This window comes from Streptomyces sp. BL1, from assembly GCF_057628045.1.
This window is the reverse complement of the sequence record NZ_JBXYWZ010000002.1, coordinates 2,820,758-2,877,189: the sequence shown is the minus strand read 5'-3', so window position 1 is coordinate 2,877,189 and position 56,432 is coordinate 2,820,758. Positions and strand designations below refer to the sequence as shown.

The window sequence follows — 56,432 nt, the reverse complement described above, 5'->3', positions numbered from 1 at the left end:
TGCTTCCGGTGCTGCGCCCAAGCGTCGGCGCTCCGGCACCGGGCTCGAGGGCATGGTTTTGGCCGAACTCCAGCAGGTAGCTTCCGGCCTCGGCATCAAGGGCACCGCGCGGATGCGCAAGAGCCAGCTGATCGAGGTCATCAAGGAGAAGCAGGCGGCCGGTGGTTCGGCCTCCTCTTCCTCCGCGTCCAAGTCCTCCGACGCTCCGGCGGGCAAGGATGCAGGGAGCAAGGAGAGCAAGTCCGCAAAGAGCTCCAAGAGCGCCCAGGGCGCCGGGAGTTCGGAAGCCGGCGAGGCGCAGGAGGAGAAGCCGAAGCGCCGCGCGACCTCCAAGGCGCGCACCGGTGACAGCGAGGCCCAGCAGCAGATCGACATCCCCGGGCAGCCCGGTGACGAGTCCGCGGGCGAGCGCCGCGGCCGCCGCAACGGCAACGCCGGCAAGGGCGAGGCCGCGGCCGACAGCGCCGAGGGCAAGCCCGAGGGCCGGCAGGACACCAAGGGCGACGGCGGCAAGCAGGGCAACGGCAACAACAACGACGGCGGCCGGGACGGCGGCAAGCAGCAGCAGGACCGCCAGTCGAAGCGGGACCGGCAGCGCGACCGCGACCGGGACCGGCAGCGGAACAAGAACGACGGCGGCGGTGGCGGCCAGAACCAGGGCGGCGGCGGCAACAACCGCGGCGGTGACCGGGACAACCAGGGCGGCGGCGGCAACAACCGCGGCGGCGACCGGGACAACCGCGGCAACCGCGACGACCGTGACGACGACTTCGACGGCGGCCGCCGCGGCCGGCGCGGACGCTACCGCGACCGCCGGGGCCGGCGCGGCCGCGACGACGTCGCCGAGCCGCAGATCGCCGAGGATGATGTCCTGATCCCCGTCGCGGGCATCCTCGACATCCTCGACAACTACGCGTTCGTGCGGACGTCGGGCTACCTCCCCGGGCCGAACGACGTGTACGTCTCGCTGGCGCAGGTCCGCAAGAACGGGCTGCGCAAGGGCGACCACGTCACCGGCGCGGTGCGCCAGCCGCGGGACGGTGAGCGCCGCGAGAAGTTCAACGCGCTGGTCCGCCTGGACTCCGTCAACGGCACCACGCCGGAGGGCGGCAAGTCCCGCTCGGAGTTCAACAAGCTGACGCCGCTGTACCCGCAGGAGCGGCTCCGCCTGGAGACCGACCCGGGTCACCTGACCTCGCGGATCATCGACCTGGTCGCGCCGATCGGCAAGGGCCAGCGTGGTCTGATCGTGGCCCCGCCGAAGGCGGGCAAGACCATGGTGCTGCAGTCGATCGCGAACTCCATCACCACGAACAACCCCGAGTGCCACCTCATGGTCGTCCTCGTCGACGAGCGGCCCGAAGAGGTCACCGACATGCAGCGCTCGGTCAAGGGCGAGGTCATCTCCTCGACCTTCGACCGTCCCGCCGAGGACCACACCACGATCGCGGAGCTCGCCATCGAGCGGGCGAAGCGGCTGGTGGAGCTGGGCCACGACGTGGTCGTGCTGCTGGACAACATCACCCGCCTCGGCCGCGCCTACAACCTCGCGGCGCCGGCCTCCGGCCGGATCCTGTCCGGTGGTGTCGACTCGACCGCGCTGTACCCGCCGAAGAAGTTCTTCGGTGCCGCGCGGAACATCGAGGACGGCGGCTCCCTGACGATCCTCGCCGCCGCGCTGGTCGAGACCGGCTCGCGCATGGACGAGGTGATCTTCGAGGAGTTCAAGGGCACCGGCAACGCGGAGCTCAAGCTCGACCGGAAGCTCGCCGAGAAGCGGATCTTCCCCGCGGTGGACGTCGACGCGTCCGGCACCCGCAAGGAAGAGATCCTGATGGCGAACGACGAGCTCCAGATCGTCTGGAAGCTCCGCCGGGTGCTGCACGCCCTGGACCAGCAGCAGGCGATCGAGCTGCTGCTGGACAAGATGAAGCAGACGAAGTCCAACGCGGAGTTCCTGCTCCAGATCCAGAAGACGACTCCCACGCCCGGCAACGGCGGCGGCGAATAGCCGTCGGTCTCGTTCCGGTACAGCAGTAGCCCGGAAGGGCGCATGCATCGAGGGCCGTCCCACCACTCACGGTGGGGCGGCCCTCGCCGTGTGTCAGCAGTGGGCCGTGTGGCCTGAGAGCTTGACCACAAGGCGTAGTCCCCGCACGGCGGTGTCGACGGACCCTCCGGGGGTACGTCGTCCCAGGTAACAGGGGGCGAAAGGGGGCGTTGCGACACTTCGGTACCGGTGTCGTCGCTACCGCGATCTGATAACCCGTTGTGCAACCCTTCGGCTGGACACAACGTCCCATCAGTGACAAACGCCAGAAGCAGTACCGAAGGAAGTGAAGATGGCGGACGAGAGCATGGACGGACCGGAGGCGGCCGACCGCCGCAGCCGCGGCATACGTCCGAGCGGCCGCCGTCGCAAGCCCCGTACCCGCCGGCAGCGGGCCCTGCGGATCACCGCATGGGTGCTGGCAGCCGTGGTGGTCCTGGGCGGAAGCGGTCTCGGCGTCGCCTACTTCAAGCTCAACGGCAACATCTCCGGCGTCGACATCAACTCGAAGCTCGGCACCGACCGTCCGACCGACGTACCGAACGGCTCGATGGACATCCTCGTCCTGGGCTCCGACTCGCGCTCCGGCGCGAACGCCAAGTACGGCAGCGACGACGGCGGCCAGCGTTCCGACACCGCGATGATCGTGCACATAAACGAGAAGCACGACAGGGCGAACGTCGTCTCCGTGCCGCGCGACACGCTGGTCAAGCGGCCGAAGTGCGAGAAGGACGACGGCAGCAAGACCCAAGTCCCCGCGCAGCACGCGATGTTCAACACGGCCTACGAGGTCGGCGGGCCGGCCTGCGCGGTGAAGACCGTCGAGTCGATGTCCGGCGTACGCATGGACCACTACGTCGAGGTGGACTTCTCCGGCTTCAAGAAGCTGATCGACACGCTGGGCGGGGTCAAGGTCACCACCAACAAGGCGATCCAGGACCCGGACAGCCATCTCGATCTGCGGCCCGGCAGCCACCGGCTGGACGGCGAGCAGTCGCTCGGCCTGGTCCGTACCCGGCACGGCGTCGGCGACGGCAGTGACCTCGGCCGCATCCAGCTCCAGCAGGCCTTCGTCAAGGCCCTGATGGACCAGGTCAACAGCATCGGGCTGTTCAGCAACCCGAAGAAGCTGTACGACCTCGCGGACGTCGCCACCTCCACCGTCACCACGGACTCCGAGCTGGACTCGGTCAACGACCTGGCCGGGCTGGCGCAGATGCTCAAGAGCATCAAGTCCGACGACATCCAGATGACGACGCTGCCCGTCGAGTACGACCCGAACAACCCGAACCGCGTGCTGCCGCTGGAGCAGAAGACCCAGCAGGTCTGGAAGGCGCTCCGGAACGACACCGCCATCCCGAAGTCGGCCACCGAGGACTCGGCCGGTGACCAGACGGACATCGGCGGGGTCGTGAACTAGCGAGGCCGCGGGAACAAAAGGGGACCGACCCCGGTTTTGGGGGGTGCGGTCCCAAGTGGCAGACTGGACCGTCGGCCCCGGTTCACGGCGGACAAACCGTCCTCCGACCCGGCGCCCTCTTGAACCTAGGAGACACCTTGAAGCGCGACATCCACCCCGAGTACGTGGAGACCCAGGTCAGCTGCACCTGTGGCAACGAGTTCACGACCCGTAGCACCATCGCCAGCGGTTCGGTCCGCGCCGACGTGTGCTCGGCGTGCCACCCCTTCTACACCGGCAAGCAGAAGATCCTCGACACCGGTGGCCGCGTGGCCCGCTTCGAGGCCCGCTTCGGCAAGGGCCCCGGCGCCGCCAAGAAGTAGCTGCTCAAGAGCGCCGGTCCACGGTCGCCCTCCGGGGGCGGCCGGACCGGCGCTCTTTTTCATGCATGCTCTGATTCACCCGGGTCGTCCCCGATCCGGTCCGTTGCCCACGTGAGGGACGAAGCTGATGTTCGAGGCGGTCGAGGAACTGGTCGGTGAGCACGCCGATCTGGAGAAGCAGCTCGCCGACCCCGCGATCCACGCCGATCAGGCGGGTGCTCGCAGGCTGAACAAGCGGTACGCCGAGCTCACCCCGATCGTCTCCACGTACCAGGCCTGGAAGCAGACCGGCGAGGACATCGCCACGGCCCGTGAACTGGCCGACGAGGAACCCGAGTTCGCCGCGGAGATCAAGGAGCAGGAGGAGCGCCGCGAGGAGCTCACGGAGAAGCTGCGGCTGCTCCTCGTGCCCCGCGACCCCAGCGACGAGAAGGACGTCATCCTCGAGGTCAAGGCCGGCGAGGGCGGCGACGAGTCCGCGCTGTTCGCCGGCGATCTGCTGCGGATGTATCTGCGCTACGCGGAGCGGCTCGGCTGGAAGACCGAGATCCTCGAGGCCAACGAGTCGGATCTGGGCGGCTACAAGGACGTTCAGGTCGCCGTGAAGGCCAAGGGCAGGACCGAGCCGGGCCAGGGCGTCTGGGCGCGGCTGAAGTACGAGGGCGGCGTGCACCGCGTCCAGCGGGTGCCCGCCACCGAGTCGCAGGGCCGCATCCACACCTCCGCGGCGGGCGTGCTGGTGCTGCCCGAGGCCGAGGACGTCGACGTCGAGATCAACGCCAACGACCTGCGGATCGACGTGTACCGCTCCTCGGGACCCGGCGGCCAGTCCGTCAACACCACCGACTCCGCGGTGCGCATCACCCACGAGCCGACCGGCATCGTCGTCTCCTGCCAGAACGAGAAGAGCCAGCTGCAGAACAAGGACCAGGCGCTGCGCATCCTGCGCGCCCGGCTGCTCGCCGCGGCGCAGGAGGAGGCCGAGAAGGAGGCCTCCGACGCGCGCCGCAGCCAGGTCCGTACGGTGGACAGGTCCGAGCGTGTGCGCACGTACAACTTCCCGGAGAACCGGATCTCCGACCACCGGGTCGGCTTCAAGGCGTACAACTTGGACCAGGTGCTCGACGGCGAGCTCGACCCGGTGATCCAGGCGTGCGTCGACGCCGACTCCGCTGCCAAGCTGGCCGCGGCGTAAGTCGCGGCGACCGCCGAATCCGCCGGAAGACTTGAGAGGACGCGCGTGAACGTGCTGCTTGCCGAGGTGGCACAGGCCACCCAGCGGTTGGCCGACGCCGGTGTACCCTCACCGCGCTTCGACGCGGAGGAGCTGGCGGCGTTCGTGCACGGCGTGAAACGCGGTGAGCTGATCCGGGTCTCCGACGCCGAGTTCGACGCGCGCTACTGGGAGGCCGTGGCCCGCCGCGAGGCCCGCGAACCGCTCCAGCACATCACCGGACGGGCGTTCTTCCGCTACCTCGAACTTCAGGTCGGGCCGGGGGTGTTCGTGCCCAGACCGGAGACCGAGTCGGTGGTCGGCTGGGCCATAGACGCCGTCCGCGCGATGGACGTCGCCGAGCCGCTGATCGTGGATCTGTGTACGGGCTCCGGCGCCATCGCGCTCGCGCTCGCCCAGGAAGTCCCGCGCTCCCGCGTGTACGCGGTCGAGCTGGACGAGGGGGCGTACGGCTGGGCGCGCAAGAACGTCGAGGGCTCCCGCGTCGAACTCCAGCAGGGCGACGCGTTCTCCGCGTTCCCCGAACTCGACGGCCATGTCGACCTCGTCGTCTCCAACCCGCCCTACATCCCGCTCACCGAGTGGGAGTATGTGGCACCTGAGGCACGCGACCACGACCCGGAGCTCGCGCTGTTCTCGGGGGAGGACGGACTGGAGACCATCCGCGGTCTGGAGCGTACGGCGCACCGGCTGCTCCGCCCCGGCGGAGTCGTCGTCGTCGAACACGCCGACACCCAGGGCGGACAGGTGCCCTGGATCTTCACGGAGGACCGTGGCTGGGCGGATGCCGCCGACCACCCCGACCTCAACAACCGGCCCCGATTCGCCACCGCACGCAGGGAGGTGCCGTGATGGCACGGCGTTACGACTGCACCGACGCGACCGACCGCAAGACCGGCCTGCGCGAGGCCGCTTCGGCGGTGCGCCGCGGCGAACTCGTCGTGCTGCCCACCGACACGGTCTACGGCATCGGCGCGGACGCGTTCAGCGCGGACGCCGTCGGTGATCTGCTGGAGGCCAAGGGGCGCGGGCGCGGTATGCCGTCGCCCGTGCTCGTCGGCTCCCCGAACACGCTGCACGGCCTCGTCACCGACTTCTCCGAGATGGCCTGGGAGCTGGTGGACGCCTTCTGGCCGGGCGCGCTGACTCTCGTCGCCCGCCACCAGCCGTCCCTGACCTGGGACTTGGGGGAGACGAGCGGCACCGTCGCGGTACGGATGCCGCTGCACCCCGTCGCGATCGAACTCCTCACCGAGTTCGGTCCGATGGCGGTCTCCTCGGCCAACCTGACGGGCCACCCGGCTCCGCAGGACTGTGACGCCGCGCAGGACATGCTGGGCGACTCCGTCGCCGTCTACCTCGACGGCGGCCCGACCCCGGACGCGGTCCCCTCCTCCATCGTCGATGTGACGGGGAAGGTGCCGGTGCTGCTGCGCGCGGGCGCGCTGAGCGCGGAGGAGCTGCGCAAGGTCGTGCCAGACCTGGAGGTGGCCTCGTGACCCGGTCCGGGCCCACCTGCCGCGAACGGGCTGGAGGATGTCCGCAGTGAACGCCCCCCAAGGGCGTGGTTCCGCGGAGTCCTACGGCATAAGCGGCGCCGACAGCGGTTTCGGACCGAGTGGCGCCGACGGTACGTTCCGCATCCTCCACGTCTCCACCGGCAACGTATGCCGCTCGCCGATCACCGAGCGGCTGACGCGGCATGCCCTGGCGGGCAGGCTCGGGGACGCACGCAGCGGCGGCATCCTCGTGGAGAGCGCGGGCACCTGGGGCCACGAGGGCGCGCCGATGGAGGACCACGCGGCCGAGGTGCTGACGGAGCACGGCGCCGACCCGGACGGCTTCCGGGGCCGCGAGCTGCTGGACGAGCACGTGATCCGCGCGGACCTCGTGCTCACCGCGACGCGGGACCACCGTGCGCAGGTCATATCGATGGGGCACTCCGCCGGGCTGCGGACCTTCACGCTCAAGGAGTTCACCCGGCTGGTGCGGGCCATAGACGCCGCCACGCTGCCGGCTCCGCAGAGCGCGGAGGGCGTGGCGGAGCGGGCCCGCGCCCTGGTGCAGGCTGCGGCCGCGCTGCGCGGCTGGCTGCTGGCGCCGAGCCCCGAGGCGGACGAGATCCACGACCCGTACGGGGCGCCGATTCCGTACTTCCGCACGGTGGGTGACGAGATCGACAGCGCGCTCGATCCCGTCGTCACGGCCCTGACCGGGGTGCCCGCGAGGAGCGGCAACCGCACATAGGCGGATATGGCCGGTACGCAGAACCAGCGGCACCCCACAGGTGTCCTAAGGTGTGGGCCTGCGCTTTCACTCCGAGACCATCCAGCTAGACCCCTGGGGAGCCCGTGCGTGAATATCTGCTGACGTTGTGCGTCACGGCGGCGGTCACTTATCTGCTGACCGGTCCCGTGCGGAAGTTCGCCATCGCGGCCGGCGCGATGCCGCAGATCCGCGCGCGTGACGTACACCGCGAGCCGACGCCCCGGCTGGGCGGCATCGCGATGTTCGGCGGACTGTGCGCGGGTCTCGTGGTCGCCTCCCAACTGACCAACATCGGCGAGCTGTTCACTCGTTCCGATGAACCGCGAGCGCTGCTGTCCGGGGCCGGACTGATCTGGCTTCTCGGCGTACTCGACGACAAATGGGGCGTCGACGCTCTGGTCAAGCTCGGCGGACAGATGATCGCCGCGGGTGTGATGGTGCTCCAGGGCCTCACCATCCTGTGGCTGCCCGTCCCCGGCGTGGGCAATGTCGCGCTGACGCCGCTGCAGGGCACGCTGCTCACCGTCGCCATGGTCCTGATCACCATCAACGCGGTGAACTTCGTGGACGGCCTGGACGGCCTCGCCTCCGGCATGGTCTGCATCGCCGCGGTGGCGTTCTTCATGTACGCGTACCGCATGTGGTACGGCTACGGCATCGAAGAGGCCGCCCCCGCAACGCTGTTCGCGGCCGTGCTGATGGGCATGTGCCTGGGCTTCCTGCCGCACAACATGCACCCCGCGCGGATCTTCATGGGGGACTCCGGGTCGATGCTGATCGGCCTCGTGCTCGCCGCCGGCGCCGTGTCCGTCACCGGCCAGGTGGACCCCGACGTGATGGTGGAGCACGCCGGTTCGGTGCGCTCCGCCGTGCACTCCATGGTGCCGGTCTACATGCCGCTGCTGCTGCCGCTGACCATCATCGCCGTACCGGTCGCCGACCTGTTCCTCGCGATCCTGCGGCGTACTTGGCGGGGCCAGTCGCCGTTCGCCGCGGACAAGGGGCACCTCCACCACCGGCTGCTGGAGATCGGCCACTCGCACAGCCGCGCGGTGCTCATCATGTACTTCTGGTCGGCGCTGATCGCCTTCGGCGCGGTCGCGTTCTCCGTCCAGTCCTCGAGCCTCGCCATCGTGCTGGCGATCGTGCTGCTGAGCGCGGTGGGCCTCGCGGTGCTCCTGCTGCCGCGGTTCACGCCGCAGGTGCCGCCCTGGGCACAGGCCCTCGTGCCGCCCCGGTACCGCAGGCCGGAGGAGGCGGACGGCGCCGCGCCGGACGAACAAGCCCCGGACGAGGGCGAGTCGGAAGAGGCGGCGCGGGAACGCGAGGCGGCGATGGCCGGCCTCAGCGGCGCCACCGCCATCGGCGACCGTCACCACTTCGCCGTACGCCGCACCCCCGACAAGCGCCCATAACAGACAAGTTGGGCCGTGTCAGCGAGACACGGCGAACCCAACTCGTGTGTGTGACAGGTAGCACACGATGTAGGTAAAGACCTCATCAAATAGTTTGTGATACCGTTCACGAAACCCGGTGACAGGCCGATGGACCCTGGTGTAGCGGTCCAACGGCGTGAGCTATGCCCTCAATACCGGGGATACGCTCGTCAACGACGACAGACGCCCCCGATTCTCCGGAGCAACCCCCATGCAGTCGAATGACGTCCGCATGCTGGTGCAGTGCGCCGTCCCGACCGCCCTGGCAGGTGCCGTGGCCGCGGTCGTGACCGGTGTGGTCATCGGCGGCAAAGGCGCCCTGGGTGCCGTGACCGGCGCCGTCGTGGTGATCGTCTTCATGGGAATCGGGCTGTATGTGCTGCAGCGGACTGCCAAGTCCCTGCCTCATCTCTTCCAGGCGATGGGTCTGCTGCTCTATACGACGCAGATCCTCCTGCTTGCCGTGTTCTTGATCGCGTTCAAGAACACGACTCTCTTCGATCCTCAGGTCTTCGCGTTCACGCTGCTCGGCGCCACCCTTGTCTGGGTCGCCTCGCAGGCACGGGCGCACATGAAGGCCAAGATCATGTATGTGGAGCCCGAGTCCGGTGGTGACGCGCGGAAGTCCGCCACCAGCGGGGTCAATTCGTGACGCCCGGTACTCGTAGGGGCGGGATAAGCGCTCGTTCGAGCAACTGCTATCGTCCGTTGCCAACTGCGGTGCAGCAGGTGCAGGTAGCCGAGCTCCGATGTTCCACGGGACGGAACGGGCAGCTCCCCTCTCCGAGTCGCCGCCACATCCGTAGACCAAGTCCAGTGCCGCCCCGCGGTCGTACGCCGCGCCGACACATCGAGGTAGCCGTTTCCATGCGCCACGCAGAAGGAGCTCGCGGTGAGTGCTGACCAGATGCTCGCCTTCGAGACCGATTGCCACATCTTTAGCGGTTGCGGCTTCCCGGCTCCAGGGCTCCACTCGTTCCTGTTCAAGCCGATGTTCGAGCTCGGCCCCATCGAGATCAACAAGACGATGCTGCTGGCTGCCATCGGCACCGTGGCCATCGTCTGGTTCTTCTGGGCGGCCTTCGCCAAGCCCAAGGTGGTTCCGGGCAAGCTCCAGATGATCGGTGAAGCGGGCTACGACTTCGTCCGCCGCGGGATCGTTTACGAGACCATCGGCAAGAAGGAGGGCGAGAAGTACGTCCCCCTGGCGGTCTCGCTGTTCTTCTTCGTCTGGGTGATGAACCTCTGGTCGGTCATCCCGCTCGCGCAGTTCCCGGTCACCTCGATCATTTCGTATCCGGCCGGCCTGGCGGCGATCGTCTACATCACCTGGGTGTCGATCACTTTCAAGCGCCACGGATTCGTCGGCGCATTCAAGAACTTCACCGGCTACGACAAGTCTCTCGGTCCGGTGCTGCCGCTCGCCATGGGTATCGAGTTCTTCTCGAACCTGCTCGTGCGGCCCTTCACGCACGCGGTGCGGCTCTTCGCCAACATGTTCGCCGGCCACCTGCTGATCGTGATGTTCACCATCGCCAGCTGGTACCTGTTCAACGGGATCGGCATCGCCTACGCCGGTGTCTCGTTCGTGATGACGATCGTGATGGTGGCCTTCGAGCTCTTCATCCAGGCCATCCAGGCGTACGTGTTCGTCCTGCTGACCTGTAACTACATCCAGGGCGCGCTCGCCGAGAACCACTGAGCAAGCCCCGCCAAGCCCCCCTCAGTTGTCCGGTGGCCAACCCCCACCGGTCCGTGAAACAGAAGGAAGAAACGGCATGTCCGCTCTCCAGAACCTTGCTGCTGTCTCCGGCTCGCTCGGCTCCATCGGCTACGGCCTCGCCGCCATCGGCCCGGGCGTCGGCGTCGGCATCGTCTTCGGTAACGGCACCCAGGCGCTGGCCCGCCAGCCCGAGGCGGCCGGCCTGATCCGTCAGAACCAGATTCTCGGCTTCGCCTTCTGTGAGGCGCTCGCCCTCATCGGCATCGTCATGCCGTTCGTCTACGGCCCGTGATCCTGGACCGTTGACAGAATTCCTCCACGAAAGGCACTGATGTGATCGCCCTGGTACAGATGGCGGCAGAGGAGAAGCAGAATCCTCTCGTCCCGCCGATCCCAGAGCTTGTCATCGGTCTGATCGCCTTTGCCATCGTCTTTTTCTTCCTGTGGAAGAAGCTCCTTCCGAACATCAACAAGGTTCTGGAAGAGCGCCGCGAGGCCATCGAGGGCGGCATCGAGAAGGCCGAAGAGGCTCAGCAAGAAGCGGCTGAAGTCCTGCAGCAGTACAAGGACCAGCTCGCGGAGGCTCGTCACGAGGCCGCGCGTCTGCGCTCGGAAGCGCAGGAGCAGGGCGCCGCGCTCATCGCCGAGATGCGTGCGGAAGGCCAGCGGCAGCGTGAGGAGATCGTCGCTGCCGGCCACTCGCAGATCGAGGCGGACCGTAAGCAGGCCGCGCAGTCGCTGCGTCAGGACGTGGGCAAGCTCGCCACCGACCTGGCCGGCAAGCTCGTCGGCGAGTCCCTCGAGGACCACGCCCGGCAGAGCCGCACCATCGACCGGTTCCTCGACGACCTCGAGGAGAAGGCCGAGGCCACCCGATGAGTGGAGCGAGCCGCGAAGCACGGGCCGCAGCAAGCGAGAGCCTGACGGCGCTGACCGACAACACGTCGACCGACGCCACCGTGCTCGCCGACGAGCTGTCCGCCGTCACCGCGCTGCTCGACCGCGAGGTGTCGCTGCGTCGGGTCCTCACCGACCCGGCGCAGGACGGCGCGCGCAAGGCCGAGCTCGTCGGGCAGGTGCTCGGCGGGCAGGTCGGCGGGGCGACCGTCGACCTGGTGTCCGGCATGGTCCGGTCCCGCTGGTCCTCGCCGCGCAACTTCGTGGACGCCGTGGAGGAGTTGGCGGACTCCGCCGACCTCGTCGCGGCGGAGCGGGACGGCTCGCTGGACGACGTGGAGGACGAGCTGTTCCGGTTCGCCCGGACCGTTTCCTCGACGCCGGATCTGCGTGCGGCGCTGTCCGACACCAAGGCCACACCGGCCGCCAAGACGCAGCTGCTGCACTCGCTGCTCGGCGGCAGGGCGCGGCCCGCGACGGAGCGTCTGGTGACGCGTCTCGTGACCCAGCCCCGCGGACGTAGCCTGGACGGTGGGCTCGAAGCCCTCTCCAAGCTGGCGGCGGACCGCCGTGGCCGGTCGGTCGCGGTCGTCACCTCCGCGGTGCCGCTCAGCGACCGGCAGCGGGAGCGCCTCGGCGCGGCGCTGGCGAAGCTGTACGGCCGCCGGGTGCACCTGAACCTCGACGTGGACCCCGAGGTCCTCGGCGGGATCACGGTGCGCGTCGGTGACGAGGTCATCAACGGCGCCATCGCGGACCGCCTCGACGACGCGCAGCGGCGCATGGCCGGCTGACGCACACCAACTCAACAGCATCACTTAGCGGCCCGAGTTGGGCCGTAGAGAAGACATACGGGCCCAACAAGGAGAGCAGGGAACCCAGATGGCGGAGCTCACGATCCGGCCGGATGAGATCCGGGACGCGCTGGAGAACTTTGTCCAGTCGTACGAACCGGACGCGGCCTCGCGCGAAGAGGTCGGGACGGTCAGCGTTGCCGGCGACGGCATCGCGAAGGTCGAGGGTCTGCCCTCGGCGATGGCGAACGAGCTGCTGAAGTTCGAGGACGGCACCCTCGGCCTCGCCCTCAACCTCGAGGAGCGCGAGATCGGTGCGGTCGTCCTCGGTGAGTTCAGCGGCATCGAAGAGGGCCAGCAGGTGCACCGCACCGGCGAGGTCCTGTCGGTTCCGGTCGGCGACGGCTACCTGGGCCGCGTCGTGGACCCGCTGGGCGCCCCGATCGACGGCCTCGGCGACATCGAGAGCGAGGGCCGCCGCGCCCTCGAACTCCAGGCCCCCTCGGTCATGGACCGCAAGTCGGTCCACGAGCCGATGGAGACCGGCTACAAGGCCGTCGACACCATGACCCCGGTCGGCCGCGGCCAGCGTCAGCTGGTCATCGGCGACCGTCAGACCGGCAAGACCGCGCTGTGCATCGACACGATCATCAACCAGCGCGACAACTGGCGTTCGGGCGACCCGGAGAAGCAGGTCCGCTGCATCTACGTCGCCGTGGGCCAGAAGGGCTCCACCATCGCGTCCGTGCGCGGCGCGCTGGAGGAGGCCGGCGCCCTCGAGTACACGACGATCGTCGCGGCCCCGGCGTCCGACCCGGCCGGCTTCAAGTACATCGCCCCGTACACCGGCTCGGCCATCGGCCAGCACTGGATGTACGGGGGCAAGCACGTCCTCGTCGTCTTCGACGACCTGACCAAGCAGGCCGACGCCTACCGCGCCGTGTCCCTCCTGCTGCGCCGCCCGCCGGGCCGTGAGGCCTACCCGGGTGACGTCTTCTACCTGCACTCGCGTCTGCTGGAGCGCTGCGCCAAGCTCTCCGACGACCTGGGCAAGGGCTCGATGACCGGTCTGCCGATCGTCGAGACGAAGGCGAACGACGTGTCGGCGTTCATTCCGACCAACGTCATCTCCATCACCGACGGCCAGTGCTTCCTGGAGTCCGACCTGTTCAACGCGGGCCAGCGGCCGGCGCTGAACGTCGGTATCTCGGTCTCGCGTGTGGGTGGTTCGGCGCAGCACAAGGCGATCAAGCAGATCACCGGTTCGCTGCGTGTGGACCTCGCCCAGTACCGCGAGCTGGAGGCGTTCGCCGCCTTCGGTTCCGACCTGGACGACGCGTCCAAGCAGTCGCTGGAGCGCGGCAAGCGCATGACTGAGCTGCTCAAGCAGCCGCAGTACGCGCCGTTCTCCACCGAGGACCAGGTCGTCTCCGTGTGGTCGGGCACCAACGGCAAGATGGACAACGTCCCGGTCGCGGACATCCGCCGGTTCGAGCGCGAGCTGCTGGACTTCATGCACCGTGAGCACAAGGGCCTGCTCACGGGCATCGTCGAGGGCGGCAAGATGTCGGACGACACCCTGCAGTCGCTCGGCGAGGCCGTGGACTCCTTCAAGCAGCAGTTCGAGACATCGGACGGCAAGCTCCTGGGCGAGGACTGAGCCATGGGCGCCCAGATGAGGGTCTACAAGAGGCGGATCAAGTCCGTCTCTGCGACCAAGAAGATCACCAGGGCGATGGAGATGATCGCCGCCTCGCGCATCGTCAAGGCGCAGCGCAGGGTGGCGGCCTCCGAGCCGTACGCGACGGAGCTCACCCGCGCGGTGACCGCCGTCGCCACCGGTTCGAACGTGCAGCACCCGCTGACCACCGAGTCCGAGCGTCCGACCCGGGCCGCAGTCCTGCTCATCACGAGCGACCGCGGCCTGGCCGGCGGTTACAACTCCAACGCCATCAAGGCCGCCGACCAGCTGACCAACCGGCTGACCGGCGAGGGCAAGGAAGTTGCCAACTTCATCGTCGGCAGCAAGGGCGTGGCGTACTACGGCTTCCGTGAGCGCCCGGTCCGGGAATCCTGGACCGGCTTCACGGACAACCCGACGTACGCGGACGCCAAGCTGGTGGCGGCGCCGCTGATCGAGGCGATCCAGGCGGACGACGGTGCCGAGGGCGCGGTGGACGAACTCCACATCGTCTACACCGAGTTCGTCTCGATGATGACGCAGACCCCGGTGCAGAACCGGATGCTGCCGCTCAAGTTCGAGAAGAGCGCCGAGGAGTCGGCGGAGGTCATCGAGGGGAACCGGAAGAACGGTCCCGAGATGCTGCCGCTGTTCGACTTCGAGCCCGGGGCGGAGGAGGTGCTCGACGCGCTGCTGCCGCGGTACGTCGAGAGCCGCATCTACAACGCGCTGCTGCAGTCCGCCGCTTCGAAGCACGCCGCCACGCGCCGTGCGATGAAGTCCGCGACGGACAATGCAGAAGACCTCATCAAGTCGCTGACGCGGCTTGCCAACGCGGCCCGCCAGGCCGACATCACCCAGGAAATCAGCGAGATCGTCGGTGGCGCGAGCGCGCTGGCTGACGCTTCTGCGGGGAGTGACCGCTAACTATGACCACCACTGTTGAGACGACCTCTGCAGCTGGCGTGGCCACCGGCCGCGTCGCGCGGGTCATCGGCCCGGTTGTCGACGTGGAGTTCCCCGTCGACGCCATGCCGGAGATCTACAACGCGCTGACCGTCGAGGTGGCCGACCCGGCCGAGGACGGCAAGAAGAAGACCCTCACCCTCGAGGTCGCGCAGCACCTCGGTGAGGGCCTGGTCAAGGCCATCGCCATGGAGCCCACCGACGGCCTGGTCCGTCAGGCTCCGGTGACCAACACCGGTGCGGGCATCACCGTTCCGGTCGGCGACGTCACCAAGGGCCGGGTGTTCAACACCCTCGGCAAGATCCTGAACGAGCCGGAGGCCGAGTCCGAGGTCACCGAGCGGTGGAACATCCACCGCAAGGCCCCGGCGTTCGACCAGCTCGAGTCGAAGACCGAGATGTTCGAGACCGGCCTGAAGGTCGTCGACCTGCTGACCCCGTACGTCAAGGGCGGCAAGATCGGCCTGTTCGGCGGCGCGGGCGTCGGCAAGACCGTCCTCATCCAGGAAATGATCATGCGTGTGGCCAAGCTGCACGAGGGCGTTTCCGTGTTCGCCGGCGTCGGTGAGCGCACCCGTGAGGGCAACGACCTGATCGAGGAGATGGCGGAGTCCGGCGTTCTGCCGCAGACCGCGCTGGTCTTCGGTCAGATGGACGAGCCGCCGGGGACCCGTCTCCGCGTCGCGCTGGCCGGTCTGACCATGGCGGAGTACTTCCGCGACGTGCAGAACCAGGACGTTCTGTTCTTCGTGGACAACATCTTCCGCTTCACGCAGGCCGGTTCCGAGGTCTCGACGCTGCTCGGCCGGATGCCCTCCGCGGTGGGTTACCAGCCGAACCTGGCGGACGAGATGGGTGTGCTCCAGGAGCGCATCACCTCGACCCGTGGCCACTCGATCACCTCGATGCAGGCGATCTACGTGCCGGCGGACGACCTCACCGACCCGGCGCCGGCGAACGTGTTCGCGCACCTCGACGCGACCACCACGCTGTCGCGGCCGATTTCCGAGAAGGGCATCTACCCGGCGGTCGACCCGCTGGACTCGACGTCCCGGATCCTGGACCCGCGCTACATCTCGCAGGACCACTACGACTGCGCCTCGCGCGTCAAGACGATTCTGCAGAAGTACAAGGACCTCCAGGACATCATCTCGATTCTCGGCATGGACGAGCTGTCCGAGGAGGACAAGCTCACGGTGAGCCGTGCCCGGCGCATCGAGCGCTTCCTGTCGCAGAACACCCACGCGGCGAAGCAGTTCACCGGCCTGGACGGATCGGATGTTCCGCTGGACGAGTCCATCGCCGCGTTCAACGCGATCGCGGACGGTGACTTCGACCACTACCCGGAGCAGGCGTTCTTCATGTGCGGTGGCCTGGACGACCTCAAGGCCAACGCGAAGAAGCTCGGCGTCAGCTGAGCGGAGTCGCCGACGGGGGTGGGCCGGCTGGCCCGCCCCCGGCCCGTACCCCTTATCCTTTCCCCATCCCAGTCTGAGGAGCCACAGTGGCTGAGCTGCACGTCGAGTTGGTCGCCGCCGACCGTAAGGTCTGGTCCGGCGAGGCCAGCCTGGTCGTCGCGCGTACCTCGTCGGGTGATATCGGCGTCATGCCCGGCCACCAGCCGCTGCTCGGTGTGCTGGAGTCGGGCCCGGTGACCATCCGTACGGCCGGTGAGAGCGGCGGCGGCACCGTCGTCGCCGCCGTGCACGGCGGATTCATCTCGTTCGCGGACGACAAGCTGTCGCTGGTCGCCGAGATCGCGGAGCTGTCGGACGAGATCGACGCCGAGCGCGCACAGCGGGCGCTCGACAATGCCAAGTCCGACGCGGACGCCGCCGCCGAGCGGCGCGCCGACGTCCGGCTGCGAGCGGTGGCCGCCCACTGAGGCGGGCGCCGACTCGACATACGCTCAGCCGCGGGCTGCGCCGGGGACACCCCTCGGCGTGGGTCGCGGCTGAAGCCATACACGAACGGTTCGCACAGTACGAGACACAGCGAGGAGGTCGGTGAAGATGGTCCTCGCCCTGCTGCTGTGCGGCGCGGTCCTTCTGCTGGCGCTGGCGGGGCTGTTCGCCTTCGGGGTACGGCGAAGGCTGATCCAGCGCTCCGGTGGCACATTCGACTGCAACCTCCGCTGGGACGCGCCCGATTCGCCGGAGTCCACAGGGGAGGAGCCCTCCGGGAAGGGCTGGGCGTACGGGGTCGCGCGCTACAACGCCGACCGCATCGAGTGGTTCCGGGTCTTCTCCTACGCGCCGCGCCCCCGCCGGGTGCTGGAGCGGGACCGCATCGAGGTGCTGGAGCGCCGCCATCCCCGCGGCGAGGAGGAACTGGCCCTGCTCTCCGACGCGTTCATCCTCACCTGCTCGGTCCGCGGCACCCGCGTCGACCTGGCGATGAGCGAGGACGCCCTGACGGGTTTCCTGGCCTGGCTGGAAGCGGCCCCGCCAGGACAGAGAGTCAACGTGGCGTGATCCGCGGCTGTCACTCGCGCGGGTAATGCTTCTCCCAGTGCTTCAGCCTCCCGGTGAGAGCAGCGCGGCGACCGCGAGCAGTACCGGAATGGCCATGAGCGTGGACAGCAGGATCGACTCGCGGGCCAGCCGCGTACCGGTTCCGTAGCGCGAGGCGTACGTGAAGAGGTTCTGCGCCGACGGCAGCGCGGACGTCACCACCGCGGTGAACAGCGCCGTGCCGCCCAGCCCGAACACCCAGGCGCCCAGCGCCCAGGCGATCGCCGGCATCCCCACCGACTTGAGCGCCACCGACAGCAGCACCGGCCAGCGGTCCGGGCCCCGCGCCGGCGCCGAACTCCCGCGCAGGGATATCCCGAACGCCAGCAGCACCGCCGGCACCGACATGCCGCCGACGAGCTCGAAGGGTTCGAGGACGGGCGCGGGCAGCTCGCGCCCCGAGGCGGCGACGGCCACCCCCGCGAGCGAGCCGATCACGACGGGGTTGCGGAACGGGCTGGTGAGCAGGGTCAGCAGGCCCTTGTGGCCGCCGGAGGACGTGATGTCCAGCACCGTGAGGGCGACCGGCGTCACGATCAGCTGCTGGAACAGCAGCACGGGCGCGACCAGTGACGCGTCGCCCAGCACATAGGCCGCGACGGGGATGCCGAGGTTCCCGGCGTTCACGTAACTCGCGCACAGCGCGCCCATGGTGGAGTACCCGGCGGGCCAGCGCCGTACGGCCGCGACCGCCGCGAAGAGGGCCGCCGCGGCGAACGTGGCGAGTGCCGTGATGACCAGCGGTCCCGACGCCAGCGCGGACAGATCGGCGCGGGCGAGGGTCTCGAACAGCAGCGCCGGGGTGGCGACATGGAAGGCGAGTTTCGTGAGCACCTCCCGGCCGTTGCCGCCGAGCAGTTCGAACCGGCCCAGCAGATAGCCGGTCCCGATGATGCTCGCGATCACCGCGAAGCCCGTGACCACCCCGCCCACCGTGCGCTCCTCCCTGTGCCGTACACCGTACACACGTACGCCCGTACGGAGATCATTCTCCGTACGGGCGCAAGGGCACGGCATGCGGGGCCGCGGACGCGGAGGCGGTCCGCGTCCGCGGCCCCGGCGGGCGGTCCCGACGGTCCGGCTGCCGGGGCTACTTGAGCCCGCCGTCGATCGCGGTCACCAGCTCCCCGTTGCCGGTGTCACCGCTGAACTCCCAGAAGAACGCGCCGCCCAGGCCCTGCTGCTTCGCGTAGCCCATCTTCCCGGCGACGGTGGCGGGGGTGTCGTAACTCCACCACTCGTTGCCGCACTTGGCATACGCGGTGCCCGCGACGGTGCCGGTGGCCGGGCACTTGGTCTTGAGGAGCTTGTAGTCCTCGATGCCCGCCTCGTACGCGCCGGGTGCGGCTCCGGTGGCCGAGCCGCCCGGTGCGGCCTGTGTGACGCCGGTCCAGCCGCGCCCGTAGAAGCCGATGCCGAGCAGCAGCTTCTTCGCGGGAACGCCCTGCGCCTTCAGCTTGTTGAGGGCCGATTCGGAGTCGAAGCCCTGCTGCGGGATGCCGTCGTACGAGCGCAGCGGGGAGTGCGGCGCTGTGGGCCCGTCCTTGGCCCAGGCGCCGAAGAAGTCGTAGGTCATGACGTTGTACCAGTCGGCGTACTGGGAGGCGCCGGCGTAGTCCGACTTCTCGATCTTGCCGCCCGGCGAGCCGTCGGCGGTGATGGCCGCGGTGACCTTGTCGGTGCCGAACTGCTCGCGCATCGACTTCATCATCGTGGTGAAGGCGCCGGGACCCGAGGTGTCGCAGGTCAGGCCGCAGGCGTTGGGGTATTCCCAGTCCAGGTCGATGCCGTCGAAGACGTCGGCCCAGCGCGGGTCCTCGACCAGCTTGTGGCAGGACTCGGCGAAGGCCTTCGGGTTCTTCACGGCGTCGGTGAAGCCGCCGGACCAGGTCCAGCCGCCGAACGACCAGATGACCTTGATGTGCGGGTACTTGGCCTTCAGCTTCCGCAGCTGGTTGAAGTTGCCGCGCAGCGGCTGGTCCCAGGTGTCGGCCTTGCCGTCGACGCTCTGGTCGGCGGTGTAGGCCTTGTCGTAGTCGGCGTACGAGTCGCCGATGGTGCACTTGCCGCCCTGCACGTTGCCGAAGGCGTAGTTGATGTGCGTGACCTTCTCGGCCGAGCCGGAGGTCGCCAGGTTCTTCACGTGGTAATTGCGGCCGTACACGCCCCAGTTGGTGAAGTAGCCGAGCTTCACCTTGTCACCGGTGGGCGGGGTGGTGCCGCCGCCGGTCGTCCGCACCTGCCGTACGCCGCTGGTCGGTCCGGTCTGGTCGGCGGTGTCCCGGGCCCGCACGGTGTACGCGTAGTCCGTGCCGGCGGTGAGACCGGTGTCCTCGTACGAGGTGCCGGTCACCGTGGAGATCTTCGCCCCGTCGCGGAGCACGTCGTAGTTCTTGACGCCCTTGTCGTCGGTGGCGGCGGTCCAGGCCAGCTTCACCGAGGTGTCGGTGACGGCGGAGGCCGCGGGGGTGCCGGGCGCGGAGGGGGCGCTGTCGCCGGGGAGGCTGCTGCCGTCGCAGGAACCGCCGTTGAGCTTGCAGCCGGTGGGGGCGCCGCTGCCGGAGCCGTTGAAACCGAAGCTGACGGAGGCGCCGGGGGCGAGGCTGCCGTTCCAGCCGAGGTTCTTCGCGGTCCAGTGGTCACCGGAGTTGGTGACGGTGGCGTCCCAGGCGGAGGTCACCTTGGTGCCGGAGGGGAAGTCCCACTCGACGGTCCAGTCGCTCAGCGCCGTGGTGCCGGTGTTCTTCACCGTCCACTTGCCCTCGAAGCCGGAGCCCCAGTCGGAGGCCTTGGCGTACGTCGCGGTCGCCGAACCCGCGGCCTGCGCCTCGGAGGCGAGGCCGACCAGGCCGGTGAGGGGAAGGGCGAGCGCGACCGCGAACAGTGCGGCCTTGCGCCCTGCCGTGCGGACGGCGGTACGGGCCGTACGCCGCCAACGCCCGTCAGGCGCCGGTCTTTCGGAAGCGGTTCGGGATCTCAACGGGTACTCCTCGCAAGCTGGGTCCTGGGCCAGGTGGAAGGCCCGTACGGGACGGGAGAAGGACCTGCGCCGCCTTGCGAGCTCGTGTGGGGCCAATGCTCACCGCAGTGAACGGGACAGTAGAGAGGTCTGTACCAGTGGTCAAGAGGTCTGGACCTATGGGGAGTTGGGTGTACGGTGCGTATCGGCCATGCGGCCGTGGTGACCCTTGTGAGCTTCGGCCCCGTTGCGCTTTGGGTGGGTGCCGCTTGAGGGGCGCAGCTTCCGCTGGGGTTTGCGCAGTTCCCCGCGCCCCTGATCCGGTGCGGCACGGTCAGGGGGCGGGGTAGCCGTATTCCTGGGCCAGTACCGCCGCTTGCGTTCTGCTGCGCAGGTCCAGTTTCCCCAGCAGGCGGCTCACGTGGGTCTTCACCGTCGCCTCCGCCATGTCGAGGCGCTCCGCGATGTCCGCGTTCGACAGCCCCTGGCCGAGGCAGCCCAGCACCTCCCGCTCCCGCCGGGTGAGTTCGTCCGCGCCGGGCGGCTCGCCGGTGCTGCCCGCGCGGCCGCCTCCGGGCGCGGCGAACTCCGTGATGAGCCGCCGCGTCACCGCCGGGGCGATGATCCCCTCGCCGCGCGCGACGGTCCGTACGGCGTCCACCACCGCTGCCGCCTCGCTGTCCTTGAGCAGGAACCCGGCCGCGCCGGCGCGGAGCGCGCCGAAGACGTACTCGTCCAGGTCGAAGGTGGTCAGCACGAGCACGTCGGCCAGCCCCTCGCCGGTGATCCGCGCGGTGGCCGTGATGCCGTCCAGCCGGGGCATCTGGAGGTCCATCAGCACGATGTCGGGCCGCAGTTCGCGGGCGCGCGCCATGGCCTCCTCGCCGTCGCCCGCCTCGCCGACGACCTCGATGCGCGGCTCCCCGGGCGCGGACCGCAGGATGAGCACCAGCCCGGCCCGTACGGCCTGCTGGTCCTCGGCGACCAGCACGCGGATCGCGGTCGTCTCCGTCACTGCGGCATCTCCTTCGCGTCCGCCGGGTGCCCGGCCCGGCCGGTCCCTTCCGGCCGCGCGGGCCGGTCCATCGGCAACTCCGCGCGGACGACCCAGACGGCGCCCTCCGGATCGTCATGCGGGCCCGCGCTCAACTCGCCGCCCAGCAGCGCCACCCGCTCCCGCATCCCGATCAGCCCGGCGCCGGAACCCGGCGCCCGGGGCCCCTCCGTACGCGGCCTATCGCCGAGCGGGCTGACCACCCGCACCGTCAACGGGCCGCCCCGCTCGGGGTGTCCGAGCTCGACGGTGACGGTACCGGGCGCGGCGTGCTTGAGGGCGTTGGTGACGGACTCCTGGACGACGCGGTACGCGGCGAGTTCGACCGGCGCCGGCAGCGGGTCCGGGGCGCACCCCTGCTGCCCGGCCCGCTCGTCGCGGAGCACGAAGTGGAGCCCGGACCCGTCCGTACGGGGTGCGCTGTCCGTACCGGGCGCGCCCTCCGTACGCGGCGTGCCCTCCGTACGGGGCGTGCCGTCGCGGGCCCGGTCGAGCAGCGCTTCCAGCCCGTCCAGCGTGGGGGAGGCCGCGGGGGCCGTCTCACCCTCCGCGTCCCGCAACAGCCCGATGAGCCGCCGCATTTCCGCCAGCCCCTGCACGCTGTTCTCCCGGATGACGCCCAGTGCCTCGGTGGTCGCGGCCCGCGCCGCGGGGCTCTCGGGGCCGAGGGACTGGGCGGCGGTGGCGTGGATGGCGATCGCCGACAGATGGTTGGCGACCACGTCGTGCAGCTCCCGGGCCATGCGGGCCCGTTCGGCGGTGACGGCCTGCGTCCGGTCCATCTCCGCGAGCAGGGCGGTCTGTTCGGCCCGCAGCCGCTCGGCCGCCGCGGTGTTGCGGTGGTCCCGGACGATGGTGCCGGTCCACGCGGGCGCGATGGTGATGCCGCCGCAGAGCGCGCCGAGCAGCAGTGTGGCGGGTTCCTGGACGATCGCCAGCATCGTGAACGTGACCGCCACCGTGACGGCGACACTCACCGGAGGGATCAGCCGGGACAGCCGCGGCGACCCGTACAGCACCGCCGCGTACACGACGTCCGAGAAGAGGACGATCGTCGTCAGCAGCGACCCGCACGCGATGTCCGCCACCAGCGCCGGTACGGCGAGCACCAGCACCCACGGCTGCGCCACCCGCCGCCCCAGTACGGCCAGGCACATGACGGTGAGCGGGACGAGCGTCCAGTCGCCGCGCTCCGCCGCGCCCGCCGGGTTGTTGTACAGGCCGAAGCCCCACAGGACGAACCCGCTCAGCAGCCCGGCGGCCGCGATCAGGAAGTCGTCGCGGTGCGGACGGGGGAGAGGGCGCGGGAGCGGAGGGCGACGGCCGGGCATGCGCCCATCTCAGCACGGCCCGCCGGGTACGGGCGTCGGCACGCGGCACGAGCCTGCCGGTACATCGAAGGATGCAGTGCCCGCCGCACCGAATCACCGCTGGTGAGGACGTATCCGGGCGGGACGGCGCGGGACGCTGGAGACCTCGCCTCGTCCCACGGGAGCCCTGCCATGATCGTCACACTGATCGTCGTAGCCGAGATCGGCTTCTGGGTGCTGCTGGCCGCCGGGCTGCTGTTGCGGTACGCGGCGCGGATGCCCCGCGCGGGCGCCGCGGTGCTGCTGTGCGAACCCGCCCTGGAAGTGCTGCTGTTCGTCGTGACGGCCGTCGATCTGCGCAACGGCGCGGCCCCCGACTGGAAACACGGACTCGCCGCCGTCTACATCGGCTTCACCGCCACCCACGGCCACTACCTCGTGAAGTGGGCCGACGGGCACGCCGCGCACCGTTTCGCCGGCGGACCGCGCCCGGTGAAGCCGCCGCGCCACGGCATGGCCCGAGCCGTGCACGAGTGGAAGATGGCCGCGCGTGCCGTCGGCGGCGCGGCCATCGCGGCGGCCCTGCTGCAACTGGCCGTCTGGTACGTGGGCGACGCGGGGCAGGTGGATTCCCTCCGCGCGTGGCAGGCAAAGATGGGCCTCGTGACGGGCATCAGCCTGATCGTCGCGATCAGCTACACGGTCTTCCCGAAGCGCCCGAAAGACCCGGCGCAGGCGGAGGAGGAACGCCGTCGCGTCGGCAGCGCCCCGTAAGCGTCCCGTACGGAACACCGGGGCGCGCCGCGGGAGTTGACGCCCTGCTCGGAGACCCGGCTCAGACCGCCGAGGGGTGAACGCCGGACTCCCGCAGGGACTTGAGGTTGTCCGCGGTCAGCGCGGCGAACGCGCCGGTCTCCGCGGTGTCCTCCTCCACGTCCACCGACAGCGGCCCGTCGCCCAGCAGCGTCGCCGGGTCGAGCTCCGTGCGGTAGACGACGGTGGCGTTGCCCTCCAGGACCGGCTGCCAGGCGCCCCCGGCCTGCTGCAGCCAACTGCGGGCGATGCCGCCGGGGTTGCGGATCAGCACCGGGCGGTCCGGGTCGATGCGGCCGAGCCGGGAGAGCGTGGCGCGGGAGGCGGAGTTCCCCGAGCCGCAGGACGGGGTGAGGCCCGCACCGCGCTCGAAGGTGTGGATGAAGACCTCGTCGGAGGTCAGCGGCAGCACGAACGAGACGTTCGCACCGACGGGGAACGTGGCCGGGGTGTCCGCCACGCGGCGGCCCGTCTCGACCAGTTCGGCCTCCTCGTACGAATCGATCACCGACACGAGGTGCGAGTTCGGCACGGCGAGCGCCGTCACGCGGCGGGCCGGGTGGTACGCCGCGAGGGGCTGGTCCACGAAGGGGGCGCCGGCCGGGCCCGCGCCCGCGACGATCGGCTGCTCCGGCGTGAAGTCGACCGGCGGCAGCTCGACGGACACCTCGCGCACCCCGTGCGCCGTCGTGCCCGCGTCGCGGACGGTGAAGGTGTACGGCCCGGTGTGCACCGCGACGGACTCGGCCTGGTGCCGGTCCAGCAGCAGCCGCCCGGCGCACCGCATGCCGTTGCCGCAGAGCAGCGACTCCGAGCCGTCCGGGTTGTAGAACCACGCGCGGGCCGTGCCGTCACCGTCGTCGGCGACGAAATACGCGCCGTCCGCGCCGAGGCCCCGCTTGCGATCGCACAGCAGCTCGACGGCGCGTGCCACATCGCCCGGCGACGTGAAGAAGTCGTCGGGGGCACCGTCGATGACGAAGATGTCGTTGCGCGACCCGTGGGTCTTGGCGATCGGAAGACCAGGCATGATGACCACCTTAACGAAGTGATACGACAGCACATTCCCGTGCCGCGCGGCAGCCGGTCACCCCGGCGTGCCGCCCGTCGGACAAGTCGGCGTGCCGCCCTCCGGATCAGCGTTCGCCGCCGGGCACCCACAGCACGTCGCCGACCTCCTTGTTGGCCGTGCGGGCCAGGATGAACAGCAGGTCGGAGAGCCGGTTCAGATAGGTCGCGGTGAGCGGGTTCATGATCTCGCCGTGCTCCTCCAGCGCCGCCCAGGTGGAGCGTTCGGCCCGGCGTACGACCGTGCAGGCCTGGTGCAGCAGCGCCGCGCCCGGCGTGCCGCCCGGCAGGATGAAGCTGCGCAGCTTGTCCAGCCGCTCGTTGAACCGGTCGCAGTCCGCTTCGAGCCGGTCGATGTAGAGCTGTTCGACGCGCAGCGGCGGGAACTCCGGGTTCTCCACGACCGGCGTCGACAGGTCGGCGCCCACGTCGAACAGGTCGTTCTGCACGCGGATGAGCACCGTGTGCAGCTCCTCGTCCAGACCGCCCAGCGCCAGCGCCGTGCCGATGGCGGCGTTCGCCTCGTTCGCGTCGGCGTACGCGGCGATCCGCGCGTCGGTCTTGGCGGTGCGGCTCATGTCCCCGAGGGCGGTGCTGCCCGCGTCGCCGGTACGGGTGTAGATGCGCGTCAGATTGACCATGTGCCGAGCGTAGTGGCCGTGTGCGGCAGGCCCAATATGCCCAATATTGCAGCCTCACCAAGTTTTCACTCCGCCCAGGCCGCCCTACGATGGCGCGATGGCCGGCGACAGCACGAGGACCAGCGCATCCACGAATACGGACGGGCGGCCGGAGGGGCGGCGGGAGCGCAAGAAGCGCGAGACCCGGCAGCGGATCTCCGACATCGCCACCGGGCTGATGCTCGAACGCGGCTTCCACCGGGTGACCGTCGCCGAGATCGCCGACGCCGCGGACGTCTCGGTGAACACGGTCTACAACTACTTCGCCACCAAAGAGGACCTTTTCTTCGACCGTACGGAAGAGCGGGTCGACCGGCCCTCCCGGCTGGTACGGGAGCGGGCGCCGGGGGAGTCCGCCGCGGACGCGCTGCTCGGCCGGATGCGGTCCGACATCGCCGAGCGGAACGTCCACGCCGGGATGCTGGAGGAGTACGACAGGTTCGTACGTGTCATCGACGAGGCCCCGTCGCTGCTGGCCCGGCTCTTCCTCATGCAGCAGCGTACGGCGGACCGGCTGGCACAGACGCTGCGCGCGGAGACCGGGGCCGAAGAGGGGGACCCGCTGCCGGAGTTGGTGGCGGGCCAGCTCACCACGGTGAGCGACACGGTGTTCCGTACGGCGGCTCAGGCCCTCGCCCGCGGGGCGGACGCCGGGGACGTGGCGCGTGCCTCGCTCGGCAGGCTCGACGCGTTCGAGACCCTCGCCTCCGGCGAGCTGCTGCGGTACGCGACACGCGCGGAGCCGCCGGCGGGCGGCAGGCGGCGCGGCGCCCGGCGGGCATAGGACGACGACTCCGGGCACGGCCCGGTTCCCCGCGGGTGTGACGTCCGTCGTGTGGGGCGTGACACGCGTCTCCGGCCTCCCCACGCCCGCCCCGGAGCCGATAAAGTCCGGATCCCAGGGGAGTCATCGGGGCGCCGACGCACCGTCAGCCGACGTGCGTACGGGGCGAGAAGGCGACGACGGCGCACACTGCCGGCACCACCGGGCACGGCTCCACGGGGATCGCGTATTCGAGCGGCTCGGCACAGTGGCGCGGAGTGGCAGAGCAAGGTGGGTGTTGTCGTGGCGAAGAAGCTCGCCGTCATCGGGGCCGGACTCATGGGGTCCGGGATCGCGCAGGTCTCGGCGCAGGCCGGCTGGGACGTGGTGCTCCGCGATGTGACGGACGAGGCGCTGACCCGCGGCACCGACGGAATCAAGGCCTCGTACGAGAAGTTCGTCGGCAAGGGCAGGCTGTCGGAGCAGGACGCGGACGCGGCGCTGGCGCGGATCAGCACCAGCACCGAGCTCGACGCGGTGGCCGACGCGGACCTCGTCGTCGAGGCCGTCTTCGAACAGATCGACACCAAGCGGGAGATCTTCGCCGCGGTGGACAAGCTGGCGAAGGACGACGCGGTGCTCGCGTCGAACACCTCCGCCATTCCCATCACCAAGATCGCGGCGGCGACGTCGCGCCCCGAGCGGGTCGTCGGCACGCACTTCTTCTCGCCGGTGCCGATGATGCAGCTCTGCGAGCTCGTCCGCGGGCTCAAGACCAGCGACGAAACCCTGGCCACCGCGCGGTCGTTCGCGGAGTCGACGGGCAAGACCTGCATCGTCGTCAACCGTGACGTCGCGGGGTTCGTCACCACCCGGCTCATCTCGGCGCTCGTCGTCGAGGCGGCGAAGCTGCACGAGTCGGGCGTCGCCAGCGCCGAGGACATCGACACGGCCTGCCGGCTCGGCTTCGGACACGCGATGGGCCCGCTGGCGACGGCGGACCTGACCGGCGTGGACATCCTGATGCACGCCAGCGAGAACATCTACGACGAGTCGCACGACGAGAAGTTCGCGCCGCCCGAACAGATGCGGCGCATGGTCGACGCGGGCGACCTCGGCCGGAAGAGCGGCCGCGGTTACTACGCGCACTGACGCGCACTCCGGTGCGCTGGGGAACACGTCCGGTATGGCGTCGCCCGCAAGGGTGAAATCCGTATCGGTTCGAGTACGGACGGCAACTTCACTGCCGGTTCGGCAGTCAGTTGTGGTGAGAGATTCGGACGAACGGCGCACCGCACGGCAGGCACAGCCCGAGCACGACCGGCCCGAACACTGACGACCGACCGCACAGCGAGCCGACGATCGACCGCACAGTCAGCAGAACAGCCACACATCCGGGGAGCAGTTATGCACATCAGGGGCGACCACGCCGAGCTGGCCGTCGGGGGTCGCCTCGACGTGCGGAGCGCGGCGGACGCCCGTACGGCCCTGCACGCGGCAGTCGACGACGGCGCCGGCGACCTCGTGCTGGACCTCGCCGAGCTCGACTCCTGGGACGCGACCGGTCTCGGAGTCATCATGGGGGCGCACCGCCGCGCGGGACGCTGCGGCAGGCGGCTGGTGCTGCGCGGCGTTCCGCCGCAGATGCAGCGGCTGTTGGTGGCCACGAGGCTGCACCGGATCCTCGCCATCGAAGGCGGATCCGGCGTGGTGTGCCCTCGGCAGCCCGGAGCGGGAGCGCACATTCTCACGAAGTCGTGACGTATCGCGCGGAGCCCGGGAGGGGGCGCTCCGCGATACTGAGCCGGGAACGGGGCGGAACCGGTGGGGGAGGAGGGCCGGGCGCGCCGTTCGCCATACGGTTACTGGGGGGCATTGACCATGGTTCAGCACGGTGGCGCGTACGAGCGTGAACACGGCGATGACAGCGGAGCGGAGCAGCCGGGCGGTCCCGCGGGGGGAAGCGCCGCGGGGGGCACCGGCGGAGGACTCGCGCGGACGGTCCAACTCGTGGCCGGGAGCGACCTGCTGACGGTCAATCCGGTCGACGGCAGTGAGATAGCGGCCTGCCCGCCGGGCGAACTGCCGGGCAGGCCCGACAAACTGGCCCCGGACGAGCGCCCCGCGCCCGGCCGCGCGGCCACCCCCGCGGGCGGCACACCCGCCGCGGCGCACCCGTTACCCGTACTGGAGCGGGACGAGGAGCGCGCGCAGCTCGTGGACCTGCTGGGACAGGGGCGTTCCATACGGCTGACGGGCCCCTCGGGGGCCGGGCGCAGCACCCTGCTGGACGCCGTGGCGGGCGAGGTCGGGGAGCTCGCGCCGGACGGGCTCATACGGCTCAGCGGCTACCGGCGCACGCCGGAGGACCTGCTGTACGAGCTCTACACGGCGGTGCACGAGGCGCCGCTGTACCGGCCGGGCCGCGACGAGCTGGCCGAGGCGCTGGAGACGGTCGGCGCCATCGTCCTCGTCGACGACCTCGGCTTCGGCGGCGCCGCACTCGACGAACTCCTCGCCGCCACACCGGAATGCGCGTTCCTCCTGTCGGCCACCCCGGACGTGGCCGCGCCCTCGCCCGCGGCCCATGTCGCGGAGGTCTTCCTCCCCGGCATCAGCCGCACGGCGGCACTCGAACTGCTGGAGCACGCCGTACAGCGCCCGCTGACCGACGAAGAGGCGGACTGGGCGGGCGACTTGTGGTTCGGCACGGAAGGGCTTCCGCTGCGCTTCGTGCAGGCTGGCGCCGTACTGCGGCAGTCGGGGGCGCTCACCGACGGCCCCGGCGAGGAACTGGCCGCGTTCATCGCCGCGGGGCTCGGCGCCCCCGCCCGCGAGACATTGCGCCACGCCCTCGCCCTCGACGGCGAACTCCCGCACCACACACACCTCCCGGCCCTGGTGGGCGACCCGCGCGCGGACGAGGCCGTCGCGGACCTCGCCGGCTCCGGGCTGGTCACCGCCGTCGACGGGCACTACCGGCTGGCGGCCGGCGTAGCCGCCGAACTGACCGCCGCCGGCTACGCGGACGGCGCGGGCCGCCGCGTCGTGGCCGCCGCCCAGCACTACGCCTGGTGGGCCGGACACCCCTCCGTACCGCCGGAGCGGGTGGCCGCCGAAGCGGACGCGCTGCTCGCCGCGGCCCGCGGCGCCTACCGCGCGGGAAGCGTCAGCGTCGCCGTGCTGCTGGCCCGTACGGCCGCGCCGGTGCTGGCCGCCGCGCTGCGGTGGAGCATGTGGCAGCGGATGCTCCAGTGCGGCCAGGAGGCGGCGAGCGCGGCCGGCGAGGTCGCCGAAGAGGCCTACTTCCACCACGAGTCGGGCGTCCTCGCGCTGTGCGCCGGCGAGCCGGTACGGGCGCGGGCCGAGCTGGAGACGGCTCTCGCGCTCCGCGAGGCGCTCGCCGACCAGCGGGGGTCCGTCGTGGGCCGGCGGGCCCTGGCGCTCGTCGCCGACCGGCTGGGGGAGCCGGCCGGGGACGTCCCCGCGCCCTCCCCCTCCACCGCGCCGTCGCAGGCGTACGCGGGGACCGTGTCCGCCGAGGAGTCGGAGTCGCCGGCGGCCGGAGTGCCCATGGCGGAACCGGAGTTGCTGATCTCCTCGGCGGCGTACGGGAAGGACGCCACGACCCCGCGCGGGCTGGCGGTGCGCGGCACCCGCCGCAACATCGCAGCGGCCGGCGCGGGAGCGCTGCTGGCCGCCGTGCTCGGTACGGTCGTGACGCTGGGCAGCCTCTCCGGCGACGGCGACGACCCCTCGGACCGGGTCAAGCCGGAGCAGTCGGCGTCGCAGCAGAAGGACGACAAGGACCTGACGGCGGACCGTCCCGGCGACGGCGGCACCAACGGCGGTACGGGGAGCGCCGGTTCGGGCTCGGGCGCGGGAGCCGGTTCCGGGGAAGCGGCACTCACGGACGCTACGAGCCGCCCGCGGCAGGACGGCAAGAGCGGCGAGACCGGCAAGGACGACGGAAAGGCCTCGCCCCCGGGCGACGACAGCTCCGGCTCCACGCCGGGGGACGGCGGCACGTCCGGCGGCTCCGGCGGCGGTACGGGCGGTCCCACGACGGGTGGCCCCACGACGGGTGGTCCCACCACGGGCGGCCCGACAACTGGTGGGCCCACCACGGGAGGACCCACCACAGGAGGGCCCACGACCGGCGGTCCCACCACGGGCGGCCCGACGACCGGCGGCCCGACCACGGGAGGGAACACGTCCACAGGGTCGACCACGGGGAACACGTCCACGGGCGGTAAGACCGCAGGCACAACGAGCGGTACGTCCACGGGCGGTAAGACCGCAGGCACGACGAGCGGTACGTCCACGGGAGCGACGGGCGGTAAGACAGCGGGCACGACGACGGGAGCCGCGGGCGGCACGAGCACGGCCTCCGCAACGGCCTCCACGTCCACGCCGGCGACCCCGGCCTGAGCGACGCTCCGCGCGGGGCGCTGACGGGGCCCGGGGCTCAGCCCCGGTTTCCCCTCCGCGTCGCGAGGGCGCGCGGTTCCCGCGCGCGGCGCGGCGGGGCGCAGGGGCGGAGCCCCGCGCGGGGCCCGGGGCGGCAGCCCCGGTTGCTCTTCCCGCGCCCCGCGGGGCGGGGTCTGGGCGCAGCCCCGTCTTTCGCGCGCAGCGCGGTGGGGTGCAGGGGCGGAGCCCCGCGTGGGGTCCGGGGCGGCAGCCCCGGTTCTTTCGCGCGTAGCGCGGCCTGGGGTCCGGGGCGGAGCCCCGGAAGAAACGGGTAGGGGCGGGTCTGGGGCCAAGCCCTCACGGCGGCGCGTGCGTTGGGCGCGTGGGGGACGTGGCCTCGCGGCTGGCGGTCCGGTGTGCCCACCCGTTCCGCCCCTTGGGCGGACCGCGTGCCCACACCTCGGAGGTGTGCCCGCCTCGCGCGGCGGAGCCGCACATTCAACGCAGCCGCCCCTTGGGCGGACCGCCGCCCACACCTCGGTGGTGTGCCCGCCCCGCGCGGCGGAGCCGCACATCCAACGCAGCCGCCCACACCTCGGCGGACCGCCCCGCGCCGCGGTCCGTCAGAAGAGGCGGAGCTTGTCGTCGTCGATGCCTCGGAGCGCGTTGTAGTCGAGGACCGCGCACGTGATGCCGCGGTCCTCCGCCAGCACCCGCGCCTGCGGCTTGATCTCCTGCGCCGCGAAGACCCCGCGGACCGGCGCCAAGTGCGGGTCCCGGTTGAGCAGTTCGAGGTAGCGCGTCAGCTGCTCGACACCGTCGATCTCACCGCGCCGCTTGATCTCGACGGCGACGGTCGCGCCGTCCGCGTCCCGGCCCAGGATGTCCACGGGCCCGATGGCCGTCTGGTATTCGCGGCGGATCAGCGACCAGCCGTCGCCCAGGGTCTCCATGCGGTCGGCGAGCAGCTCCTGGAGGTGCGCTTCCACGCCATCCTTGATCAGCCCCGGGTCCGCGCCCAGTTCGTGCGAGGAATCGTGGAGGACTTCCTCCATGTGGATGATCAGTTTCTCGCCGGTCTTGTTCTCGACCGTCCACTTGGCGTCGTCGCCCTCCTTCAGCGTGCAGGGCGGCGACATCCAGTTCAGCGGCTTGTAGGCCCGGTCGTCCGCGTGAACGGAGACCGAACCGTCGGCCTTCACCAGGATCAGCCGGGGTGCCGAGGGGAGATGGGCGGTGAGCCGGCCCGCGTAGTCCACGGAGCAGCGGGCGATGACGAGACGCATGGTCGGAAACGCTACTGGACACCGGCCCGCCGACGCGATTCGCCCCTGGACGTCCGGGTCGAGGGTAGCCAATCCATGGCCGGTGTCTGTCCATTCACCTGAAGTGGAGTCCCTTCCACCCTTACCGTGAGAGGACGGGGCGTCGCCGTTCGACTACGCCGCGCGGTGGGGGCCTCGTACGGTCCGGATGATCCCGTGAGCGGGATCGCGAGAGGAGAACCCATGTCGCTCGACGTCTCACCGGCCCTTCTGGAGCAGGCCGAGCGAGGCGATGTCGACGAAGCGGCCTTCGTCGACTGCGTCCGTACGTCCCTCCCCTTCGCATGGGAGATGGTCAGCTCACTGGTGGCCCAACTCAAGGTGGACGGAGGCGAGTTCGCCGACAATCAGACCCCGCCTCCGGACGAACAGGCACGCGGGCAGCTGCTGCGCGCCCTGGCAAGTGACGCGATACGGGGTGCCCTGGAGCGGCACTTCGGCGTGCGTCTCGCATTCCAGAACTGTCATCGGGTCGCGGTCTTCCCGCTGGACGCCTCGTCCGATGACCGGCTGGCGCGCTTCACCTCGGTCCGGGGTCAGCTGCTCAACCAGTCGCCGGAGCTGCGCGACTGCTGACATCCGCCGCTGACGGTGGCGCGTCCCGGTGGATCCCCGGACGGCCGGGGTTTCCACCGGGACGCGCGCTGCCGCGGCTCAATCACTCAGCCGAGCTGCGGCAGCACTTCCTCGCCGAGCCGCTGGACGTTCCGCTGGGTCCCGACCAGGTCGCCCGAGCCCTCGCCGAGGAGAGCGAAGCGGGTGATCCCGGTGCGTTCCGAGGTGGCCGCGAGCCGGTCGGCGCACAGCTGCGGCGTGCCCACCGGGTGCAGATCACAGAGCAGTTCGGTGTAGGACGACGGATCGCGCATGGCGCGCTGCCGGCCGTCGACGGTGCGGTGCGCGCCGAGCCCCTGCCGGAACCAGCCGGGCATGGCCTTCAGCAGCGTCTCCCGGGCGTCGGCCGTCGTGTCGGCGATCTGTGCGACGCCGGCCGACACATGCTCGGCCGCCACCTGCTCGATCGTTTCCGCGCTGTGCCCCGCGGCCTGTGCCTCGCGCCGCCACAGGGCGACGACTTCGGCCTTCTCCTCGTCGCCGCAGTGCATGCCGAGCAGCATCGGCAGCCCGCGCCGCGCGGCGAGCCGCACGGAGCCGGCCGAGGTGCAGGCCACCACGACGGGCGGGCCGCTCTCCATGCCGGCCGCGGTGGACGGGAGTTGGGGAACGGGCGTCACGGGCTCGTCGGCCCGCGGCACCACGTCGACCTCGCGGAAGGCGAACTGCTCGCCGTCCGTGCCGACCCGCGGCTCGCGCAGCCAGCGCAGCAGCAGGTCCAGTGACTCCGGGAAGCCCTTCTCGTACGCCTCCAGGCCTCCGCCGAAGACCTCCAGGTCGACCCACGGGCCGCCGCGTCCCACGCCGAGCGTGAACCGGCCGCCCGAGGTGAGGTGCAGCAGCGCGGTCTGCTCGCCGAGGGCGACGGGGTGGGCGTTGGGCAGCACGCTCACGGCCGTGCCGACGCCGATCCTGCGGGTGCGGCCGAGCAGCAGCCCGGCCAGTGTGACGGCCGACGGGCACACGCCGTACGGCACGAAGTGGTGCTCTGCCAGCCAGACCGCGTCGAGGCCCGACTCCTCGGCCACCTCCGCCGTACGGACGGCGCGGTGCAGCGGCTCCCCCTGGCCCTGCCCCGGGAACTGCGCGGACAGGACGAAAACTCCGACTCGCATGGTCCTTTCCCCCTCCTCGTGCCCGGCTCAGAACCTCCCCCTACAGGCAATAACGTCTGACACGTGCCAAGGGCACGGCAAGACGGTGCACTCTTCCGATGAAACGGATAGTGGGATTCGCTTGTGGACGGTCGTGAGCGGGTGATCGGTGAATGCGTAGGCTGGATACGCCATCGGCCGCTCTGCCGGACCGCACGTAGCCGACTTCACGAGGTGCCCAGTGTCCCCGCGTCGTAACCGCCCGCGAGGCGGTGCCGCTTCATCCCGTTCGGCCGCGTCCCGCCAGGGCGGCGCGGACGAACGCCCGGCCCGGTTCGGCCTGGAGCGCTCCGAGGAGTGGCGCGGCGAGGAGTGGTCCGTCCGGCAGATCAGCGGCGGCGCGGCCACCAAGCACTACCGCTGCCCCGGCTGTGACCAGGAGATCCCGCCCGGTGTGGCGCATGTGGCGGCCTGGCTGCGCGACGGCGACGGCGACGACAGACGGCACTGGCACAAGGCGTGCTGGACCGCGCGGGACCGCCGGGGCGCACGGCTCCAGCGATCCCGCAACGCCCCGCGCTACTGAGCGAGTTGACCGACCGGCGCTACGCCGGGGTCATACGTCGGCGTCATACGTCGCGCTGGTGGAGCAGTGCGACGGCCGCCCCGAGAGCGACCGCCGTGACGGCGGCGAGAATGCCGAGCAGGGGCCAGCCGGTCGCGTGGATGTCCTGGCTCATCGGCAGCCGGTAGAGCGAGGCGAGGCCGTTGAGCGGCGAGTACTCCATGATCTTCTCGCGGACCGGCTGCAGGGACTCGGTGATCATCACCATCGACATCACGATCGGCAGCAGCAGCACGCCCATCATCGTGGTGATCGCCCCGGCCGAGTGCCGCAGCAGCGCCCCGACGGCCAGCGACAGCAGACCGAGCAGCGCCACGTACAGGCCGGCGCCGACGGTGGCGCCGAGCCACTGGTCGGAATCCGGCTCCCCCTTGCCGCCGCCGCCCAGCATCGCGGAGTTGACGAGCGCGGTGACGGTGCAGGCGGCCGTCGTCATCACGAAGGCCAGCAGGAAGAAGACCGTGGCCTTCGCGAGCAGCACCCGCGCCCGTTGCGGGCAGGCCGTGACGGTCGTACGGATCATGCCGGTGCCGTACTCGGAGCTGATCACCAGGACGCCGAGCGTGATCACGCAGATCTGGCCCAGCATCAGCCCGAACAGGCCGGGGGAGAGCACCGGAAGACCGGTGGTGTCCGTACCGCTCATCGCCGACGTGATCAGCAGTCCGACGCCGATGACGACGGCGAGCATCACGCCGAGCGTCCACACCGTGGAGCGCACCGAGCGGATCTTGGTCCACTCGGACAGCATGGCGTGGCCGAAGTGCGCGGAGCCGCCCGGCGCGGGCGGCGGCACGGGAACGGGGGCAGGGCCGGGGGCCGCGGCGTGCGGGGGCGGCGGCGCGTGGTGCGGCGTCGTCATCGGGCGTCCTCGTCAGTGCGGTCGGCGGGCTGTGCGGTCTGCGGCTGAGCGGCCTGCGGCGGCGCGCCGTACGGGGGAGCGCCCTGCGGCGGCTGCGGTGCCGGTGGCATCTGCCCCGGGGGTTGTCCGGCAGGCGCCGGCCCGAACGCGCCCCCGGGCCCCGGCGGCACGGCCCCGGGCGGTACGGCTCCCGGCACCTGTCCCGGCACCGGCTGCCCCGGCTGCAGGGGGAAGCCGGGCCCTGGCTGCCCCTGCCCGGGCGGCTGCCACAGCTGTTGCTCCGGCCCGGCCGCTCCGGGACCGCCGGCCGAGCGGTAGTCGACCGCTCCCTGCGTGAGCCGCATGTACGCCTCCTCCAAAGAGGCCTGATGCGGCGACAGTTCCCACAGCCGTACGTCGGCGCCGTGCGCCAGGTCGCTGATGCGCGGCAGCGGCAGCCCGGAGACGCGGAGCGCGCCGTCCTCCTCCGGCTGCGCCCGGCCGCCCGCCTCCTGTACGGCGGAGACCAGCTTCTCCCGCTGCTCCGGCTCGGTGTCCGGGGTGCGGACCCGGGCGAAGCCCACGGAGTTCTGCTCGATGAACTCCCGTACCGAGGTGTCCGCCATCAGCTGCCCGCGCCCGATCACGATCAAGTGCTCGGCGGTCTGGGCCATTTCACTCATCAGGTGCGAGGAGACGAAGACCGTCCGCCCCTCGGCCGCCAGCGCCTTCATGAGGTTCCGGACCCAGAGGATGCCCTCCGGGTCGAGCCCGTTCACCGGCTCGTCGAAGAGCAGCACCCGCGGGTCGCCGAGCAGTGCGGCGGCGATGCCGAGCCGCTGGCCCATGCCGAGCGAGAAGCCCTTGGAGCGCTTCTTGGCGACCTCGTGCAGTCCGACGATGCCCAGCACCTCGTCCACCCGCCGCGACGGGATGCCCGCGAGCTGCGCCAGCGACAGCAGATGGCTGCGCGCCGACCGGCCGCCGTGAATGGCCTTGGCATCCAGCAGGGCGCCCACCTGGCGTGGCGCGTTGGGCAGTTGACGGTACGGGCGGCCGTCGATGGTCACGTTGCCCTCTGTGGGGGCGTCCAGCCCGAGGATCATCCGCATGGTCGTCGATTTGCCGGATCCGTTCGGGCCCAGGAACCCGGTCACGGTTCCCGGCCGTACCTGGAAGGTCAGGTTGTGGACGGCCGTCTTCGCGCCGTAGCGCTTCGTGAGGCCGTGCGCCTCGATCATTCCCTCGCCCCTGAACGCAGGTCGGGGTTGCGTTCGGTGACGCGTTCCCCCTTACACCGCCTAGGAGGTGACGAGGTGCGGAATTGGTTCCATGGGGCGCCCGACATCCAGTGGGGACGGTGATGCGGGAGGGGTCAGGCGTCGCGCCGCTTCAGCACGGCGTACCCGACGGCGAGCGCCAGCACCGCCCAGCCCACCATGATCAGCAGCCCCTCCCACGGCCCGTACGGGCGGTTCAGGGACTGCGGCAGCACGGCCATCACGGTGGTGCCCGCCTGGTCCGGCAGATACTGGGCGACCTTCTTGGTGGCGTCCACGTTGTTCAGGATCGTGGACACCAGGAAGAAGAACGGCATCAGGATCGCCAGCGTCAGCAGCGGGCTGCGCAGGATGAAGGCGACGCCCATGGAGAACAGGGCGATCAGCGCCATGTAGAGGCCGCCGCCGAACACCGCGCGCAGCACGCCCGGATCACCGAGCGAGGCCCCGAAGTCGCCGAGCATCGCCTGCCCGGCGAAGAAGCTGGCGAAGCTGGTGATCAGGCCGACGACCAGGACCAGCAGCCCGGTCACGATGATCTTGCTGGCCATGAACGTGCCGCGCTGCGGCACCGCCGCCAACGACGTGCGGATCATGCCGGTGCTGTACTCCGCCGAGACGGACATGACACCGAAGGCGATCATCGCCAGCTGCCCGATCCCCATGCCGGCGAAACTGGTGAAGGTCGGGTCGAAGGTGAGCCGCTGCGCCGCGTGCATCTTCTCGACCTGGGACTCGGTGAAGAAGCAGATCAGCGCCGCCAGTCCGGCCGTCACCACGACCGCCGTGAGCAGCGTCCAGGGAGTGGAGCGTACGGTGCGGACCTTGGTCCACTCCGACTGCAGAACCCGCGTCGCGTGCGCCATCGTTCAGTGCCCCTTCCGGCCCTTGTTCCAGCCCTCGCCCCAGGCGCCGGCGCCGCCTCCGGGCCCGCCGCCCGCCGGCGTGCTGCCCTCCGTGGCCCCTGCGGCGGCCGGGCCCTGCTGCGGGGCCGTGTGCGCGTGATACTCCACGGACTCCGCTGTCAGCTGCATGAACGCCTCTTCCAGGGAGGCCTGTTGAGGGCTGAGCTCGTGCAGGACGACCCCGTTCCGGGCCGCCAGCTCACCGAGCCGGGCCGCGGGAACGTCCTCCACCTCCAGAGTGGTCTCGCCGACCGTGACCGGGGTGACCCCCTCCCGGCGCAGCGCCTCGCGCATGCCGTCGGGCTGCGGAGTCCGGACGCGCACGTACGTACGGGAGTTGGCGGCGATGAAGTCGGCCATCGAGGTGTCGGCGAGGAGCCGGCCCTGACCGATGACCACCAAATGCTCGGCGGTGAGCGCCATTTCGCTCATCAGGTGCGAGGACACGAAGACCGTGCGGCCCTCGGCGGCGAGCTGTTGCATCAGCGTACGGATCCAGTGGATGCCCTCCGGGTCGAGGCCGTTCACCGGCTCGTCGAACATCAGGATCCGCGGGTCGCCGAGCAGTGCGGCGGCGATGCCGAGCCGCTGGCCCATGCCGAGCGAGAAGCCCTTCGGGCGTTTCCTCGCGACGCGGGTGAGCCCCACCAGATCGAGCACTTCGCCGATGCGACGGCGCGGAATGCCGTTGGACTGCGCCATGCACAGCAGATGGTGGTAGGCGCTGCGGCCCGGGTGCACGGCCTTCGCCTCCAGCAGCGCCCCGATGGAGTGCAGCGGATTCCGCAGGTGGTCGTAGTGCTGGCCGTCGATACGGACATCGCCGCTCGTCGGCCTGTCCAGGCCCAGCATCATCCGCATGGTCGTGGACTTGCCGGCGCCGTTGGGCCCCAGGAACCCGGTGACGATGCCGGGCCGCACAGTGAAGGTGAGACCGTCGACGGCGGTCTTCTCGCCGTACCGCTTCGTCAGGCCGTGCAGCTCGATCATGCCGCGACGCTAAGCGGACAAAACGCCCCCTGCCAGTCGGGCCGACAGGGGGTGCGCGCCGACAGGGGCGCGGGGAACTGCGCGAAGCCGAGCATGCGAAGGGCCGCAGACGCCCACGCAGCTCAGTGCGTACGAAAACGTCTGCGGCCCTTCCGCCGGAACGGTCCGCGCGTCAGCGGGACTGCTGCGCGGGCACCCCGCGCGTGGCCTCTTCGCCGCCGGCCGCCGGTGCTGCCGCACCTTCCTCGCCGCCCGCGCCGGCCGCGGCCGCCGCACCGGTCAGCGTGGCCAGCATCTCGCGGACGTTGGTCAGCTGGGCGTTGATGCTGTCCCGGCGGTTGGTGAGGGCCGCCAGCTCGCGCTCCGACTCGCTGCGGACCCGGTCGGCCTTCGCATTCGCGTCGGCGACGATGTCCTCGGCCTGCCGCTGCGCGGTCTCCACCGTCTGCCGGGCACGGCGCTCCGCGTCCGTACGCAGCTTCTCCGCCTCCAGGCGCAGCTGCTCCGCACGGTGCTCGATCTCCGCGAGCCGCTTCTCGGCCTTCGCCTGCCGCGAGGCCAGATCGCGCTCCGACTGCTCCCGCCGCTTGGCGAGGTTGGTCTCGAAGTCGGCGGCGGCCTGGGCCGCCTTGGCGCGGGTGTCCTCGAAGAGGGAGTCGGCCTCCTCGCGCTTGGACTGGGCGTCCTTCTCCGCCTCCGAACGCAGGGTGGCTGCCTCGCCCTTCGCCTTCTCGACGATGCGCGCGCCCTCGTCCTCGGCCTTCGCCTTCCGCTCGGAAGCGAACGCCTCGGCGTCGTTCCTGACCTGCTGTGCGGAGCCCTCGGCGAGCTCGCGGTGCTGCTCGGCGGCCCGGCGGGCCTCCTCGCGCAGGTCCTTGGCCTCCTCCTCGGCGAGGCGGAGGATCTTCTCGACACGTGCTCCCAGACCTGCGTACGACGGCTCCGCGTCGTTCACCTGGGCCTGGGCGTTCTGCGTCTCGAGGTGGAGCTCCTCGATGCGCTTTTCCAGAGATGTGATCCGGGCCAGTGCGCTGTCACGGTCGGCAACGAGCTTCGCGATGCGGTCGTCCACCTGACCGCGGTCGTAACCACGCCGCACGAGCTCGAAGCCGTAGGGGGAGGAAGTGTCGCTCATGAGGTTCCTGTCGAGTCAGCCGGGTGTGTCAGACGGGGGTGATAGGGGGAATCCTAGGGGCCTGAACGGCGTGGCATCGAGTCATTGCGGGTTTGCTGTGCAGAATGCTCGCTCGATCGAGTGGCTAACTCGCGGAGTCCTTGCCACCCGTACGAGTCGTACCTGCTCCAACTCCCGCCTTGACGCCGCCGCCTGACCCGTTGTCGGCACCACCCTTCTTGCCGCCGCCGGTACCGCCTGCCCCGCCGGAAGGCGTTTCAAAGGACTCCAACGCTTCCAAGACGTCCTGGACACGGGAGATTTCGGCATTGATGTCCTCCTGCCGGCGTACCAGCAGGTCGAGTTCACGCTGCCCGGACTCCACCGTCTCCCGCGCTGCCTCCTCGGCGTCCTTGCGCGTCCGGTCCGCCTCGCTGAGCATCCCGGCCTTCTTCTGCTCGGCCTCCTTGAGCAGCCCCTCGGCCTTCTTCACCGCCGCGATACGGACCTTGCCCGCCTCCGCGTTCGCCTCGTTCACCAGCTCGGTGGCCTTCTCCTCGGCCTCCCGCAGCTGCTCCTCCGCCGCCTTGACCAGCTGGTCGCACCGCTCGCCGGCGTTCTGCATCGCCTCGGCCGACTCCTTGCGGGCCCGCTCGTGCAGCTCCTCGACCTCGCCCTCGATACGGGCGCGCAGCTCCTCCGCGCGCTCCCTTATCGCCGACGCGTCGCTGCGCGCCTCCTCCAGCATGGTGTTGGAGTCGGACCGCGCCTGCTCGACCAGCTCCCGGCTCTCGTCGCGCGCCTCGGACACCAGCCGCTCGGACTCCGTACGGGCCGCGCCGACCATCGAGTCCGCCTGCTCCTCGGCGGCGGTCTGCGCGCGCAGCGCCTCCTCCTGAGCGGATGTCAGCAACTGGTCCGCCTGCTCGGCCGCCTCGCTGCGTTTCTTCGACGCCGCCTCGCGGGCCTCGTCCAGCAGCCGGTCGGACTCCTCGCGCGCCTCGGTACGGACCCGCTCCGACTCCTGCTGCGCGTCGGCCCGCAGCTGCTCCGACTCGCGGTGCGCCTCGGCGCGGACCCGCTCCGACTCGTCGCGCGCCTCGCCGCGCCAGCGCTCCGACTCCTGCTGCGCCTCGGTCCGCAGCCGCTCGGACTCCTGCTGCGCCTCCGTACGCCACTGCTCGGCCTCGGAGGAGGCCTCGCCGCGCAGCTGTTCGGACTCCGCGCGGGACCGCTCGGCCTCCTCCAGCGCCTCCGCGACGGTGCGCTCCGCGAGCGCCTTCGCGGCGTCCGTCTCCTCGCGGGCGCGGCCGCGCAGGTCCGCCGCCTCCTGCTCGGCGGTGGACCGGGTCTCCGCGGCCTCCCGCTCGGCGGCCGCCCGCTGCTCCGCGATCTCCGCCTCGGCCTGCTCGTGCAGCCCGGCCACCGAGTCGCGCACCTGCTGCGCGGTCTCCTCGGCCGCCGACACCAGCTCCGCCGCGCGCCGTTCGGCGTCCTCGACCAGACGCTCCGCCTCGGCCTGCGCCTCCTCGACCCGCTGCCGCGCCGACGCCAGCAGCTCCTCGCTCTGCTCGCGCGCCGCGGTGCGCTCCTGGTGCGCCTCGTCGCGGGCCGACGCCAGGGCCTCCTCGGCCTCCCGGTGCCGCCGCGCGGCCTCCTCCTGCGCGGCCGAAAGGGCCTGCGCCGCCTCGGCGTTGGTGCGCTCCGCCGCCGCGTTCGCCTCGGACCGCACCCGGTCCGCGGTCTCCTGCGCCTCGGAGCGCAGCCGCTCCGCCTCCGCCGCGGCCTCGCTGCGCAGCTGGACGACGTAGTTCTCGCCCTCGGCGCGGGTCTCGGACGCCTCCGAGGCGGCCTCCGTGCGCAGCCGCTCGGCCTCTTCCTCGGCCTGCTGCTGCAGCGTACGGATCCGCTCGGCGGACTCGGTGCGCAGCCGCTCGGTCTCCGACCTGGCCTCCTCACGGAGCCGCTCGGACTCCGTACGGGCCTCGGACACCGCGGTGTCGGCGTCGGTCAGCTTCTGCTCGGCCTCGCCGTGCAGCCGCTCCAGCTCCTCGGCGGCCTCGGCCTTCCGGGCCTGCGCCGCCTCCTCGGCCTCCTCGCGCACCCGGCGGCCGGCCTCGTCGGCGTCCGCGCGGGTCTGCCCGGCCTGCTCCTCGGCCGAGCTCCGCAGCTCCTCCGCCTCGGCGCGCGCCCGCTCCAGCGCCTCCTCGGCCTGGGTGCGCAGCGCCGTGGCCCGCTCGATCGCCTCCGTACGGACGCGCTCGCTCTCGTTGGCCGCGTCGGTACGGGTCTCCTCGGCGTCCGACTTGGCCTTCGCCAGCAGCTCCTCGGCGCGGCTCGCGGCCTCCTCGACCTTCTGGACTGCCTCGCGGCGGGCCTCGCCGCGGATCTTCTCGCCCTCCTCGACGGCCTCGGCCCGCAGCTGCTCGGCCTCGCCGCGCAACCGCCGTGCCTCCTCCTGGAGTTCGACGGTCTTCTCGCGGTACTCCTTGGTGTCGTCCTTCGCGGCACCCTTCAGCTGCTCGGCCACATCGTGGGCCTCGCTGCGCAGCCGGTCGGCCTCCTCCTCGGCCTCCTTGCGGAGCCGTTCGGCCTCGTCGCCGGCGGCCTTCGTGGTGGCCTGGGCCTCCTCGGACGCCTTGTTGAGCACGTCCTCCGCGGTACGGGCCGCCTCGGCGAGCTGATTCGCCGACTCCTCGGCCGTCTTGGCGCGGGCCTCCTCCTTGGCCTCCGCGACCAGCCGCTCCGCCTCCGCGCGCGCGTCCTCGCGCAGCTGCTCGGCGTCGGCCTTGATCGCCTCGGACTCCTTGGTGGCCTCGCTGACCATCCGCGCGACCTCGCCCTTGGCGGTGCGGGTGCGCTGCTCGTTCTCCGACTCGGCGTCCGACAGGCGCTTGGAGGCGGCCTCCTCGGCCTCCGACATCTTCTGCTCGGCCTCGGTACGGGCCTCGCGCAGTGCCGCCTCGGCCTCCTGCATCCGCTGCTCGGCCTTGCGGACCAGGTCCGCCGCCTCGCGCCGGGACGTCTCGGACTCGGAGGTGGTGGAGGCGCGCAGCTCCTCCGCGTGGTCGGTGGCCTCCTGGGCCTGCGTGGAGGCGGCGTTCAGCAGCCGCTCCGCGTCGCTGCGGGCCCGGCGCATGATCGCCTCGGCCTCGGCGCGGGCGTTCTCCGCCTCGCTGCTGAGCCGGGTGCGGGCCTCCTCGGTCAGCCGCTGCGCCTCGGCCCGCGCGTCCGCCAGCGCCTGGTCGGCCTCGGTACGGGTGTCCTCCATGAGCCGGTGCGCCTGCTGCTCGGTGCGCGCGCGCAGCTGTTCGGCCCAGGAGACGTTCTCGTTGACGTGCGTCTCGACGCTGGAACGGCGCTCGGCCAGCTCCTGGTCGAGCTGCTGCCTGCGGCGTACGGCCTCGGCGTGCAGCTCGGACTCCAGGCGCGACTGCCGCTCGGCCTGCTCCTGCAGCAGCTGCTGCGTGCGGGCACGCGCGTCGCGCAGCTCGCGCTCCGCGTCGGCGCGCATCTGGTCGGCCTGCATCTGCGCATTGCGCAGAAGCTGCTCTGCCTGCTGCGACAGGGTGTCGTACCCCGCCGGGCGCGTGGCAAGGGTGCGGCGCGCCTCGTGCAGCTTGGCACGCAGCACTTCGACCTGATAGCCGAGGTCTTCGGCGTGCTGTACAGCCTTCTCCCGCTCTTTCTTCAGCCGCTCCATCTCGGCCTCGAACTGCGAGAGGTGGTCGTCAGCCTCGTAGCGGTCGTAGCCCCGCACTGCGCGGTCCCATCCGTCCCCTGGTCGTGGTGAAGGTGAACTGACCCATCGTGGAAATGGTGTCAGATCATCGGCGGAACATGGACCGAGCCTCCTGCCCGGAACCCTCCCCGGAGGCAAGGTCCGCCCCGGCCGAGTGGCCACTCTACCGGGCCGGGAAGCGGACGTCAGTGGCCCGATGTACCCGAAGGGGCAGACGTGACCGGCCCGATGGGATCCACGGGCCCCGAGCGGGCCCGTCAGCGGCCGGTGGCTCCCGGGGCTTCGCGGACGTGACGGGTCCGGTCAGTGGCCGGTGCCGTCCTGGGACTTCGCGGAGGTGACGAGTTCCGTGAGGACCCCGTGGCAGTCCTTCGGGTGCAGGAAGGTGATCCGGGAGCCCATCGAGCCGGTGCGCGGCTCGTCGTACAGCACCCGTACGTCCTTGTCCCGGATCGCCGCCGCGTCGGCGTCCACATCCGCGGTGCCGAAGGCGATGTGGTGCACTCCTTCGCCGTTCTTGGCCAGCCACTTGGCGACCGCGGAGTCGTCCCTGATGGGCTCCAGCAGCTGGAGGTAGGAGGCGCCTCCGTCGTCCGTCTCATTGATCTTGAGCATGGCCTCCCGGACTCCCTGCTCCTCGTTGACCTCGGTGTGGAACACCGAGAAGCCGTAGGTGCGGGAGTAGAAGTCGACGGTGCGCTCCAGGTCGAAGCAGGCGATCCCGATGTGGTCGATGCGCGTCAGCATGGAGACAAGTGCAGCCGCTCCCGGCGCGGTTACGCAACGTGCGCACGGTCACACTCACCGACCGGTGACCTCGGGGCGTACTGCTCAGTACATTGGCGATAACCCTCGTTAACTCCCGCTCGAAGGGACCCTCCCTCATGACTGGCACGTCCAGCAGCACCACTTCCGTGATCGTCGCCGGTGCACGCACGCCCATGGGGCGGCTGCTCGGATCGCTGAAGTCCTTCTCCGGCGCCGACTTGGGCGGTTTCGCCATCAAGGCGGCACTGGACCGGGCCGGGATCGGCGGCGACCAGGTCGAGTACGTGATCATGGGCCAGGTGCTCCAGGCCGGGGCGGGGCAGATTCCGGCACGCCAGGCCGCCGTGAAGGCGGGCATCCCGATGAACGTGCCGGCGCTGACCGTCAACAAGGTCTGTCTGTCCGGCCTCGACGCCATCGCGCTGGCCGACCAGCTCGTGCGCGCGGGCGAGTTCGACGTCGTCGTCGCCGGCGGCCAGGAGTCCATGAGCAACGCCCCCCACCTGCTGCCCAAGTCCCGCGAGGGCTACAAGTACGGCGCGGTCGAGATGCTCGACTCCATGGCGTACGACGGGCTGACGGACTCCTTCGAGAACGTCGCCATGGGCGAGTCGACGGAGCGGCACAACACCCGCCTGGGCATCGCGCGTCCCGAGCAGGACGAGTTCTCGGCCCTCTCGCACCAGCGCGCGGCCGCCGCGCAGAAGAACGGGATCTACGAGGCGGAGATCACTCCCGTCGAGATCCCGCAGCGCAAGGGCGACCCGGTGCTGTTCAGCAAGGACGAGGGCATCCGCGGCGAGACCACCGCCGAATCGCTGGGCAAGCTGCGGCCCGCGTTCGCCAAGGACGGGACGATCACCGCCGGTTCGGCCTCGCAGATCTCCGACGGGGCCGCGGCCGTCGTCGTGATGAGCCGGGCCAAGGCCGAGGAGCTGGGCCTGGAGTGGATCGCCGAGATCGGTGCACACGGGAACGTTGCAGGACCGGACAACTCCCTCCAGTCGCAGCCCTCCAACGCCATCCAGCACGCCCTGAAGAAGGAGGACGGGCTGAACACCGATGATCTCGACCTGATCGAGATCAACGAGGCGTTCGCCGCGGTCGCCGTGCAGTCAATGAAGGACCTCGGGGTAGACACCGAAAAGGTGAACGTGAACGGTGGCGCGATCGCTCTGGGGCACCCGATCGGCATGTCCGGTGCGCGTATCGTGCTGCACCTGGCGCTGGAGCTGAAGCGGCGCGGCGGCGGCACGGGTGCCGCGGCGCTGTGCGGCGGCGGCGGTCAGGGCGACGCGCTGATCGTCAAGGTGCCCGGAAAGTAAGGACGTTCGCCGTCCGGCGGGCGCGGGCCCGCCGGACCGGGCGGAACGGTACGGAGTCGTCAGGTACGCCCGCTCCGGCAGGGCGTACGGATACGAGAGCGAGGAGCGCGGCGCGCATGGCGGTGGACGTCCCCGATCTGGTGGCCCGGGCGAGGGAAGGGCAGCCGCGGGCCGTGGCCCGGCTGATCTCCCTCGTGGAGGGGGCATCGCCGCAGCTCCGCGAGGTGATGGCGGCCCTCGCGCCGCGCTGCGGCAACGCCTTCGTGGTCGGCATCACCGGCTCGCCCGGTGTCGGCAAATCGACCTCGACCTCCGCGCTGGTCTCCGCGTACCGGAGGCAGGGCAAGCGGGTCGGCATCCTCGCCGTCGACCCGTCCTCCCCGTTCTCCGGCGGAGCGCTGCTCGGCGACCGGGTGCGGATGGGCGAGCACGCCTCCGACCCCGGCGTCTACATCCGCTCCATGGCCACCCGCGGCCACCTGGGCGGACTGGCCTGGGCCGCGCCGCAGGCCGTCCGGGTGCTGGACGCGGCGGGCTGCGACGTGATCCTCATCGAGACGGTCGGCGTCGGCCAGAGCGAGGTCGACATCGCGGGCCAGGCCGACACCAGCGTGGTGCTGCTCGCGCCCGGCATGGGCGACGGCATCCAGGCGGCGAAGGCCGGCATCCTCGAGATCGGCGACGTCTTCGTCGTCAACAAGGCCGACCGGGACGGCGCGGACGCCACCGCGCGGGAGCTCAACCACATGCTGGGGCTCGGCGAATCCCGTACGCCCGGCGACTGGCGGCCGCCCATCGTGAAGACGGTCGCCGCGCGCGGCGAAGGCGTCGACGAGGTCGTCGAGGCGCTGGAGAAGCACCGCGCGTGGATGGAGGAGCACGGCGCGCTCGCCGAACGGCGCGCCCGGCGCGCGGCCCGCGAGATCGAGACCATCGCCGTCACCGCCCTGCGGGAGCGCATGGGTGAACTCCACGGCGGCAAGCGGCTGGAGGCGCTGGCGGAGCGCGTCACGACGGGCTCCCTCGACCCGTACTCGGCGGCGGACGAACTCGTCGAGGGCGTCACGGAGAGCCCCTGAGCGGGGCCCTCCGGGCTCAGCCCTCTCCCGGCTCCGTCACCTCGACGGTGAGGTCCGGGTGCTCCGCGTGGAAGCACAGGCGGTCGCGGATCTCCGCGACGCCGGGCTTCGGCTCCGGGTACGCCCAGACCACGTCCGCCGGCCCGCCGTCCCGCACCGACCAGTACGAGGCGTCGCCCTTGAACGGGCAGTGCGTACGGGTGTCGCTCGCGCTCAGCAGCTCCGTGCGGATGTCCTCGGGCGGCAGGTAGTAGCGCGTGGGGTAGCCCGTCTCGTCCAGAAGCGCCGGCCGGCGGGAGTCCGCGAGCAGGGTCCCGCCCTTGAGGACGCGGACGCGGGCGGTGCTTTGGTGGACCGTGATGGTGTGCGTTTTGGCGTTGCCGCCTTGTCCGTGGGTCATGCGGTTTCCCTTCGGTTGCCGGTGTCTCCCATACGGGGTCAACATCGGTGAAGGCCGATCCGTTCCGTGCCGCCCGCGCGCTTGCCCCGGGGCGGAGCCCCGCTCTTCCGCGCGCAGCGCGGCGGGGTCCGGGGCGGAGCCCCGCCGGGGCGCGGGGGCGGAGCCCCGCCGGGGTACGGGGCGGAGCCCCGAGTCCGCGCGCCGCGCGGTGGGGTGCAGGGGCGGAGCCCCGCGTTCTTTCGCGCGCAGCGCGGGCTGGGGCCCGGGGCGGCAGCCCCGGAAGAAACGGGTAGGGGCGGGTCTGGGGCCAACCCCTCACCGGGGCGCGGGCGTTGCGTGCGTGGGGACGTGGCCTCGCGGCTGGCGGTCCGGTGTGCCCACCCGTTCCGCCCCTTGGCGGACCGCGTGCCCACAGCGCAGCTGTCAGGGGGCCAGGGGGAGGCGCAAGGTGAAGTGGGCGCCGCCTTGGGGGGTGGGGGCGACCGTTAGGGAGCCTCCGTGGCGGTGGGCCACGTCGCGGGCGATGGCCAGCCCGAGCCCCGCCCCGCCGTCGTCCCGGCTGCGCGCGTCGTCGAGCCGTACGAACCGCTCGAAGATCCGCTCCCGTTCGGCCTCCGGCACCCCCTCCCCGTCGTCCTCGACGGAGAGCTCCAGCCAGGACCCGTCGCGCCGCACGGCGACCCGCACTTCACCCGCCGCGTGCCGCTGCGCGTTGTCCACGAGGTTGCCCAGGACCCGCGCCAACTGGCTCTGCGAGCCGAGCACTTCCCCCTCGGCCAGTTCCCCGGTCCGTACCGGCAGCCGGTCCCCGACGCGCTGCGCCAGCTCCTCCCGTACGAGCGCGGCCGGCGCGACCCGCGCGTCGGCGGGGCGCTCACCCGCGTCGAGGCGGGCGAGCAGCAGCAGGTCGGCGGCGAGGCCCTGGAGCCGTACGGTGTCGGTCACCGCGCCGTCCACGTCGAGCAGTTCGGGGTGCGCGGCGCCGACCTCCAGCTGGGTGCGGAGCGAGGCGATGGGGCTCCGCAGTTCGTGCGAGGCGTCGGCGACGAACCGGCGCTGCCGTTCCACGCTCGTCTCCAGCGCGGCCAGCGTCTCGTTCGTGGTGTGGGCGAGCGCCGCGACCTCGTCGCGGGCGTCCGGTTCGGGCACCCGGCGGGACAGGTCCGTACTCGCGGTGATCTCCGCCATCTCGCCGCGGATGGACTCCACGGGCCGCAGCGCGCGCCGTGTCACCAGCCAGGTCACTCCGGCGACGACGATCAGCAGCAGCGGCAGTCCGATGAGCATGGCCCGGGTGACGTCGGAGACCGCCTGCTCCTGTGTGCGCAGGCTGACGCCGGCGTAGACGGTGACGGGCGTCCCGTCGCGGGTGGCGCTCTGTACGGCGACGACGCGGAAGTCCTGGCTGCCGGTGGCGTCGCTCTTGTCGTACGTGACCTCGCCGTCGTCGTCGACGGGGAAGGAGACGGTGCCGTCCTTGCTGTCGCTGTCGACCTCGACGGGCTCCTGACTCGCGTCGTCGCTGTCGTCGTCATCGTCGTCGTCCTGCTGATTCTGCCCGTTCTGCCGGTTCTGCTGCGGCGGTTCGTCGGCGCGGTTGAAGGACGCCATCGCCTTCCTGCCGCGCAGCGGGTCGCTGGCGCCCATCACGGTGCCGTTGCCGTCGACGATCTGTACGGGCTCGTCCTCGTCGAGTCCGTCGACATTGCCGACCTGCGCCGCGTTCATGTCGGTGACCTGCGCGGCGACCTTGCGGGCCGAAGTCTCGGCCTGGAGCCGCGCGTTGTCGGCGAGTCCGCCCCGCAGGACGGAGAGCAGCGCGAGTCCCGCGGCGACCAGGGCGACGGCGACGACGAGGGTCGCGCCGACGGAGGCGCGGGTGCGGACGGAGGATCGCTTAAGCACCGGCGTCCACCAGCCGGTATCCGGCGCCGCGCACGGTGGCGATCCAGCCGGCGCCGAGCTTCCTGCGCAGGGCGCTGACGTACACCTCGACGATGTTGACGTCGCCCTCGTACGCGAAGTCCCAGACGTGTTCGAGGATTTCGCTCTTGGAGACGACCTCCCCGGCACGTACGGCGAGATACTCCAGCACCGAGAACTCCTTGGCAGTCAGCTCCACGTCGCGTTCGCCGACGGACACCCGCTGGGTGTCGGGGGCGACGCTCAGCTCGCCGAGCCGCAGCACCGTCCTCGCGCCGCGGGTGCTGCGGCGCAGCAGGGCGCGTACGCGGGCGAGGAGCACGACGTAGCTGAAGGGCTTCGTCAGATAGTCGTCGGCGCCGGTGTCGAGGCCCTCCGCCTCGTCGTACTCGCCGTCCTTCGCGGTCAGCATCAGGACGGGCGTCTCGTCGCCCGCGGCGCGCAGCGCCGAGCAGACGCGGTAGCCGTTCATGCCGGGCAGCATGATGTCGAGCACGATCAGGTCGTAGTCGCTCTCGCTCGCGAGGTGCAGCCCGTCGGTCCCGTCGTACGCCACATCGACGGCGAATCCCTCGGCCGTCAGGCCCTTGGCGAGCGACTGGGCCAGTCGCCGCTCGTCCTCCACGATCAGCAAGCGCATGGGGACAACCTTGCCAGGGCGAACCTGAAGAGCTCTTCAGGCGGCTTCAGCTTGCCTTCAGGGTCGGCGGTCCAGTCTGTGGAACGTCAATCCGACAGCCACCCGAACCTGGGGGAGCAGAGCTCATGAAGAGCAAGTTCGTCATCGCCACCGTCGCAGCGGCCGCCGTCATCGGCGGCGGGACACTGACCGGAGTCGCCTTCGCGGGGGACGACGGCGGGCAGTCCTCCTCGTCCTCGCCGCAGGTGGCACAGCGCTCCAGCGTGCAGCTCGGGGCCGGTTCGGACGACCAGAGCGACGCGCGGGAGAACAGCGGCAAGGCCGCCGCGGCGAAGGTCAGCGCGGCGGACGCCGCGAAGGCCGCGCTGCGGCAGCAGCCCGGCACGGTCACCGGCATCGACCTGGAGGACGAGGACGGCGGCGCCCTGGTCTGGGAGACCGACGTGCTCGGCAAGGACGGCAAGTGGCACAACGTTCTCGTCGACCCGGGCAACGGCAAGGTGCTCGGCTCGCACACCGAGCGGAGCGACGACGGCGGCGACGACGACCACGGCAAGTCGTACGTACGGCAGGACCTGAAGGGCACGTCCGTGGACGCCGTGGCCGCGGCGGAGAAGGGCGCGGCCAAGGGCACCGTCACCTCCGTCGACCTGGAGGACGGCGACGACCACGGTGCCGCGGGCACGGTGTGGGAGGTCGACGCGGTCGCCGCGCACGGTGTGAAGGGCGAGTTCACGGTCGACGCGCACACCGGCAAGATCGCCAAGGCCGCCGCCGACGACTCGGACGACGACGGCAAGGGCGACGACGGCAAGAGCGACGACGACGGCAAGAGCGACGACGGCAAGGCCGACCACGACGATCACGACAAGGGCGGCCACGACGACGACCACGGCAAGGCCGGACACGACGACGACCGTGGCGACCACGACAAGGGCGACCACGACGCGGACGGCGACGACGACTGACGCCGGCTGAGCACGACAGCGGCTGACGCCGGCTGAGTACAACATCGGCTGACGCCGCGTGGCCGCTCCCCGACAGGGCTGCGTTCCTGCCCCCGTAAGGGGCGCAGCCCCCTCCCCGCCCGGGGCCGCCGTTACAGGCGGCCCCGTTGCGCGCGCAGCTTCTCCGCGATCGGCGAGAGCGTCGCGTGCAGATGATCGAGGTCCTCGGCCGGCATCCGGTCGATGAAGTGCCGCCGTACGGACTCCACATGGTGCGGTGCGACGCGCCGCATCGTCTCCCAGCCCGTCTCGGTGAGCACCGCGAACAGGCCCCGCTTGTCCTCCTCGCAGCTCTCCCGCCGGACCAGGCCCGCCTTCTCCATGCGCGTGATCTGGTGCGAGAGGCGGCTCTTCGACTGCAGCGTGGAGGCGGCGAGGTCGCTCATGCGCAGCCGGTGCTCGTCCGACTCCGAGAGATTCACGAGGATCTCGTAGTCGTTCATGGTCAGGCCGAACGGCTGGAGGTCACGCTCCAGCTGGTACATCAGCAGCCGGTTGACGTCCAGATGTGCCCGCCATGCTCGCTGCTCCTCGTCGGAGAGCCAGCGGGTGCCGTTGTCGGTGTCCATACTGTGTGACCTTACCCAGAGCGGTAATCGGACGCGCACTCGGTGTTCACAGACAGAGCCCGCGCACCGGACGGAACGCGCACTACAGGCCGAACCTGCGCTGCAGACTGCCCAGCTGCCCGGGGAGCTGCGGCATCTGCTGCCCGCCCTGCCCCTGGCCGCCCTGTCCGTACCCGCCCTGACCGCCGCCGGGGACGCCCGCCTCGGCGGGTACGCCGCCCGTCGCCTGCTCCGCCATCAGCTGCTCCGTCGACTGGATCAGCACGGTGCCGGCGCCGACGAACTCGAACTGGTGCTCCTCGCCCGACACCCCGCCGACACCGGTGAGTTGGCGCAGTCCGCCCATGACGCCCCGCAGATAGCCGTGGTCGTAGTGGTGGCACGGCGAGGGGCAGTCGGCCCAGCCCACCAGCGCCTGCGGGTCGACCCGTACGGGCGGCTCCATGAAGTGCACGGGACCGTTCGACGCGGCGACGAACTTGCCCGTGCCGATCAGCGTCAGGAAGCCCGGCACGATCGACTGCTTCAGGGACAGCGAGGGTTCGTAGGCCAGCAGATTCCCGGACCGTACGGTGAGGTTGCCGTCCTCCAGGTCGAAGGAGTTGACGTCGAAGGCCCGGTCGGCGAGCAGCATCTTGCCCTGCCCCTCGGCGACGACCCAGTCCGCGGCGTGCAGCGGCGAGTGGAAGCTGGACGCGATGAGGCGGTCCAGCGAGCCGTGCCCGACGCCGTTGAAGCTGATCTGCCCGTAGTAGGCGATCATCTTGCCCTTCTGCAGGAACCACTGACCGTTCAGGTCGACGCAGAAGGTGTACGGGTTGACGTTGTCGTTCGCCGGCAGTGTCCCGGCGTCCAGCACCTGAGGCGCACCGGTCATCAGAGCTTCTCCTCACTCGCCTGCACGAACACCGCGCCGTTGCCGGACAGTTCCAGCTGGAACGCCTCGCCAGAGCCGCGTCCCACCATGTCCCGCCAGCCCAGCGCGGTGGACAGCTTGTTCCGTACGTCGCCGAAGTGCGCCACGTACGCCTGCGGGTCGACGTGGACGGGTCGGTCCGGGGTGATCGGCAGCTGCAGCACCCCGCCGTGCGCCATCACCGCGACCGCGCCGGTGCCCTTGAGCGTCGTCGTGAACAGCCCCTGCCCCGTGACCTGTCCGCGCACCATGCCCATCACGCCGCCGTCGGCGCCGAGGAACAGGGTGCCCTGCTCCAGCGTCCCGTCGAAGGCGAGGAGCCGGTCGGCCTCCACGCACAGCGTGTCCCCGTTGAGTTCGATCACCTCGACGTGGTGTCCGCCGTGCCCGAACAGCACCGTGCCGTCGCCCTCGACGGTCATCAGGGGCGTCGCCTCGTTGGCGACCCGCCGCCCGATCATGGACATCACGCCGCCCTGACCGCCCTGCACGTTCGGGGTGAAGCTGACGTCGCCGCGGTAACCGACCATCGCGCCGCGCTGGCTGAACATCCGCTGCCCCGGCAGCACCCGGCCCTCGACCAGCTTCGTGTTGATCTCCCGGAAGGGCATCAGACCTCGCCTCCCACGGTGTTCCGCTCGCTCGGCTGCACGTACACCAGACCGTCGCCCTCGAAGCGGATCTGGAACGACTCCCCGGAGCTCTCGCCCATGAACGTGCGGAAGTTGACGCCCGTCTGGAAGTGCTGCTGGAGATTTCCCTGGTGGGCGATGTACGCGCCCGGGTCGACCTGCAGCGGCATGCCCGGCGTCACCCGCAGCAGCACCGCGGGCCCGTCCGACATCAGCGCCGCCTGCCCCGTCCCCTCGACGGTCGTCGTGAACAGGCCGTTGCCCTGCGAGGCGCCGCGCAGCCCGGTGAACGTCGTACCGGTGCGCAGCCCGCCGTCCGTGCACAGCAGATTGCTCGCCTCGACGTGCAGCTTGTCGCCCTGCAGCTGTACGAGGTTGATGTCGCTCGCGCGGTCGGCGAAGTAGCAGGTGCCCTGGCCCTTCACCTCCATCACGGTCATCTGCTCGCCGGTCAGCCGGCGGGCCACCATGCCGCGCATGCCCTCACCGCCGCCGGACATCTTCTTGAACGCCATCTGGCCGTCGTACGCGACCATCGAGCCGTTCTTCGCCTTGACGGTGTCGCCGGTCAGTGTCACGGCGAGCACCTTGCTGCCTTGCATCAGGAACTGAGCCACGCCGCCGAACCTACCTCCCCGGGCCGTCCGCGCGGGCCTGCGGGCCGTGCCCCGGCGGTCGGCGGCGGCCGTACTGCTGCCACAATGGCAGGCGCTTGTGCTTCCCTTCACAAAAGATTCCGAGGACTCGCCGTGGCCATACTGGAAACCCCCAGCGGTCTTGCCCCGAAGGCAACCTCCGCCCTGCGCCGTCTCCGTCTGACCTCGACCCCCGAGGCGGTGTCCTTCCTCCTGCTGCTGGTCTGCTCCGTGCTGAAGCGGACCACCGAGTTCAACGCGGTGCCGGCGATGGGCATGATCCACGGCGTGCTCTTCGTGCTCTACGTCCTCTTCTGGGCCGACGCCTGGGTCCGCAACAAGTGGCACGTGAAGAAGGCCGCCCTCTACTTCGTCCTCTCGGTCCTGCCGACCGGCGGCTTCTTCGCCGACCGGATGCTGCGCCGCGAGGAAGAGGCCGGCGTGATCGCCGCGCGTGCCCGCAAGGAGCAGAAGGGGAGCGTCACCACCTCATGATCGTCGCCTTTTCGGTCACCCCGCTCGGCGTCGGCGAGGACGTCGGGGAGTACGTCGCCGACGCCGTGCGCGTCGTGCGCGAGTCCGGCCTGCCGCACCGTACGGACGCGATGTTCACGTCGCTGGAGGGCGAGTGGGAGGAGTGCATGGACGTCGTACGCCGCGCGGTCGCCGCGGTGGAGGCCCGTGCCCCGCGTGTCTCCCTGGTCCTCAAGGCGGACATCCGCCCCGGCGTCACCGACGGCCTGAACTCCAAGGTCGAGACGGTCGAACGGCACCTCGGAGACTGAGGAAGCGGATCCGGCGGGGGCTTCGCGGGGAGCCGGCGGGGCGCGGGATTCCCGGTGTGCGAGACGGGGATGACCACGATCTGACCCCGCCGGTAGGGTCGGGGGCGTGCCGAAGTCGCTGAGTCTGTCGTTCGATCCGATCGCCCGGGCCGATGAGCTGTGGAAGCAGCGCTGGGGGGCCGTGCCCTCCATGGCCGCGATCACCTCGATCATGCGCGCGCACCAGATCCTGCTGTCCGAGGTCGACGGCGTCGTGAAGCCGTACGGGCTGACCTTCGCCCGGTACGAGGCGCTGGTCCTGCTCACGTTCTCGCGCGCCGGGGAGCTGCCGATGTCGAAGATCGGCGAGCGGCTCATGGTGCACCCCACGTCGGTGACGAACACCATCGACAGGCTGGAGAAGTCCGGTCTGGTGAACCGCCGCCCGAACCCCAACGACGGGCGCGGCACGCTCGCCTCGATCACCGAGAAGGGCCGCGAGGTCTGCGACGCGGCGACCCGCGATCTGATGGCGATGGACTTCGGCCTCGGGGCCTACGACGCCGAGGAGTGCGGGGAGATCTTCGCGATGCTGCGCCCGCTGCGGCTGTCCGCGGACGACTTCGCCGACGACGGCAGGAACGACCCCCGGGCCGACTGAAGATCGCCCGGAACGACCCGATACGCTCGGCGTCGTGCCGCGTATGCCCCGGGCCCGGCCCCCGGGTTCCCGCCCTGACGCACAGGTGGTCCGGGCGGTCCGTACCGCCCTCGCGAGGTGAACTCCCCCATGAAGAAGTCCGTCCTGACCCGCTACCGGGTCATGGCCTATGTCACCGCCGTGATGCTGCTGGTGCTCTGCACCTGCATGATCTTCAAGTACGGCTTCGACACCGGTGCAGGCCTCACGCTCGTCGTCTCCCAGATCCACGGCGTGCTCTACATCGTCTACCTGGTAGTCGCCTTCGACCTCGGCACCAAGGCCCGTTGGTCGTTCGGCAAGCTGCTGTGGGTGCTGATCGCCGGGACGATCCCGACGGCCGCCTTCTTCGTGGAGCGCAAGGTCGTCCGCGAGGTCGAGCCCCTGGTCGAGGACGCAGGGGCGGCGACCGCCAAGGCCTGACCGCCCGGCCGCCCCGCCCGGCGCCGCCCGTACAGCGCGGACGCCGGGCGTTCTGCTATCGACAATTACTTGGACGTCCAAGTAGTTTGGCGGTATGGATGCCGATGCCATCGCAGAGGGCCGCCGTCGTTGGCAGGCCCGGTACGACGCCGCCCGCAAGCGCGAAGCGGACTTCAGCACGCTGAGCGGCGACCCGGTGGAGCCCGTGTACGGGCCGCAGCCGGGGGACACCGTCGAGGGCTTCGAGCGGATCGGCTGGCCCGGCGAGTACCCGTACACGCGCGGGCTGTACGCCACGGGATACCGCGGACGCACCTGGACCATCCGGCAGTTCGCGGGCTTCGGCAACGCCGAACAGACCAACGAGCGCTACAAGATGATCCTGGAGAACGGCGGCGGCGGACTGTCCGTCGCCTTCGACATGCCGACCCTGATGGGCCGGGACTCCGACGACCCGCGCTCGCTCGGCGAGGTCGGACACTGCGGCGTCGCCATCGACTCGGCCGCCGACATGGAGGCCCTGTTCTCCGGCATCCCGCTCGGCGACGTCACCACGTCGATGACGATCAGCGGCCCCGCCGTGCCGGTCTTCTGCATGTACCTCGTCGCCGCCGAACGGCAGGGCGTCGACCCGGGCGTGCTCAACGGCACGCTGCAGACGGACATCTTCAAGGAATACATCGCGCAGAAGGAGTGGCTGTTCCGGCCGGAGCCGCATCTGCGCCTGATCGGCGACCTGATGGAGCACTGCACGCGGCACATTCCCGCGTACAAGCCGCTCTCGGTATCCGGTTACCACATCCGCGAGGCGGGCTCGACGGCCGCGCAGGAGCTGGCGTACACGCTCGCCGACGGCTTCGGGTACGTGGAGCTCGGCCAGGCGCGCGGGCTGGACGTCGACGAGTTCGCGCCCGGCCTGTCCTTCTTCTTCGACGCGCACGTCGACTTCTTCGAGGAGATCGCCAAGTTCCGCGCGGCGCGCCGGATCTGGGCCCGCCGGCTGCGCGACGTGTACGGGGCGACCAGCGAGAAGGCGCAGTGGATGCGTTTCCACACGCAGACGGCGGGCGTCTCGCTGACCGCGCAGCAGCCGTACAACAACGTCGTCCGTACGGCGGTCGAGGCGCTCGCCGCCGTGCTCGGCGGCACGAACTCGCTGCACACCAACGCGCTGGACGAGACCCTCGCGCTGCCCAGCGAGCGCGCCGCGGAGATCGCGCTGCGTACGCAGCAGGTGCTGATGGAGGAGACCGGCGTCACCAACGTCGCGGATCCGCTGGGCGGTTCCTGGTATGTGGAGGCGCTCACCGACCGGATCGAGGCCGACGCGGAGAAGATCTTCGAGCGGATCCTGGAGCGCGGGAAGCGGGCCGTTCCCACGGGGGAGCACCCCATCGGGCCGATGACGTCCGGCATCCTGCGCGGCATCGAGGACGGCTGGTTCACGGGCGAGATCGCCGAGTCCGCGTTCACGTACCAGCGGGCGCTGGAGAAGGACGAGAAGAAGGTCGTCGGCGTCAACTGCCATACGGGGTCGGTCACCGGGGACCTGGAGATCCTGCGCGTCAGCCACGAGGTCGAGCACGAGCAGAACACCGCGCTCGGCGCGCGCAAGGCCGCGCGCGACGAGGGCGCCGTACGGGGGGCGCTCGCCGCTATGGCGGAGGCCGCGCGGGGTGACGCCAACATGATCGGCCTGATGCTGGACGCGGCCCGCGC

At 70.9% G+C, this 56,432-nt stretch carries 55 protein-coding genes (2 of these 55 running past the window's edge); 33 read left to right on the top strand and 22 right to left on the bottom strand.

The features are described from left to right. From rho to AC3AGO_RS12495, 18 genes are all read left to right on the top strand, one after another. Positions 1-2,011, top strand: the 3' portion of a protein-coding gene (gene rho / locus AC3AGO_RS12580; protein ID WP_487820262.1) for a transcription termination factor Rho. Its footprint begins 98 nt before the window's first position; 2,011 of the gene's 2,109 nt are visible here — the last part of the coding sequence; its start codon lies beyond the left edge, outside the window; the stop codon is at positions 2,009-2,011. 331 nt (positions 2,012-2,342) lie between these two features. Continuing rightward, positions 2,343-3,470 carry an LCP family protein gene (locus AC3AGO_RS12575; protein WP_487820261.1) on the top strand — a complete coding sequence of 376 codons (1,128 nt, stop codon included), beginning with the start codon at positions 2,343-2,345 and terminating at the stop codon, positions 3,468-3,470. 137 nt (positions 3,471-3,607) lie between these two features. Beyond that, a complete protein-coding gene (gene rpmE / locus AC3AGO_RS12570; RefSeq protein WP_487820260.1) occupies positions 3,608-3,832 on the top strand; it encodes a 50S ribosomal protein L31 in 225 nt (74 codons plus the stop codon). Between the two features lie 127 nt (positions 3,833-3,959). Then, on the top strand, positions 3,960-5,027 hold the full coding sequence (gene prfA, locus AC3AGO_RS12565; protein ID WP_487820259.1) for a peptide chain release factor 1: 1,068 nt from the start codon (positions 3,960-3,962) through the stop codon (positions 5,025-5,027). A gap of 45 nt (positions 5,028-5,072) precedes the next feature. Then, positions 5,073-5,918: a peptide chain release factor N(5)-glutamine methyltransferase gene (gene prmC / locus AC3AGO_RS12560; RefSeq protein ID WP_487820258.1), complete on the top strand. Its 846-nt coding sequence runs from the start codon at positions 5,073-5,075 to the stop codon at positions 5,916-5,918. Continuing rightward, positions 5,918-6,565, top strand: coding sequence for an L-threonylcarbamoyladenylate synthase (locus tag AC3AGO_RS12555; RefSeq protein ID WP_487820257.1), 648 nt, complete (start codon positions 5,918-5,920; stop codon positions 6,563-6,565). Before prmC ends, AC3AGO_RS12555 begins: the two co-directional genes overlap by 1 nt. A 46-nt stretch (positions 6,566-6,611) precedes the next feature. Then, positions 6,612-7,313: an arsenate reductase/protein-tyrosine-phosphatase family protein gene (locus AC3AGO_RS12550; RefSeq protein ID WP_487820256.1), complete on the top strand. Its 702-nt coding sequence runs from the start codon at positions 6,612-6,614 to the stop codon at positions 7,311-7,313. A 104-nt stretch (positions 7,314-7,417) separates the two neighbouring features. Continuing rightward, complete coding sequence (locus AC3AGO_RS12545) at positions 7,418-8,749, top strand: MraY family glycosyltransferase (RefSeq protein WP_487820255.1); 1,332 nt, start codon at positions 7,418-7,420, stop codon at positions 8,747-8,749. A gap of 232 nt (positions 8,750-8,981) precedes the next feature. Next, complete coding sequence (locus AC3AGO_RS12540; RefSeq protein WP_487820254.1) at positions 8,982-9,422, top strand: Cg1360 family ATP-synthase-associated protein; 441 nt, start codon at positions 8,982-8,984, stop codon at positions 9,420-9,422. A 255-nt stretch (positions 9,423-9,677) separates the two neighbouring features. Next, positions 9,678-10,472 carry a F0F1 ATP synthase subunit A gene (atpB, locus tag AC3AGO_RS12535; RefSeq protein ID WP_487824631.1) on the top strand — a complete coding sequence of 265 codons (795 nt, stop codon included), beginning with the start codon at positions 9,678-9,680 and terminating at the stop codon, positions 10,470-10,472. A gap of 76 nt (positions 10,473-10,548) precedes the next feature. Next, positions 10,549-10,785, top strand: a complete 237-nt coding sequence (gene atpE, locus AC3AGO_RS12530) for an ATP synthase F0 subunit C (RefSeq protein WP_487820253.1) — start codon at positions 10,549-10,551, stop codon at positions 10,783-10,785. A gap of 41 nt (positions 10,786-10,826) precedes the next feature. After that, the gene (locus tag AC3AGO_RS12525) at positions 10,827-11,372 is read left to right on the top strand and encodes a F0F1 ATP synthase subunit B (protein WP_487820252.1); all 546 of its coding nucleotides are present in this window, start codon (positions 10,827-10,829) and stop codon (positions 11,370-11,372) included. Next, positions 11,369-12,184: a F0F1 ATP synthase subunit delta gene (locus AC3AGO_RS12520; RefSeq protein WP_487820251.1), complete on the top strand. Its 816-nt coding sequence runs from the start codon at positions 11,369-11,371 to the stop codon at positions 12,182-12,184. The genes AC3AGO_RS12525 and AC3AGO_RS12520 overlap by 4 nt, the downstream gene beginning before the upstream one ends. An 88-nt stretch (positions 12,185-12,272) precedes the next feature. Beyond that, entirely contained in the window at positions 12,273-13,844 is a 1,572-nt protein-coding gene (atpA, locus tag AC3AGO_RS12515) for a F0F1 ATP synthase subunit alpha (RefSeq protein WP_487820250.1), read from the top strand. A 3-nt stretch (positions 13,845-13,847) separates the two neighbouring features. Further along, positions 13,848-14,792, top strand: coding sequence for a F0F1 ATP synthase subunit gamma (locus AC3AGO_RS12510; protein WP_487820249.1), 945 nt, complete (start codon positions 13,848-13,850; stop codon positions 14,790-14,792). A 2-nt stretch (positions 14,793-14,794) separates the two neighbouring features. Beyond that, positions 14,795-16,249 carry a F0F1 ATP synthase subunit beta gene (gene atpD / locus AC3AGO_RS12505; protein ID WP_487820248.1) on the top strand — a complete coding sequence of 485 codons (1,455 nt, stop codon included), beginning with the start codon at positions 14,795-14,797 and terminating at the stop codon, positions 16,247-16,249. A gap of 86 nt (positions 16,250-16,335) precedes the next feature. Further along, a complete protein-coding gene (locus AC3AGO_RS12500; RefSeq protein WP_487820247.1) occupies positions 16,336-16,716 on the top strand; it encodes a F0F1 ATP synthase subunit epsilon in 381 nt (126 codons plus the stop codon). Positions 16,717-16,843: 127 nt separating this feature from the next. Beyond that, the gene (locus tag AC3AGO_RS12495; protein WP_487820246.1) at positions 16,844-17,305 is read left to right on the top strand and encodes a DUF2550 domain-containing protein; all 462 of its coding nucleotides are present in this window, start codon (positions 16,844-16,846) and stop codon (positions 17,303-17,305) included. Positions 17,306-17,347: 42 nt separating this feature from the next. On the opposite strand, the gene AC3AGO_RS12490 is transcribed toward AC3AGO_RS12495, so the two are convergent. The 4 genes from AC3AGO_RS12490 to AC3AGO_RS12475 all read right to left on the bottom strand — a co-directional run bounded on the left by AC3AGO_RS12490 (position 17,348) and on the right by AC3AGO_RS12475 (position 22,688). Next, positions 17,348-18,277, bottom strand: a complete 930-nt coding sequence (locus tag AC3AGO_RS12490; RefSeq protein WP_487820245.1) for an AEC family transporter — start codon at positions 18,275-18,277, stop codon at positions 17,348-17,350. Between the two features lie 157 nt (positions 18,278-18,434). Next, complete coding sequence (locus AC3AGO_RS12485; RefSeq protein WP_487820244.1) at positions 18,435-20,324, bottom strand: glycosyl hydrolase family 18 protein; 1,890 nt, start codon at positions 20,322-20,324, stop codon at positions 18,435-18,437. 313 nt (positions 20,325-20,637) lie between these two features. Next, positions 20,638-21,318 (bottom strand): response regulator, encoded by a 681-nt coding sequence (locus AC3AGO_RS12480; RefSeq protein WP_487820243.1) that lies wholly within the window; start codon positions 21,316-21,318, stop codon positions 20,638-20,640. Beyond that, positions 21,315-22,688, bottom strand: a complete 1,374-nt coding sequence (locus AC3AGO_RS12475) for a sensor histidine kinase (RefSeq protein WP_487820242.1) — start codon at positions 22,686-22,688, stop codon at positions 21,315-21,317. The genes AC3AGO_RS12480 and AC3AGO_RS12475 overlap by 4 nt, the downstream gene beginning before the upstream one ends. Before the next feature lie 171 nt (positions 22,689-22,859). Here AC3AGO_RS12475 and AC3AGO_RS12470 point away from each other — a divergent pair, with 171 nt between their 5' ends. After that, positions 22,860-23,441, top strand: coding sequence for a hypothetical protein (locus tag AC3AGO_RS12470; RefSeq protein WP_487820241.1), 582 nt, complete (start codon positions 22,860-22,862; stop codon positions 23,439-23,441). 61 nt (positions 23,442-23,502) lie between these two features. Here the strand turns inward: AC3AGO_RS12470 and dapF are convergent, their stop codons facing one another. Together dapF and AC3AGO_RS12460 are read right to left on the bottom strand one after the other, a co-directional pair. Continuing rightward, positions 23,503-24,510, bottom strand: coding sequence for a diaminopimelate epimerase (gene dapF, locus AC3AGO_RS12465; RefSeq protein WP_487820240.1), 1,008 nt, complete (start codon positions 24,508-24,510; stop codon positions 23,503-23,505). Positions 24,511-24,616: 106 nt separating this feature from the next. Beyond that, complete coding sequence (locus AC3AGO_RS12460; protein WP_487820239.1) at positions 24,617-25,189, bottom strand: cob(I)yrinic acid a,c-diamide adenosyltransferase; 573 nt, start codon at positions 25,187-25,189, stop codon at positions 24,617-24,619. A gap of 97 nt (positions 25,190-25,286) precedes the next feature. Here AC3AGO_RS12460 and AC3AGO_RS12455 point away from each other — a divergent pair, with 97 nt between their 5' ends. The 4 genes from AC3AGO_RS12455 (at position 25,287) to AC3AGO_RS12440 (ending at position 30,422) form a co-directional block, all read left to right on the top strand. Further along, a complete protein-coding gene (locus AC3AGO_RS12455) occupies positions 25,287-26,012 on the top strand; it encodes a TetR/AcrR family transcriptional regulator (protein ID WP_487820238.1) in 726 nt (241 codons plus the stop codon). 282 nt (positions 26,013-26,294) lie between these two features. Continuing rightward, positions 26,295-27,143: a 3-hydroxyacyl-CoA dehydrogenase family protein gene (locus tag AC3AGO_RS12450; RefSeq protein ID WP_487820237.1), complete on the top strand. Its 849-nt coding sequence runs from the start codon at positions 26,295-26,297 to the stop codon at positions 27,141-27,143. 255 nt (positions 27,144-27,398) lie between these two features. Further along, positions 27,399-27,752 (top strand): STAS domain-containing protein, encoded by a 354-nt coding sequence (locus AC3AGO_RS12445; RefSeq protein WP_487820236.1) that lies wholly within the window; start codon positions 27,399-27,401, stop codon positions 27,750-27,752. A gap of 249 nt (positions 27,753-28,001) precedes the next feature. Then, entirely contained in the window at positions 28,002-30,422 is a 2,421-nt protein-coding gene (locus AC3AGO_RS12440; protein ID WP_487820235.1) for an ATP-binding protein, read from the top strand. Positions 30,423-31,024: 602 nt separating this feature from the next. Here AC3AGO_RS12440 and nucS read toward each other — a convergent pair. Continuing rightward, positions 31,025-31,687, bottom strand: a complete 663-nt coding sequence (gene nucS, locus AC3AGO_RS12435; protein WP_487820234.1) for an endonuclease NucS — start codon at positions 31,685-31,687, stop codon at positions 31,025-31,027. A gap of 222 nt (positions 31,688-31,909) precedes the next feature. On the opposite strand from nucS, the gene AC3AGO_RS12430 reads away from it, so the two are divergent. Further along, on the top strand, positions 31,910-32,302 hold the full coding sequence (locus AC3AGO_RS12430) for an SCO5389 family protein (RefSeq protein WP_487820233.1): 393 nt from the start codon (positions 31,910-31,912) through the stop codon (positions 32,300-32,302). Between the two features lie 86 nt (positions 32,303-32,388). Here the strand turns inward: AC3AGO_RS12430 and AC3AGO_RS12425 are convergent, their stop codons facing one another. After that, positions 32,389-33,456, bottom strand: coding sequence for an LLM class flavin-dependent oxidoreductase (locus AC3AGO_RS12425; RefSeq protein ID WP_487820232.1), 1,068 nt, complete (start codon positions 33,454-33,456; stop codon positions 32,389-32,391). Between the two features lie 220 nt (positions 33,457-33,676). Here AC3AGO_RS12425 and AC3AGO_RS12420 point away from each other — a divergent pair, with 220 nt between their 5' ends. After that, the gene (locus AC3AGO_RS12420; protein ID WP_487820231.1) at positions 33,677-34,021 is read left to right on the top strand and encodes an ATP/GTP-binding protein; all 345 of its coding nucleotides are present in this window, start codon (positions 33,677-33,679) and stop codon (positions 34,019-34,021) included. A gap of 43 nt (positions 34,022-34,064) precedes the next feature. Here the strand turns inward: AC3AGO_RS12420 and AC3AGO_RS12415 are convergent, their stop codons facing one another. The 7 genes from AC3AGO_RS12415 to mce all read right to left on the bottom strand — a co-directional run bounded on the left by AC3AGO_RS12415 (position 34,065) and on the right by mce (position 43,679). Beyond that, a complete protein-coding gene (locus AC3AGO_RS12415; RefSeq protein ID WP_487820230.1) occupies positions 34,065-34,922 on the bottom strand; it encodes an ABC transporter permease in 858 nt (285 codons plus the stop codon). After that, entirely contained in the window at positions 34,919-36,142 is a 1,224-nt protein-coding gene (locus AC3AGO_RS12410) for an ABC transporter ATP-binding protein (protein ID WP_487820229.1), read from the bottom strand. Before AC3AGO_RS12410 ends, AC3AGO_RS12415 begins: the two co-directional genes overlap by 4 nt. Positions 36,143-36,276: 134 nt before the next feature. Further along, entirely contained in the window at positions 36,277-37,047 is a 771-nt protein-coding gene (locus AC3AGO_RS12405; protein WP_487820228.1) for an ABC transporter permease, read from the bottom strand. 3 nt (positions 37,048-37,050) lie between these two features. Beyond that, a complete protein-coding gene (locus tag AC3AGO_RS12400; protein WP_487820227.1) occupies positions 37,051-38,076 on the bottom strand; it encodes an ABC transporter ATP-binding protein in 1,026 nt (341 codons plus the stop codon). 172 nt (positions 38,077-38,248) lie between these two features. Next, positions 38,249-39,211 (bottom strand): cellulose-binding protein, encoded by a 963-nt coding sequence (locus AC3AGO_RS12395; protein ID WP_487820226.1) that lies wholly within the window; start codon positions 39,209-39,211, stop codon positions 38,249-38,251. Between the two features lie 124 nt (positions 39,212-39,335). Then, on the bottom strand, positions 39,336-42,950 hold the full coding sequence (scy, locus tag AC3AGO_RS12390; protein WP_487820225.1) for a polarized growth protein Scy: 3,615 nt from the start codon (positions 42,948-42,950) through the stop codon (positions 39,336-39,338). Between the two features lie 285 nt (positions 42,951-43,235). Continuing rightward, a complete protein-coding gene (gene mce, locus AC3AGO_RS12385) occupies positions 43,236-43,679 on the bottom strand; it encodes a methylmalonyl-CoA epimerase (RefSeq protein ID WP_487820224.1) in 444 nt (147 codons plus the stop codon). Between the two features lie 137 nt (positions 43,680-43,816). Between mce and AC3AGO_RS12380 the strand changes: the two genes are divergently transcribed. Together AC3AGO_RS12380 and meaB are read left to right on the top strand one after the other, a co-directional pair. Beyond that, positions 43,817-45,025: an acetyl-CoA C-acetyltransferase gene (locus tag AC3AGO_RS12380; RefSeq protein ID WP_487820223.1), complete on the top strand. Its 1,209-nt coding sequence runs from the start codon at positions 43,817-43,819 to the stop codon at positions 45,023-45,025. 116 nt (positions 45,026-45,141) lie between these two features. Next, a complete protein-coding gene (gene meaB / locus AC3AGO_RS12375; RefSeq protein ID WP_487820222.1) occupies positions 45,142-46,104 on the top strand; it encodes a methylmalonyl Co-A mutase-associated GTPase MeaB in 963 nt (320 codons plus the stop codon). Positions 46,105-46,120: 16 nt separating this feature from the next. Here the strand turns inward: meaB and AC3AGO_RS12370 are convergent, their stop codons facing one another. The 3 genes from AC3AGO_RS12370 to AC3AGO_RS12360 form a co-directional block, all read right to left on the bottom strand. Further along, positions 46,121-46,504 carry a DUF427 domain-containing protein gene (locus AC3AGO_RS12370; RefSeq protein WP_487820221.1) on the bottom strand — a complete coding sequence of 128 codons (384 nt, stop codon included), beginning with the start codon at positions 46,502-46,504 and terminating at the stop codon, positions 46,121-46,123. A 423-nt stretch (positions 46,505-46,927) separates the two neighbouring features. After that, positions 46,928-48,409, bottom strand: coding sequence for a sensor histidine kinase (locus AC3AGO_RS12365; RefSeq protein WP_487820220.1), 1,482 nt, complete (start codon positions 48,407-48,409; stop codon positions 46,928-46,930). After that, the gene (locus tag AC3AGO_RS12360; RefSeq protein ID WP_487820219.1) at positions 48,402-49,067 is read right to left on the bottom strand and encodes a response regulator transcription factor; all 666 of its coding nucleotides are present in this window, start codon (positions 49,065-49,067) and stop codon (positions 48,402-48,404) included. Before AC3AGO_RS12360 ends, AC3AGO_RS12365 begins: the two co-directional genes overlap by 8 nt. 125 nt (positions 49,068-49,192) lie before the next feature. On the opposite strand from AC3AGO_RS12360, the gene AC3AGO_RS12355 reads away from it, so the two are divergent. Beyond that, positions 49,193-50,035 carry a PepSY domain-containing protein gene (locus AC3AGO_RS12355; protein ID WP_487820218.1) on the top strand — a complete coding sequence of 281 codons (843 nt, stop codon included), beginning with the start codon at positions 49,193-49,195 and terminating at the stop codon, positions 50,033-50,035. Positions 50,036-50,166: 131 nt separating this feature from the next. Here the strand turns inward: AC3AGO_RS12355 and AC3AGO_RS12350 are convergent, their stop codons facing one another. From AC3AGO_RS12350 to AC3AGO_RS12335, 4 genes are all read right to left on the bottom strand, one after another. Next, entirely contained in the window at positions 50,167-50,643 is a 477-nt protein-coding gene (locus AC3AGO_RS12350; protein WP_487820217.1) for a MarR family winged helix-turn-helix transcriptional regulator, read from the bottom strand. Between the two features lie 82 nt (positions 50,644-50,725). Next, the gene (locus AC3AGO_RS12345; RefSeq protein WP_487820216.1) at positions 50,726-51,520 is read right to left on the bottom strand and encodes an AIM24 family protein; all 795 of its coding nucleotides are present in this window, start codon (positions 51,518-51,520) and stop codon (positions 50,726-50,728) included. Then, positions 51,520-52,170 (bottom strand): AIM24 family protein, encoded by a 651-nt coding sequence (locus AC3AGO_RS12340; protein WP_487820215.1) that lies wholly within the window; start codon positions 52,168-52,170, stop codon positions 51,520-51,522. Before AC3AGO_RS12340 ends, AC3AGO_RS12345 begins: the two co-directional genes overlap by 1 nt. Continuing rightward, positions 52,170-52,808 (bottom strand): AIM24 family protein, encoded by a 639-nt coding sequence (locus AC3AGO_RS12335; RefSeq protein ID WP_487820214.1) that lies wholly within the window; start codon positions 52,806-52,808, stop codon positions 52,170-52,172. Before AC3AGO_RS12335 ends, AC3AGO_RS12340 begins: the two co-directional genes overlap by 1 nt. A gap of 132 nt (positions 52,809-52,940) precedes the next feature. On the opposite strand from AC3AGO_RS12335, the gene AC3AGO_RS12330 reads away from it, so the two are divergent. From AC3AGO_RS12330 to icmA, 5 genes are all read left to right on the top strand, one after another. Further along, positions 52,941-53,321: a DUF3817 domain-containing protein gene (locus tag AC3AGO_RS12330; protein WP_487820213.1), complete on the top strand. Its 381-nt coding sequence runs from the start codon at positions 52,941-52,943 to the stop codon at positions 53,319-53,321. Further along, positions 53,318-53,611, top strand: a complete 294-nt coding sequence (locus tag AC3AGO_RS12325) for an MTH1187 family thiamine-binding protein (protein ID WP_487820212.1) — start codon at positions 53,318-53,320, stop codon at positions 53,609-53,611. Before AC3AGO_RS12330 ends, AC3AGO_RS12325 begins: the two co-directional genes overlap by 4 nt. Before the next feature lie 106 nt (positions 53,612-53,717). Continuing rightward, entirely contained in the window at positions 53,718-54,251 is a 534-nt protein-coding gene (locus AC3AGO_RS12320) for a MarR family winged helix-turn-helix transcriptional regulator (RefSeq protein ID WP_487820211.1), read from the top strand. A 129-nt stretch (positions 54,252-54,380) separates the two neighbouring features. Next, the gene (locus tag AC3AGO_RS12315; RefSeq protein WP_487820210.1) at positions 54,381-54,713 is read left to right on the top strand and encodes a DUF3817 domain-containing protein; all 333 of its coding nucleotides are present in this window, start codon (positions 54,381-54,383) and stop codon (positions 54,711-54,713) included. A 94-nt stretch (positions 54,714-54,807) separates the two neighbouring features. Then, positions 54,808-56,432, top strand: the 5' portion of a protein-coding gene (icmA, locus tag AC3AGO_RS12310) for a coenzyme B12-dependent isobutyryl-CoA mutase large subunit (RefSeq protein ID WP_487820209.1). The gene runs 76 nt beyond the window's last position; only the first 1,625 of its 1,701 coding nucleotides appear in the window; the start codon lies at positions 54,808-54,810; its stop codon lies beyond the right edge, outside the window.

Bases quoted from the DNA above. Each gene is read 5' to 3' on its own strand.
- AC3AGO_RS12575 (WP_487820261.1), top strand. From the start codon at position 2,343: ATGGCGGACGAGAGCATGGACGGACCGGAGGCGGCCGACCGCCGCAGC.
- AC3AGO_RS12355 (WP_487820218.1), top strand. From the start codon at position 49,193: ATGAAGAGCAAGTTCGTCATCGCCACCGTCGCAGCGGCCGCCGTCATC.
- AC3AGO_RS12455 (WP_487820238.1), top strand. From the start codon at position 25,287: ATGGCCGGCGACAGCACGAGGACCAGCGCATCCACGAATACGGACGGG.
- AC3AGO_RS12430 (WP_487820233.1), top strand. From the start codon at position 31,910: ATGTCGCTCGACGTCTCACCGGCCCTTCTGGAGCAGGCCGAGCGAGGC.
- AC3AGO_RS12510 (WP_487820249.1), top strand. From the start codon at position 13,848: ATGGGCGCCCAGATGAGGGTCTACAAGAGGCGGATCAAGTCCGTCTCT.
- nucS (WP_487820234.1), bottom strand. From the start codon at position 31,687: ATGCGTCTCGTCATCGCCCGCTGCTCCGTGGACTACGCGGGCCGGCTC.
- AC3AGO_RS12400 (WP_487820227.1), bottom strand. From the start codon at position 38,076: ATGATCGAGCTGCACGGCCTGACGAAGCGGTACGGCGAGAAGACCGCC.
- AC3AGO_RS12540 (WP_487820254.1), top strand. From the start codon at position 8,982: ATGCAGTCGAATGACGTCCGCATGCTGGTGCAGTGCGCCGTCCCGACC.
- AC3AGO_RS12395 (WP_487820226.1), bottom strand. From the start codon at position 39,211: ATGAGCGACACTTCCTCCCCCTACGGCTTCGAGCTCGTGCGGCGTGGT.
- AC3AGO_RS12495 (WP_487820246.1), top strand. From the start codon at position 16,844: ATGGTCCTCGCCCTGCTGCTGTGCGGCGCGGTCCTTCTGCTGGCGCTG.
- AC3AGO_RS12360 (WP_487820219.1), bottom strand. From the start codon at position 49,067: ATGCGCTTGCTGATCGTGGAGGACGAGCGGCGACTGGCCCAGTCGCTC.
- AC3AGO_RS12555 (WP_487820257.1), top strand. From the start codon at position 5,918: ATGGCACGGCGTTACGACTGCACCGACGCGACCGACCGCAAGACCGGC.
- AC3AGO_RS12425 (WP_487820232.1), bottom strand. From the start codon at position 33,456: ATGCGAGTCGGAGTTTTCGTCCTGTCCGCGCAGTTCCCGGGGCAGGGC.
- AC3AGO_RS12410 (WP_487820229.1), bottom strand. From the start codon at position 36,142: ATGATCGAGGCGCACGGCCTCACGAAGCGCTACGGCGCGAAGACGGCC.
- AC3AGO_RS12315 (WP_487820210.1), top strand. From the start codon at position 54,381: ATGAAGAAGTCCGTCCTGACCCGCTACCGGGTCATGGCCTATGTCACC.
- AC3AGO_RS12405 (WP_487820228.1), bottom strand. From the start codon at position 37,047: ATGGCGCACGCGACGCGGGTTCTGCAGTCGGAGTGGACCAAGGTCCGC.
- AC3AGO_RS12445 (WP_487820236.1), top strand. From the start codon at position 27,399: ATGCACATCAGGGGCGACCACGCCGAGCTGGCCGTCGGGGGTCGCCTC.
- AC3AGO_RS12415 (WP_487820230.1), bottom strand. From the start codon at position 34,922: ATGACGACGCCGCACCACGCGCCGCCGCCCCCGCACGCCGCGGCCCCC.
- AC3AGO_RS12325 (WP_487820212.1), top strand. From the start codon at position 53,318: ATGATCGTCGCCTTTTCGGTCACCCCGCTCGGCGTCGGCGAGGACGTC.
- meaB (WP_487820222.1), top strand. From the start codon at position 45,142: ATGGCGGTGGACGTCCCCGATCTGGTGGCCCGGGCGAGGGAAGGGCAG.
- atpA (WP_487820250.1), top strand. From the start codon at position 12,273: ATGGCGGAGCTCACGATCCGGCCGGATGAGATCCGGGACGCGCTGGAG.
- mce (WP_487820224.1), bottom strand. From the start codon at position 43,679: ATGCTGACGCGCATCGACCACATCGGGATCGCCTGCTTCGACCTGGAG.
- prfA (WP_487820259.1), top strand. From the start codon at position 3,960: ATGTTCGAGGCGGTCGAGGAACTGGTCGGTGAGCACGCCGATCTGGAG.
- atpD (WP_487820248.1), top strand. From the start codon at position 14,795: ATGACCACCACTGTTGAGACGACCTCTGCAGCTGGCGTGGCCACCGGC.
- atpE (WP_487820253.1), top strand. From the start codon at position 10,549: ATGTCCGCTCTCCAGAACCTTGCTGCTGTCTCCGGCTCGCTCGGCTCC.
- AC3AGO_RS12520 (WP_487820251.1), top strand. From the start codon at position 11,369: ATGAGTGGAGCGAGCCGCGAAGCACGGGCCGCAGCAAGCGAGAGCCTG.
- AC3AGO_RS12475 (WP_487820242.1), bottom strand. From the start codon at position 22,688: ATGCCCGGCCGTCGCCCTCCGCTCCCGCGCCCTCTCCCCCGTCCGCAC.
- AC3AGO_RS12370 (WP_487820221.1), bottom strand. From the start codon at position 46,504: ATGACCCACGGACAAGGCGGCAACGCCAAAACGCACACCATCACGGTC.
- AC3AGO_RS12340 (WP_487820215.1), bottom strand. From the start codon at position 52,170: ATGCCCTTCCGGGAGATCAACACGAAGCTGGTCGAGGGCCGGGTGCTG.
- atpB (WP_487824631.1), top strand. From the start codon at position 9,678: ATGCTCGCCTTCGAGACCGATTGCCACATCTTTAGCGGTTGCGGCTTC.
- AC3AGO_RS12350 (WP_487820217.1), bottom strand. From the start codon at position 50,643: ATGGACACCGACAACGGCACCCGCTGGCTCTCCGACGAGGAGCAGCGA.
- AC3AGO_RS12460 (WP_487820239.1), bottom strand. From the start codon at position 25,189: ATGGTCAATCTGACGCGCATCTACACCCGTACCGGCGACGCGGGCAGC.
- AC3AGO_RS12470 (WP_487820241.1), top strand. From the start codon at position 22,860: ATGATCGTCACACTGATCGTCGTAGCCGAGATCGGCTTCTGGGTGCTG.
- dapF (WP_487820240.1), bottom strand. From the start codon at position 24,510: ATGCCTGGTCTTCCGATCGCCAAGACCCACGGGTCGCGCAACGACATC.
- AC3AGO_RS12345 (WP_487820216.1), bottom strand. From the start codon at position 51,520: ATGACCGGTGCGCCTCAGGTGCTGGACGCCGGGACACTGCCGGCGAAC.
- AC3AGO_RS12380 (WP_487820223.1), top strand. From the start codon at position 43,817: ATGACTGGCACGTCCAGCAGCACCACTTCCGTGATCGTCGCCGGTGCA.